At 37.5% G+C, this 57671-nt stretch carries 61 protein-coding genes and 2 pseudogenes (1 of these 63 only partly in view); 45 read left to right on the forward strand and 18 right to left on the reverse strand.

The features are described from left to right. From QAP06_RS03525 to mltG, 5 genes are all read right to left on the reverse strand, one after another. On the reverse strand, nt 1–496 hold the 5' portion of the coding sequence (locus tag QAP06_RS03525; protein WP_000388015.1) for a 2-oxoglutarate:acceptor oxidoreductase subunit OorC. 59 nt of this gene lie to the left of the window's left edge; 496 of the gene's 555 nt are visible here — the first part of the coding sequence; it begins with the start codon at nt 494–496; the stop codon falls past the left edge of the window. Further along, entirely contained in the window at nt 496–1317 is an 822-nt protein-coding gene (locus QAP06_RS03530) for a 2-oxoglutarate ferredoxin oxidoreductase subunit beta (protein ID WP_000885307.1), read from the reverse strand. Before QAP06_RS03530 ends, QAP06_RS03525 begins: the two co-directional genes overlap by 1 nt. Before the next feature lies 1 nt (nt 1318). Then, on the reverse strand, nt 1319–2446 hold the full coding sequence (locus QAP06_RS03535) for a 2-oxoglutarate synthase subunit alpha (protein ID WP_120982105.1): 1128 nt from the start codon (nt 2444–2446) through the stop codon (nt 1319–1321). Continuing rightward, the gene (locus QAP06_RS03540) at nt 2446–2787 is read right to left on the reverse strand and encodes a 4Fe-4S dicluster domain-containing protein (protein ID WP_001096903.1); all 342 of its coding nucleotides are present in this window, start codon (nt 2785–2787) and stop codon (nt 2446–2448) included. The genes QAP06_RS03535 and QAP06_RS03540 overlap by 1 nt, the downstream gene beginning before the upstream one ends. Nucleotides 2788–2971: 184 nt before the next feature. After that, entirely contained in the window at nt 2972–3961 is a 990-nt protein-coding gene (gene mltG / locus QAP06_RS03545) for an endolytic transglycosylase MltG (protein WP_286467021.1), read from the reverse strand. Here mltG and QAP06_RS03550 point away from each other — a divergent pair. The 20 genes from QAP06_RS03550 to QAP06_RS03645 all read left to right on the forward strand — a co-directional run bounded on the left by QAP06_RS03550 (nt 3879) and on the right by QAP06_RS03645 (nt 22862). Continuing rightward, nucleotides 3879–6818: a DUF3971 domain-containing protein gene (locus QAP06_RS03550; RefSeq protein ID WP_286467022.1), complete on the forward strand. Its 2940-nt coding sequence runs from the start codon at nt 3879–3881 to the stop codon at nt 6816–6818. The two genes, mltG and QAP06_RS03550, sit on opposite strands and share 83 nt — an antisense overlap. Next, nucleotides 6815–7045 (forward strand): FeoA family protein, encoded by a 231-nt coding sequence (locus QAP06_RS03555; RefSeq protein WP_000174135.1) that lies wholly within the window; start codon nt 6815–6817, stop codon nt 7043–7045. The genes QAP06_RS03550 and QAP06_RS03555 overlap by 4 nt, the downstream gene beginning before the upstream one ends. 2 nt (nt 7046–7047) lie before the next feature. After that, nucleotides 7048–7698 (forward strand): endonuclease III, encoded by a 651-nt coding sequence (nth, locus tag QAP06_RS03560; protein ID WP_286467024.1) that lies wholly within the window; start codon nt 7048–7050, stop codon nt 7696–7698. 83 nt (nt 7699–7781) lie between these two features. Continuing rightward, nucleotides 7782–8153, forward strand: coding sequence for a flagellar motor switch protein FliN (gene fliN, locus QAP06_RS03565; RefSeq protein WP_000004825.1), 372 nt, complete (start codon nt 7782–7784; stop codon nt 8151–8153). After that, nucleotides 8150–9031, forward strand: a complete 882-nt coding sequence (locus QAP06_RS03570; RefSeq protein WP_286467035.1) for a hypothetical protein — start codon at nt 8150–8152, stop codon at nt 9029–9031. The genes fliN and QAP06_RS03570 overlap by 4 nt, the downstream gene beginning before the upstream one ends. Next, nucleotides 9015–9989 carry an energy transducer TonB gene (locus QAP06_RS03575; RefSeq protein ID WP_286467037.1) on the forward strand — a complete coding sequence of 325 codons (975 nt, stop codon included), beginning with the start codon at nt 9015–9017 and terminating at the stop codon, nt 9987–9989. Before QAP06_RS03570 ends, QAP06_RS03575 begins: the two co-directional genes overlap by 17 nt. Nucleotides 9990–9992: 3 nt before the next feature. Further along, the gene (pyrC, locus tag QAP06_RS03580) at nt 9993–11012 is read left to right on the forward strand and encodes a dihydroorotase (RefSeq protein WP_286467040.1); all 1020 of its coding nucleotides are present in this window, start codon (nt 9993–9995) and stop codon (nt 11010–11012) included. Continuing rightward, nucleotides 10988–12106, forward strand: coding sequence for a 3-deoxy-d-manno-octulosonic acid hydrolase subunit 2 (locus tag QAP06_RS03585; RefSeq protein WP_286467044.1), 1119 nt, complete (start codon nt 10988–10990; stop codon nt 12104–12106). Before pyrC ends, QAP06_RS03585 begins: the two co-directional genes overlap by 25 nt. Before the next feature lie 6 nt (nt 12107–12112). Beyond that, nucleotides 12113–12667 (forward strand): 3-deoxy-d-manno-octulosonic acid hydrolase subunit 1, encoded by a 555-nt coding sequence (locus QAP06_RS03590; RefSeq protein ID WP_286467045.1) that lies wholly within the window; start codon nt 12113–12115, stop codon nt 12665–12667. Between the two features lie 5 nt (nt 12668–12672). Beyond that, a complete protein-coding gene (locus QAP06_RS03595) occupies nt 12673–14718 on the forward strand; it encodes an LTA synthase family protein (RefSeq protein WP_286467059.1) in 2046 nt (681 codons plus the stop codon). Between the two features lie 79 nt (nt 14719–14797). Next, nucleotides 14798–15670 carry a bifunctional methylenetetrahydrofolate dehydrogenase/methenyltetrahydrofolate cyclohydrolase FolD gene (folD, locus tag QAP06_RS03600; RefSeq protein ID WP_286467067.1) on the forward strand — a complete coding sequence of 291 codons (873 nt, stop codon included), beginning with the start codon at nt 14798–14800 and terminating at the stop codon, nt 15668–15670. Continuing rightward, entirely contained in the window at nt 15670–16542 is an 873-nt protein-coding gene (lepB, locus tag QAP06_RS03605; RefSeq protein ID WP_286467073.1) for a signal peptidase I, read from the forward strand. The genes folD and lepB overlap by 1 nt, the downstream gene beginning before the upstream one ends. An 8-nt stretch (nt 16543–16550) precedes the next feature. Continuing rightward, the gene (locus tag QAP06_RS03610) at nt 16551–17249 is read left to right on the forward strand and encodes a site-2 protease family protein (RefSeq protein ID WP_286467080.1); all 699 of its coding nucleotides are present in this window, start codon (nt 16551–16553) and stop codon (nt 17247–17249) included. A gap of 33 nt (nt 17250–17282) precedes the next feature. After that, nucleotides 17283–17744, forward strand: coding sequence for a ribose 5-phosphate isomerase B (rpiB, locus tag QAP06_RS03615; RefSeq protein WP_286467085.1), 462 nt, complete (start codon nt 17283–17285; stop codon nt 17742–17744). A gap of 44 nt (nt 17745–17788) precedes the next feature. Next, nucleotides 17789–18121, forward strand: coding sequence for a hypothetical protein (locus tag QAP06_RS03620; protein ID WP_000495089.1), 333 nt, complete (start codon nt 17789–17791; stop codon nt 18119–18121). A 57-nt stretch (nt 18122–18178) separates the two neighbouring features. Continuing rightward, nucleotides 18179–18718 carry an adenine phosphoribosyltransferase gene (gene apt / locus QAP06_RS03625; protein WP_001006117.1) on the forward strand — a complete coding sequence of 180 codons (540 nt, stop codon included), beginning with the start codon at nt 18179–18181 and terminating at the stop codon, nt 18716–18718. A 14-nt stretch (nt 18719–18732) separates the two neighbouring features. Further along, the gene (locus QAP06_RS03630; RefSeq protein WP_000393401.1) at nt 18733–19311 is read left to right on the forward strand and encodes a DedA family protein; all 579 of its coding nucleotides are present in this window, start codon (nt 18733–18735) and stop codon (nt 19309–19311) included. 47 nt (nt 19312–19358) lie between these two features. Further along, on the forward strand, nt 19359–20849 hold the full coding sequence (locus QAP06_RS03635) for a leucyl aminopeptidase (protein ID WP_286467086.1): 1491 nt from the start codon (nt 19359–19361) through the stop codon (nt 20847–20849). A 1-nt stretch (nt 20850) separates the two neighbouring features. Then, nucleotides 20851–21951: a redox-regulated ATPase YchF gene (ychF, locus tag QAP06_RS03640; RefSeq protein WP_286467087.1), complete on the forward strand. Its 1101-nt coding sequence runs from the start codon at nt 20851–20853 to the stop codon at nt 21949–21951. 38 nt (nt 21952–21989) lie between these two features. Then, nucleotides 21990–22862 (forward strand): radical SAM/SPASM domain-containing protein, encoded by an 873-nt coding sequence (locus QAP06_RS03645; protein WP_286467095.1) that lies wholly within the window; start codon nt 21990–21992, stop codon nt 22860–22862. Between the two features lie 141 nt (nt 22863–23003). Here QAP06_RS03645 and QAP06_RS03650 read toward each other — a convergent pair whose 3' ends face one another. Further along, nucleotides 23004–24050, reverse strand: a complete 1047-nt coding sequence (locus QAP06_RS03650) for an AI-2E family transporter (protein ID WP_286467099.1) — start codon at nt 24048–24050, stop codon at nt 23004–23006. 116 nt (nt 24051–24166) lie between these two features. Between QAP06_RS03650 and dapF the strand changes: the two genes are divergently transcribed. Together dapF and QAP06_RS03660 are read left to right on the forward strand one after the other, a co-directional pair. Continuing rightward, on the forward strand, nt 24167–25003 hold the full coding sequence (gene dapF / locus QAP06_RS03655; protein ID WP_286467115.1) for a diaminopimelate epimerase: 837 nt from the start codon (nt 24167–24169) through the stop codon (nt 25001–25003). A gap of 90 nt (nt 25004–25093) precedes the next feature. Further along, nucleotides 25094–25741: a YkgB family protein gene (locus QAP06_RS03660; RefSeq protein WP_286467123.1), complete on the forward strand. Its 648-nt coding sequence runs from the start codon at nt 25094–25096 to the stop codon at nt 25739–25741. 23 nt (nt 25742–25764) lie between these two features. Here QAP06_RS03660 and QAP06_RS03665 read toward each other — a convergent pair whose 3' ends face one another. Continuing rightward, the gene (locus QAP06_RS03665; protein ID WP_000418861.1) at nt 25765–26010 is read right to left on the reverse strand and encodes a ribbon-helix-helix domain-containing protein; all 246 of its coding nucleotides are present in this window, start codon (nt 26008–26010) and stop codon (nt 25765–25767) included. Nucleotides 26011–26184: 174 nt separating this feature from the next. On the opposite strand from QAP06_RS03665, the gene QAP06_RS03670 reads away from it, so the two are divergent. The 6 genes from QAP06_RS03670 (at nt 26185) to accA (ending at nt 31298) form a co-directional block, all read left to right on the forward strand. Beyond that, nucleotides 26185–27435: a hypothetical protein gene (locus QAP06_RS03670; protein ID WP_000996948.1), complete on the forward strand. Its 1251-nt coding sequence runs from the start codon at nt 26185–26187 to the stop codon at nt 27433–27435. A gap of 100 nt (nt 27436–27535) precedes the next feature. Continuing rightward, nucleotides 27536–27748: a 30S ribosomal protein S21 gene (rpsU, locus tag QAP06_RS03675; RefSeq protein WP_001117778.1), complete on the forward strand. Its 213-nt coding sequence runs from the start codon at nt 27536–27538 to the stop codon at nt 27746–27748. 38 nt (nt 27749–27786) lie between these two features. Continuing rightward, nucleotides 27787–28530, forward strand: coding sequence for a 3-oxoacyl-ACP reductase FabG (gene fabG, locus QAP06_RS03680; RefSeq protein ID WP_024117712.1), 744 nt, complete (start codon nt 27787–27789; stop codon nt 28528–28530). Between the two features lie 229 nt (nt 28531–28759). Then, entirely contained in the window at nt 28760–28996 is a 237-nt protein-coding gene (gene acpP / locus QAP06_RS03685) for an acyl carrier protein (RefSeq protein ID WP_078250396.1), read from the forward strand. A gap of 102 nt (nt 28997–29098) precedes the next feature. Next, nucleotides 29099–30337 carry a beta-ketoacyl-ACP synthase II gene (locus QAP06_RS03690; RefSeq protein ID WP_212854003.1) on the forward strand — a complete coding sequence of 413 codons (1239 nt, stop codon included), beginning with the start codon at nt 29099–29101 and terminating at the stop codon, nt 30335–30337. Between the two features lie 22 nt (nt 30338–30359). Next, nucleotides 30360–31298 carry an acetyl-CoA carboxylase carboxyl transferase subunit alpha gene (accA, locus tag QAP06_RS03695; RefSeq protein WP_286467151.1) on the forward strand — a complete coding sequence of 313 codons (939 nt, stop codon included), beginning with the start codon at nt 30360–30362 and terminating at the stop codon, nt 31296–31298. Between the two features lie 73 nt (nt 31299–31371). On the opposite strand, the gene QAP06_RS03700 is transcribed toward accA, so the two are convergent. After that, on the reverse strand, nt 31372–31557 hold the full coding sequence (locus tag QAP06_RS03700) for a hypothetical protein (RefSeq protein WP_240447960.1): 186 nt from the start codon (nt 31555–31557) through the stop codon (nt 31372–31374). A gap of 208 nt (nt 31558–31765) precedes the next feature. On the opposite strand from QAP06_RS03700, the gene QAP06_RS03705 reads away from it, so the two are divergent. Continuing rightward, complete coding sequence (locus QAP06_RS03705) at nt 31766–32203, forward strand: hypothetical protein (protein WP_286467168.1); 438 nt, start codon at nt 31766–31768, stop codon at nt 32201–32203. Between the two features lie 70 nt (nt 32204–32273). Here the strand turns inward: QAP06_RS03705 and QAP06_RS03710 are convergent, their stop codons facing one another. The 5 genes from QAP06_RS03710 to rpmE are packed head-to-tail and all read right to left on the reverse strand — an operon-like array spanning nt 32274 to nt 35857. Then, complete coding sequence (locus QAP06_RS03710) at nt 32274–33095, reverse strand: hypothetical protein (protein ID WP_286467175.1); 822 nt, start codon at nt 33093–33095, stop codon at nt 32274–32276. Then, entirely contained in the window at nt 33092–34057 is a 966-nt protein-coding gene (locus QAP06_RS03715) for a sialidase (protein ID WP_286467179.1), read from the reverse strand. The genes QAP06_RS03710 and QAP06_RS03715 overlap by 4 nt, the downstream gene beginning before the upstream one ends. Before the next feature lie 12 nt (nt 34058–34069). Continuing rightward, complete coding sequence (rlmB, locus tag QAP06_RS03720) at nt 34070–34753, reverse strand: 23S rRNA (guanosine(2251)-2'-O)-methyltransferase RlmB (RefSeq protein ID WP_286467191.1); 684 nt, start codon at nt 34751–34753, stop codon at nt 34070–34072. A gap of 12 nt (nt 34754–34765) precedes the next feature. After that, the gene (rsmI, locus tag QAP06_RS03725) at nt 34766–35629 is read right to left on the reverse strand and encodes a 16S rRNA (cytidine(1402)-2'-O)-methyltransferase (RefSeq protein ID WP_286467198.1); all 864 of its coding nucleotides are present in this window, start codon (nt 35627–35629) and stop codon (nt 34766–34768) included. 24 nt (nt 35630–35653) lie between these two features. Beyond that, entirely contained in the window at nt 35654–35857 is a 204-nt protein-coding gene (gene rpmE / locus QAP06_RS03730; protein ID WP_000715278.1) for a 50S ribosomal protein L31, read from the reverse strand. Between the two features lie 264 nt (nt 35858–36121). Between rpmE and rho the strand changes: the two genes are divergently transcribed. The 3 genes and pseudogenes from rho to QAP06_RS03745 form a co-directional block, all read left to right on the forward strand. After that, entirely contained in the window at nt 36122–37438 is a 1317-nt protein-coding gene (gene rho, locus QAP06_RS03735; protein ID WP_001004709.1) for a transcription termination factor Rho, read from the forward strand. 38 nt (nt 37439–37476) lie between these two features. Further along, nucleotides 37477–38244: a glutamate racemase gene (murI, locus tag QAP06_RS03740; RefSeq protein WP_286467204.1), complete on the forward strand. Its 768-nt coding sequence runs from the start codon at nt 37477–37479 to the stop codon at nt 38242–38244. Between the two features lie 132 nt (nt 38245–38376). Beyond that, a pseudogene (locus tag QAP06_RS03745) lies at nt 38377–38650 on the forward strand (zinc ribbon domain-containing protein); the annotation flags it as partial. A gap of 81 nt (nt 38651–38731) precedes the next feature. Here the strand turns inward: QAP06_RS03745 and cagA are convergent. Next, nucleotides 38732–42175: a type IV secretion system oncogenic effector CagA gene (cagA, locus tag QAP06_RS03750; protein ID WP_286467216.1), complete on the reverse strand. Its 3444-nt coding sequence runs from the start codon at nt 42173–42175 to the stop codon at nt 38732–38734. A gap of 273 nt (nt 42176–42448) precedes the next feature. On the opposite strand from cagA, the gene cagB reads away from it, so the two are divergent. The 6 genes from cagB (at nt 42449) to cagG (ending at nt 47982) form a co-directional block, all read left to right on the forward strand. Beyond that, nucleotides 42449–42676: a cag pathogenicity island protein B gene (cagB, locus tag QAP06_RS03755; protein WP_000428887.1), complete on the forward strand. Its 228-nt coding sequence runs from the start codon at nt 42449–42451 to the stop codon at nt 42674–42676. Nucleotides 42677–42758: 82 nt separating this feature from the next. Beyond that, nucleotides 42759–43106 (forward strand): cag pathogenicity island type IV secretion system protein CagC, encoded by a 348-nt coding sequence (gene cagC / locus QAP06_RS03760; protein ID WP_286467221.1) that lies wholly within the window; start codon nt 42759–42761, stop codon nt 43104–43106. Nucleotide 43107: 1 nt separating this feature from the next. Beyond that, complete coding sequence (gene cagD, locus QAP06_RS03765) at nt 43108–43731, forward strand: cag pathogenicity island type IV secretion system protein CagD (protein WP_286467226.1); 624 nt, start codon at nt 43108–43110, stop codon at nt 43729–43731. 8 nt (nt 43732–43739) lie between these two features. After that, nucleotides 43740–46691 carry a cag pathogenicity island type IV secretion system ATPase CagE gene (cagE, locus tag QAP06_RS03770; RefSeq protein ID WP_286467232.1) on the forward strand — a complete coding sequence of 984 codons (2952 nt, stop codon included), beginning with the start codon at nt 43740–43742 and terminating at the stop codon, nt 46689–46691. Nucleotide 46692: 1 nt separating this feature from the next. After that, complete coding sequence (cagF, locus tag QAP06_RS03775; RefSeq protein ID WP_286467239.1) at nt 46693–47499, forward strand: type IV secretion system chaperone CagF; 807 nt, start codon at nt 46693–46695, stop codon at nt 47497–47499. Nucleotides 47500–47553: 54 nt separating this feature from the next. Beyond that, a complete protein-coding gene (cagG, locus tag QAP06_RS03780; protein ID WP_050826281.1) occupies nt 47554–47982 on the forward strand; it encodes a cag pathogenicity island type IV secretion system translocation protein CagG in 429 nt (142 codons plus the stop codon). On the opposite strand, the gene QAP06_RS03785 is transcribed toward cagG, so the two are convergent. Beyond that, nucleotides 47983–48180, reverse strand: coding sequence for a hypothetical protein (locus tag QAP06_RS03785; RefSeq protein ID WP_033590711.1), 198 nt, complete (start codon nt 48178–48180; stop codon nt 47983–47985). Between QAP06_RS03785 and QAP06_RS03790 the strand changes: the two genes are divergently transcribed. The 3 genes from QAP06_RS03790 to cagL are packed head-to-tail and all read left to right on the forward strand — an operon-like array spanning nt 48167 to nt 50977. Beyond that, on the forward strand, nt 48167–49111 hold the full coding sequence (locus QAP06_RS03790) for a sodium:calcium antiporter (protein ID WP_240445157.1): 945 nt from the start codon (nt 48167–48169) through the stop codon (nt 49109–49111). The two genes, QAP06_RS03785 and QAP06_RS03790, sit on opposite strands and share 14 nt — an antisense overlap. 10 nt (nt 49112–49121) lie before the next feature. Then, the gene (gene cagI / locus QAP06_RS03795) at nt 49122–50267 is read left to right on the forward strand and encodes a cag pathogenicity island type IV secretion system translocation protein CagI (protein ID WP_286467258.1); all 1146 of its coding nucleotides are present in this window, start codon (nt 49122–49124) and stop codon (nt 50265–50267) included. After that, nucleotides 50264–50977, forward strand: a complete 714-nt coding sequence (cagL, locus tag QAP06_RS03800) for a cag pathogenicity island VirB5 family T4SS-associated adhesin CagL (RefSeq protein ID WP_286467266.1) — start codon at nt 50264–50266, stop codon at nt 50975–50977. The genes cagI and cagL overlap by 4 nt, the downstream gene beginning before the upstream one ends. A gap of 81 nt (nt 50978–51058) precedes the next feature. Here cagL and cagN read toward each other — a convergent pair whose 3' ends face one another. Both cagN and cagM read right to left on the reverse strand, forming a co-directional pair. Then, entirely contained in the window at nt 51059–51979 is a 921-nt protein-coding gene (gene cagN, locus QAP06_RS03805) for a cag pathogenicity island type IV secretion system protein CagN (protein WP_140472601.1), read from the reverse strand. Nucleotides 51980–51993: 14 nt separating this feature from the next. Then, the gene (cagM, locus tag QAP06_RS03810) at nt 51994–53124 is read right to left on the reverse strand and encodes a type IV secretion system apparatus protein CagM (protein WP_000879865.1); all 1131 of its coding nucleotides are present in this window, start codon (nt 53122–53124) and stop codon (nt 51994–51996) included. 423 nt (nt 53125–53547) lie between these two features. Here cagM and cagP point away from each other — a divergent pair, with 423 nt between their 5' ends. The 4 genes and pseudogenes from cagP (at nt 53548) to cagS (ending at nt 56615) form a co-directional block, all read left to right on the forward strand. After that, nucleotides 53548–53892, forward strand: coding sequence for a cag pathogenicity island protein CagP (gene cagP, locus QAP06_RS03815; RefSeq protein WP_000812856.1), 345 nt, complete (start codon nt 53548–53550; stop codon nt 53890–53892). A gap of 599 nt (nt 53893–54491) precedes the next feature. Continuing rightward, nucleotides 54492–54678: pseudogene (locus QAP06_RS07785) on the forward strand (hypothetical protein). A gap of 29 nt (nt 54679–54707) precedes the next feature. After that, complete coding sequence (locus tag QAP06_RS03820; RefSeq protein ID WP_240705980.1) at nt 54708–55013, forward strand: cag pathogenicity island protein; 306 nt, start codon at nt 54708–54710, stop codon at nt 55011–55013. 1002 nt (nt 55014–56015) lie between these two features. After that, nucleotides 56016–56615 carry a cag pathogenicity island protein CagS gene (gene cagS / locus QAP06_RS03825; RefSeq protein WP_000069579.1) on the forward strand — a complete coding sequence of 200 codons (600 nt, stop codon included), beginning with the start codon at nt 56016–56018 and terminating at the stop codon, nt 56613–56615. A 201-nt stretch (nt 56616–56816) separates the two neighbouring features. On the opposite strand, the gene cagT is transcribed toward cagS, so the two are convergent. Then, nucleotides 56817–57659 carry a type IV secretion system apparatus protein CagT gene (gene cagT, locus QAP06_RS03830; RefSeq protein ID WP_000776454.1) on the reverse strand — a complete coding sequence of 281 codons (843 nt, stop codon included), beginning with the start codon at nt 57657–57659 and terminating at the stop codon, nt 56817–56819. Nucleotides 57660–57671: the final 12 nt, after the last annotated feature.

Consider the following 57671-nt stretch of genomic DNA (forward strand, 5'->3'; position numbering starts at 1 on the left):
TTTCAGCGACTTTTGCAGGGACTTTTTTAAGCATGGTGTCTAGCACGATATTTTCTTCTACGCATTTAGTCAGCTCCACGGTAATGGCTAACGCTACCACAGATTGCGTGATAATGTTACCCACTTCATCTTTAGCGATGCTGATAATGGGGATTTTATAAATTTGATACTTTTCTTCGTCTTCTTTAGTAGGGGTTACTAGATTGGGATCAATGACAACGATACCGCCTTTTTTAATATCGCTTTTAAACTGGTTGTAGCTGATTTGAGCGACTGAAAGCATGAAATCAATCTCGCCCTCTTTAGCATAAGGGAAAATGATTTCATCTTTATCTAGCAAAATATCCACTTTAGTAGGCCCTCCACGCACTTGCGAAGTGTAGGTGGAAGTCTTAGTGCCATAGCCCCCACTCACAATTTTCGCTTCAGCTAAAATTTCTCCCGCTAACAGCACGCCTTGCCCTCCAACGCCCGTAAATCGTAATTGCGCTTCCATTATTGTTTTCCTTGTGCTTTTTCAATGATTTCTTGATACGCTTCGCAATATTCTTTCCTGTCCGTGTCATGCTTTAAAACGCCTGTAGGGAATTTATCCACCCTTTCTTCAGGGCTCATGGCTTCAAATTGGCGTTTGCTCACTAATCGGCTTTCCATCCATTTTAGCATTTGAGACGCTTCGCCCATTTTATTCTTACGCCCTAAATTGATATGGCAATTACTATGGACATCAAAGAAGCTAAAGCCCTTGTGTGTAAAACCTTCTTTAAGCACTTTTTCTAATTTTTGAGGGTCTAAAACGCTCTCTCTAGCCACAAAACTCGCCCCTGCAGCGGTGGTTAAAGCACATGGGTCAAACTGGTTATCAATATTCCCCCATTGAGCCGTAACCGTCCACATGCCATTAGGCGTGGTGGGCGAAGTTTGAGAGTTGGTCAAACCATAAATGAAATTATTCACTAAAATAAAATTCAAATCAATGTTTCTTCGGCATGCATGCATGGTGTGATTGCCTCCAATAGCAAAGCCATCGCCATCGCCAGAAACCACGATCACATGCTTACTAGGGTTGGCTAATTTAATCCCTGTCGCATACGCTACAGCCCTACCATGCGTGGTATGAACGGTGTTGCAATTCACATACGAACTCATACGCCCGCTGCAACCAATCCCACTCACCAAACACACATCATCCATTTTCCAACCTAAAGCGTCAATCGTGCGGATAATGGATTTCAAAATCACGCCATCGCCACAGCCCCAACACCACAAAGTGGGTATTTTATCCACACGCAAATATTCATCATAATTAAACGCCATTTTAAAGCTCCTTCAATTTTGCGATGATTTGTTTAGGCGAAATCGTGCGCCCATTGGCTTGCCCCAAGAAATGCACCTTTCTTTGCATAGCCCTTTCAATTTCTTCTAAATACTGCCCTTTATTCAATTCAATCACAAGGATTTTTTCGTATTTATCCCCTATTTCCTTCAAGCGTTTAGCCGGGCTTGGCCATAAGGTTTTAGGTCTGAAAAAGCCGACTTTTTGCTTGCTCTCTTTATTGTAATCTTTCAAGGCTTCTTTAACTGCTAGAGAAACCGAACCATAAGCGATAATAACAATTTCAGCACCCTCTAAATCCATTTCCTCATTTTCGTTGATAATGTCTTGCTTGGATTCAATCTTATGAAATAATCTGTCAATCAAATCCCCACCGATTTTAGCGTCTTCAGTAGGAAAGCCAATAGGCCCATGATGCAAGCCTGAAACATGGTAGCGATAGCCTTTAAAGAAAGGGTTTAAGACAGCCGGCTCATCTTGTGCGACCCCATAAGGTTTGTAGTCTTTTTTATCGCCTAGAAATTCCTTACGATTAATAGTCATCTTTTGTACTTCTTCTAAATCTGGGATTTGCACCTTGCCATACATATGCCCCACGGTTTCATCCATGAGCAAGAATACAGGAGTCATGAGCATTTCAGCCAAATTGAACGCACGAACGGTCTCTGTGTAAGCTTCTTCCAAACTAGCAGGAGCGAGCGCAACGGCTTTAAAATCCCCATGTATGGGGTGTTTTAAGAAATTCACATCGCCTTGAGCCACACGAGTGGGCATTCCGGTTGATGGGCCTGAACGCATCACATCAGCGATCACTAAAGGGATTTCCGCCATGAAAGAATAACCGATTTGCTCCACTTTCAATGAAATACCAGGACCAGAGCTCGCTGTCATAGACTTCGTCCCGCTCATGCTTGCCCCTAAAGACACGCTAATCCCACTGATTTCATCTTCCATTTGGATAAAATGGCCGCCGCATTTGGGTAAAGCCACGCTCATCGCATGCATAATATCCGAGCTTGGCGTGATAGGATAGCCCCCAAAAAACCGACACCCCACTTCAATCGCCGCTTTAGCGACTAATTCATTCCCATCAGAAATAATCTCACGCATTACTTGCCTCTCCCTTCTAAAATAGTCTCTTCTAAGAGCATGTATTTATTGGCCTTAACCTTTTCGCTTCTTTCTTGGGCTTCTTTAGAAACTTTAGCGAATTTGAAATCCTTCCTGTCAGCCACATAAATCGCAAAATCCGGGCAGTGCAACTCGCATTGCACGCAACCAATACAACTCTCTGGATAGGCTACTTTGGCCACTTTTCCAAGCACCCTTTCTTTTTCAACCCCCATGCCAAGAACCCCAGCAGGGCATACCGACACGCAAATATCACAACCCTTACACCTGTCTTCATTCACCCAAACGGCAACCCCATCTGGAGCGCTCATTTTAGCCATTCATTCTCCTTTGTGCTAAAAGCTGTATTTAAAGCCTTAGCAATCAAAATTTGCCTAAAATTGTAGCAAGCCTTTTTTAATAAATTCTAAAATGTTTCAATAGTAGGAACTTAAAATTAAAATGAGAAAATACTAAACACTTTTTACTCAATTTAAAAGAAAAAACGCCCCATTTACCTTAATTTTAAAAATGATTATTAGAAATATTAATGTTTTTTAAATGCTCCTTATAAGTCGCGCTGAAAGCATGTTTTTTATCCGGCATTTTCACAAAATACAAAAAGTTAGTTTCTTTGGGGAAAATTACGGCTCTAACCGCTTCTAGGCTCACGCTCCCTACAGGATTTTTAGGCAAGCCCTTAAACTTATAGGTATTGTAGGGGGTGTTATCGGTTTTAATGCGCTCTTTTGTTACTTTAGCGTGTGAAAATTCCTGATAATTCAAAGCCCCATCCATTTGTAAAGGCATGCCTTTTTTCAAGCGGTTAAAAATCACGCTCGCAATCAAGGGCATTTCTTCAACATTAGCGGCTTCTTTTTGCACAATAGAAGCGAGAATGATTTTTTCAAACCACTCTTCTTTATGGTAGTATCCAAGCCATTGTTTGCTTAAAGCTTCGTGTTTTTTGAGAGATTGACTGATTAAAGTTTGCATGATTTTAAAAGCGTCCTCCCCTAAAGGCAAATGATAAGTGTCTGGCCATATCACCCCATCTTCTATCACAGCGCCATCCAATCGTGGAGCGATGCTTTCATAAGCCTGATTGAGATCGCTTGTTTCTAGCTGGTAAGTTTCGCTCAAAATTTGCGTGAAAAAATAGCGACTTTCTCCAGGGATTAAAGTAACGCTTTTATACGCCGCTTTCGCTTTAATCAAACGGACTAAAAAATCCCCCTTTCTTAAAGCCCCATCGCCCATGTCAATATAGCCTTTTTTAGGCATGCCCATCAGGCGTAAAAAAAGCAAATCCAAAGCGTTCATATCCACGCCTTGCTCTTTTAAAGAAAAAAACACTTTTTTGAGCGAACCTTGCGGGACAACCACCACTTTGTTAGGATAAATTGGTATACTTAAGTAAAAAAGAATACTAATGAATAAAAGAAAACATGTATCCAAGAAAGTATTTAATGTCATTATCTTGTTTGTGGCGGTATTCACTCTTTTAGTCGTCATCCATAAAACCCTTTCAAACGGCATTCACATACAAAATTTAAAAATCGGGAAGCTTGGCATTTCTGAATTATACTTAAAACTTAACAACAAGCTTTCTTTAGAAGTTGAACGCATTGATCTCTCTTCTTTCTTCCATCAAAAACCCACTAAAAAGCGTTTAGAAGTTTCTGATCTGATTAAAAATATCCGTTATGGCATCTGGGCGGTGTCTTATTTTGAAAAGCTTAAAGTCAAAGAAATCATTTTAGATGATAAAAATAAAGCCAATATCTTTTTTGATGGGAATAAATACGAGTTAGAATTCCCGGGAGTCAAAGGGGAATTTTCCCTAGAAGATGATAAAAATATCAAGCTTAAAATCATCAATCTGCTTTTTAAAAATATTAAAGTCCAAGTAGATGGCAACGCCCACTATTCACCCAAAGCTAGGAAAATGGCGTTTAATTTGATTGTCAAGCCCTTAATCGAACCCAGTGCTGCAATTTATTTGCAAGGGCTAACCGATTTAAAAACCATAGAATTAAAAATTAACACTTCTCCAATGAAAAGCCTAGCGTTTTTAAAGCCTCTTTTCCAACGCCAATCGCAAAAAAATTTAAAAACATGGATTTTTGACAAGATCCAATTTGCTAGCTTTAAGATTGATAACGCTTTAATCAAAGCTAATTTCACTCCTAGCGAGTTTATCCCATCGCTTTTAGAAAATTCTGTAGTTAAAGCCACTTTGATCAAACCTTCAGTCGTTTTCAATGATGGCTTATCGCCCATTAAAATGGATAAAACCGAATTGATATTCAAAAACAAACAGCTCCTCATACAGCCCCAAAAAATCACTTATGAAACCATGGAATTAACCGGCTCTTACGCCACTTTTTCCAATTTGTTAGAAGCCCCTAAGTTGGAGGTTTTTTTAAAAACGACCCCTAATTATTATGGCGATAGCATTAAGGATTTATTGAGCGCTTATAAAGTCGTTTTGCCTTTGGATAAAATCAGCACGCCATCTAGCGCGGATTTGAAACTCACCTTACAATTCTTAAAAAACACCGCCCCACTATTTAGCGTTCAAGGCAATGTTAATTTGCAAGAAGGCACCCTCTCGCTCTATAATATCCCCCTTTATACGCAAAACGCTAGCGTAAGCCTAGATATTACCCAAGAATACCAATACATCTACATAGAAACTACCCACACCCGCTATGAAAACATGCTGGATTTAGACGCTAAAATCGCTTTAGATTTGAATAAAAAAACCCTTTCTTTAGATTCTTTGGTCCATAAAATACGATTCAACACTAACAATAATGTCAATATGCGTTCTTACGGTTTGAATAACGACCAAGATAACCCACAGCCTACTAAATTTTCTTTAGATTTAAAAAGCTTGCATTCTATTATTCAAGAGGGTGAAAACTCAGAGGCGTTTAGAAGAAAAATCATAGACACCATTAAAGCCCAAAGTGAAGACAAATTCACTAAAGATGTTTTCTACGCTACAGAAGACACTCTTAAAAACCTTTCTTTGAATTTTGATTTTTCTAACCCAGATTACATGCAATGGAGCGTGCCACAACTTTTATTAGAGGGCGAATTTAAAGATAACGCCTATGTTTTTAGAATCAAAGATTTGAAAAAAATCAAGCCCTATTCCCCTATTATGAAATATTTCGCCTTAGAAGATGGCTCTTTGGAAGTTTCTACGAGCGATTTTATTAATATTGATTTTTTTGCTAAGGATTTGAAAATCACTTTACCCATCTATCATAGCAACGGCAAGCAGTTTAATTCCCTCTCTTTATTTGGCTCTATTAATAAAGATGAAATTTCTGTCTATACTCCAAGCAAAAGCATATCTATAAAAGTTAAGGGGGATCAAAAGGATATTACCCTTAATAACATTGATTTGAGTATTGATGATTTTTTAGATAGTAAGATGCCAGCGATTGCGGGATTATTCTCCAAAGAACGAAAAGAAAAGCCTAGCTCTAAAGAAATCCAAGATGAAGATATTTTCATTAGCGCCAAACAACGCTATGAAAAAGCCCACAAAATTATCCCTATCTCTACACGCATCCATGCTAAAGATGTCGTGTTAATCTATAAAAAAATGCCTTTTCCTTTAGAAAATCTTGATATTGTCGCTCAAGATGACAGAGTGAAAATTGATGGCAATTATAAAAACGCCATGATCATGGCGGATTTAGTGCATGGGGCTTTGTATCTTAAGGCTCATAATTTTAGCGGGGATTATATCAACACTATTCTCCAAAAAGATTTCGTAGAAGGGGGCTTATTCACGCTTATTGGGGCTCTTGAAGATCAGGTTTTCAACGGCGAATTAAAATTCCAAAACACAAGCTTAAAGAATTTCGCTCTCATGCAAAACATGATCAATCTCATCAACACCATTCCCTCCCTCATTGTCTTTAGGAACCCTCATTTAGGGGCTAATGGCTATCAAATCAAAAAGGGATCTGTTGTTTTTGGGATCACTAAAGAATATTTAGGGTTAGAAAAAATTGATCTTATCGGCAAAACGCTTGATATTGCTGGCAATGGGATCATTGAATTAGACAAAAACAAATTGGATTTGAATTTAGAAGTTTCCACTATCAAAGCTTTGAGCAATGTCTTAAATAAAATCCCTATTGTGGGCTATCTTGTCTTAGGAAAAGGAGGTAAAATCACCACTAATGTGAATGTCAAAGGCACGCTGGATAACCCTAAAACCAAAGTAACTTTAGCGGCAGACATTATCCAAGCGCCTTTTAAAATCTTGCGCCGTATTTTCACACCTATTGACATCATCGTGGATGAAGTCAAAAAAAATATTGAATCAAAAAGGAAATTAAAATGACGCTCAATGAAGCCATTAAAGACAAAGTTTATGAAATCGTAGAAATCGCTAACTGCGATGAAGCCCTAAAAAAACGCTTTCTGTCTTTTGGTATCCATGAAGGGGTTCAATGCACCCTTTTGCATTATTCCATGAAAAAAGCCACGCTTTCGGTTAAAATCAACCGCATTCAAGTGGCTTTAAGATCCCATGAAGCGCAATACCTTATCATCAAAGAAAGCGTGTGAAAATGGGTTTAAAATGCGCTAAAACTCACCAAAAAGCCCAACAAATCAAAGAACTGCTTTTAAAACATTACCCCAACCAAACCACCGAATTACACCATAAAAACCCCTATGAATTGCTGGTGGCTACCATTTTAAGCGCTCAATGCACGGACGCTAGAGTGAATACAATAACGCCCAAGTTATTTGAAAAATACCCAAGCGTGAATGATTTAGCCCTCGCTTCTTTAGAAGAAGTTAAAGAGATCATCCAATCCGTTTCTTATTTTAACAATAAAAGCAAGCATTTAATCAGTATGGCACAAAAAGTGGTTAGGGACTTTAAGGGCGTTATCCCCTCTACGCAAAAAGAACTGATGAGCCTGGATGGCGTGGGGCAAAAAACCGCTAATGTGGTGCTTTCAGTGTGTTTTGATGCAAACTATATGGCGGTAGATACCCATGTGTTCCGCACGACGCACCGCTTAGGCTTAAGCAATGCTAAAGATCCCATTAAAACCGAAGAAGAACTCAGCGATCTTTTTAAAGACAACCTGTCCAAACTCCACCATGCCTTAATCTTGTTTGGTCGCTACACCTGCAAGGCTAAAAACCCCTTATGCGATGCGTGTTTTTTAAAAGAATTTTGCGTTTCTAAGGCTAGCTTTAAAGCGTAGTGGCTTTATTTGTTATAAAATTTATAGTAAAATTAAGATTTTATAATCAAAGTTAAATCATTCTTGAAAGAGTAGAAAGTTTTATGTCAGAAACAGAAGCTAATAAGTTAAAAATAGCCGAAAAAGAAAAAGAGAAAGCGAATAAAGAAAGAGAACTAGAGCTTTCCACTTATTTAGAAGAACTCATTTGCGATTATAAAAACCTTTTAGACATGGAGATTGTTTTTAGCGCGGAACTTGGCTCTACGCAAATCCCTTTGTTGCAAATTTTGCGTTTTGAAAAAGGCTCTGTGATTGATTTGCAAAAACCTGCCGGAGAGAGCGTGGATACTTTTGTGAACGGGCGGGTGATTGGTAAGGGTGAGGTGATGGTTTTTGAAAGGAATTTAGCCATTCGTTTGAATGAAATTCTTGATTCTAACGCCATTGTGTATTATCTCGCTAAAAATTCATGAGAGCGTTGTTTTTATTGTTGAGTGCTGTTTTAATGTTATTGGCTGAAGAAAAAATACCTTTAAACGATGACGCCCCTATTAAACTAGTGCATTGGCAAAATGCATTAAAAGAAGTCCAACCTGATTCAAACGCTCCAGCAACACCACCTATAAAAGCCGTGCAAACCACGCTCACTTTTGAAACGCCTTTTAACAAAACGCCTAAAATCATGGAAGTTGAAGGGCAAAAGGTGATCGTTTTAAAAAACGCTAAACTGGATTCTAAAAAAATGATGGATTTTAAAGAAGCCTCTTTAAATGCCTTAGAAATGTTTTCCTACCAAAATGACATCTATCTCTTGTCTAAAAAAGCCACAACAGAATTAGAAATCCAAGCTTCAAACAGCAAGGACAAAAAGCAACTCCGCTTTCTTTTTTTGCCTAAAGGTTTTCATTTAGCCCCACCGCCTAACCTGAAAGAAAAATCTCAGCAAACTAACCTTGCACAAAAAGACACCAACGAGCAACCCCAAAGCCCTTTAAACACTCTAGAGTTAAAACCCCCACTGGATTTAAGCCATGCTTATAAAGCGCTAGCGGTTATTGTTGCCTTACTCTTAATATTGTATATAATCAAAAAAAAAATTGTTCCCACACAAGGGTCTTTTTCTGCAAAAGATTTTAAGTTAGAAGTTAGTGTTTTGGGTCGTATTGATGCGAACCATAAAATCATTTCCATAGAAACTAATAAGGAGCGTTACTTGGTCTTACTAAGCGATAAATACGGCCTGCTTTTAGACAAAATAAGCCCAAAAACATCTAAGGAAGAACTGATTAAAGAAGCTGAAAATAATATAAAGAATTCAAAATTAGGAAATTTATATGCCGGAAAATTCTAAACTACAACCTGCTAAATTAGGGAAAAATTTTGACCCTGTGGATCATTCTAATAGGAATTTTTTCTTTTCTCTCATTCTGTCTGTATTGTTACACTGGTTGATTTATTTTTTATTTGAACACAGAGAAGATTTTTTTCCTTCAAAACCCAAGCTCGTTAAATTAAATCCTGAAAATTTATTGGTTTTAAAAAGAGGCCATTCACAAGATCCCAGTAAAAACACCCAAGGCGCTCCTAAACCCACGCTGGCTGGCCCCCAAAAACCCCCAACACCCCCCACCCCACCCACACCCCCCACTCCGCCAACACCGCCAAAACCTATAGAAAAGCCAAAGCCTGAACCTAAACCAAAGCCCAAACCAGAACCCAAAAAGCCCAACCACAAACATAAGGCTCTTAAAAAAGTGGAAAAAGTGGAAGAGAAAAAAGTAGTAGAAGAGAAAAAAGAAGAGAAAAAAGAAGAGAAAAAAGTAGTAGAACAAAAAGTAGAGCAGAAAAAAATAGAAGAGAAAAAACCTGTCAAAAAAGAATTTGACCCTAACCAGCTTTCTTTCTTGCCTAAAGAAGTTGCGCCACCCAGAAAAGAAAATAATAAAGGCTTGGATAACCAAACCAGAAGGGATATTGATGAATTGTATGGCGAAGAATTTGGGGATTTAGGCACAGCCGAAAAAGATTTCATCAGGAATAATTTAAGGGATATTGGGCGCATCACGCAAAAATATTTAGAATACCCTCAAGTAGCGGCTTATTTAGGGCAGGACGGGACGAATGCGGTAGAGTTTTACTTGCACCCTAACGGCGATATTACCGATCTTAAAATCATCATTGGCTCTGAATATAAAATGCTCGATGACAACACCTTAAAAACCATTCAGATCGCTTATAAGGATTACCCACGCCCCAAAACTAAAACCCTCATTCGCATTAGAGTGCGTTATTACTTAGGGGGCAATTAAAAAATGGAAATCACGCTTTTTGACCCCATAGACGCCCACTTGCATGTGCGAGAAAACGCGCTTTTAAAAGCGGTGTTAAGATATTCTAGCGAGCCTTTTAGCGCTGCGGTGATCATGCCTAATCTCAGTAAGCCTTTGATTGACACTCCAACCACCCTTGAATACGAAGAAGAAATTTTAAACCATTCTTCAAACTTCAAGCCTTTAATGAGTTTGTATTTTAATGATGACTTGACTTTAGAAGAACTGCAACGTGCTCACGAAAAAGGTATCAGATTTTTAAAACTCTACCCCAAAGGCATGACCACAAATGCGCAAAACGGCACTTCGGATTTGTTGGGTGAAAAAACTTTAGAGGTTTTAGAAAACGCCCAAAAATTAGGCTTTATTTTATGCATCCATGCAGAACAAGCTGGGTTTTGTTTGGATAAAGAATTTTTATGCCACAGCGTTTTAGAAACTTTCGCCCTTTCATTCCCTAAACTCAAAATCATTATAGAACATTTGAGCGACTGGCGCAGTATCGCTCTAATTGAAAAGCATGACAATCTCTATGCGACTTTAACTTTACACCATATCAGCATGACTTTAGATGATTTATTAGGGGGGAGTTTGAACCCGCATTGTTTTTGCAAACCTTTAATCAAAACCAAAAAAGACCAAGAAAGGCTTTTATCCCTTGCTTTAAAAGCCCACCCTAAAATCTCTTTTGGCTCTGATAGCGCCCCGCATTTTATCTCTAAAAAACATAGCGCTAACATCCCGGCAGGCATCTTTTCTGCCCCTATTTTATTGCCTGCGTTGTGCGAACTTTTTGAAAAACACAACGCTTTAGAAAACTTGCAAGCCTTTATCAGCGATAACGCTAAAAAAATCTATGCGCTAGACAATTTGCCAGCTAAAAAAGTGCGTTTGTCTAAAAAACCCTTTATGATCCCTACACACACGCTTTGTTTGAATGAAAAAATCGCTATCTTAAGAGGGGGCGAAACGCTATCTTGGAACTTTCAAGAAATCGCCTAAAGCATGCCGCCTTTTTTGTGGGGCTTTTTATCGTTTTATTTTTAATTATAATGAAGCGCCAAACCCCCCCCTATGCTTTCACGCACAATCAAACCCTTGTTACTCAAAACCCCCCCTATTTCACGCAACTCACTATCCCTAAACCAAATGACGCTTTAAGCGTGCATGCGAGCTCTTTAATCAGCTTGCCTAATGATAATCTTTTGAGCGCTTATTTTAGCGGCACTAAAGAAGGGGCAAGGGATGTGAAAATCAGCGCGAATCTTTTTGACAGCAAGATTAATCGCTGGAGCGAAGCCTTCATTCTTTTAACCAAAGAAGAGCTTTCCAAAAACGCGCATGAATACATCAAAAAATTAGGTAACCCCTTGCTTTTTTTGCATGACGATAAAATTTTGTTGTTTGTCGTAGGGGTGAGCATGGGCGGGTGGGCCACTTCTAAAATCTATCAACTGGAAAGCGCTTTAGAGCCAATTCGTTTTAAATTTGTGCAAAAACTCTCCTTAAGCCCTTTTTTAAACTTAAGCCATTTGATAAAAAATAAGCCTTTAAACACCACTGATGGCGGATTTATGCTACCACTCTATCACGAATTAGCCACCCAATACCCCTTGTTGTTGAAATTTGACAAACAAAATAACCCAAGAGAGCTTTTAAGGCCTAATGCCCTAAACCACCAGCTCCAGCCAAGCCTAACCCCCTTTAAAGACTGCGCTATTATGGCGTTTAGAAACCATTCCTTTAAAGATAGCCTCATGCTAGAAACCTGTAAAACCCCCACTATTTGGCAAAAACCCATGCTGACGAATTTGAAAAACTTGAATGACGCTTTGAATTTGATCAATTTAAACAAAGAATTGTATTTGATCCACAACTCTAGCGATTCATCACTGCGCCGTAAAGAACTCTTGCTTTCTAAATTAGAAAACCCAAACTCTTTTAAAACCTTAAAAATTTTAGATAAAGCGAATGAAGTGAGTTACCCAAGCTATAGTCTTAATCCTCATTTTATAGATATTGTCTATACCTACAACCGCTCTCATATCAAACACATCCGTTTTAATATGGCTTATTTAAAATCCCTTCTCAAGTGATTAGTCATGTTTATACATTCTTCTTACACGCTGAGTTTTATATGGCTTTTTTTAATTTTCTTTTTTTTCAAAAATAGAGCGTTAAGTTTGAGGTTTTCGCTCTCTTTTGTAAGCGTGATTTTAAGCAATACCGCTTTTAAAGACTCTCTATCGCTCAACGCCTTTTTAAGCAGTTTTACAGCCCCCTTAAGCCCCTTTAGCTGTCTTTTGATCCTTGCTTATGCGCTCTTTTCTTGCCATCTCCTCCAAAAGCCCCCTTTAGAAACCTTGCAATCTTATAGCGTCATGCTGTTTTTCAATCTGTTGCTTTTGACAGATATTTTAGGGTTTTTGCCTTTTTCAATCTACCATCATTTCATGGCTTCTCTTATTTTTAGCGCGCTTTTTTGTAGCAGTTTGTTTTTGAGCAGCCCCTTATTAGGCATGATCGCTTTAGTAGCGTTATCCAGTTCGCTTTTAATGCGTTCTAATTTTCAAATCTTAGATTCTTTATTGGATTTCCCCTTGCTTCTTTTTGTCTTTTTTAAGACTTTATCTCTTGTTAAAAAAAGGTTGTATTAACGCTTATGAAATCCCTATCTCATGCCCTTTTTTCGCTCTTTTTAAAAGGTTTTTATTTCACCTTTTTTATGAGCTTGTTGTTTGTGTTCAATCGTATCGGTTTTATCCTTTATACTGGCTATTATAAACATGCTTTAAAAAACCCTATTTTTGATGAAATCATCAAAACCCTATTCAATGGAGCAAGATACGATAATCGTGTGGTCTCAAGCTTAGCGATTCTTTTTATCATCATCGGGTTATTAGGGTTATTTGCCCCCAAACACCAAACCAAAATGCTTACTATTATGGCGTATTTTTCTATCGCTATTATCCTGTTTTTAAACATTGCGAACATTGTTTATTATGGCATTTATGGGAATGTGTTTGATGAAAATTTATTGGAATTTTTGCATGAAGACACGCTCACGATTTTAAAAATGAGCGGGGAATACCCTATTTTTTCTAGTTTTTCACTCTTTATAATCCTTAGCGTTTTAACCTCTTTTATCTATTTCAAACTCCAAAACGCCCTTTTTAAACCCAAGAATATTCATCAAACCATCAAACCCCTTAAAACTTTCATTTTATTCATTCTTTTTTCGCTCACGCAAATGTTTTACATTAACGCGCAATTGAGCTTTGTTGGCGCGTCTTTAGATCTCAGCATAGAGCCAGCCAAAGATCCTTTTTTAATGAAAATTACCCCCGGGGCGTTTCGCAACCTTTATCTTTTGGCGCGCAATTACAGACAAAGCCATAACCTTAAATTCAGCGATTTTGCTAAAGAAACGCCTTTAGAAGTGGCGAAAAATTATTTCAATCTTAAAGAAAACCCCAAAAAAAACCTCTATGAGTTGCTTTCTCAAACAAGCCACAACGATTCTCTTCAAACCATTCAACATGTTTTCTATATCGTTTCAGAATCCTTAAGCTCATGGCATTTTGATAAAAAATTTGATTCCATAGGGCTAACGAGCGCTTTACAAGATTTGGTTAAAAAAGAGCATGCCCACATGCTTTCTGCTTTTATTGAAGGTGCCCCACGGACCGTTAAAAGCCTAGATGTCCAAATCACAGGCTTACCCTATATCAATGATAATAATTTAGTCAATTCAGGAGTGATTCTCCCTAGCTTTCCTATGGCGATTGGCAATATCACAAAAACTCTGGGTTATAAAAACAACTTTTATTATGGGGGTAGCGGGATTTGGAACAAACTAACCAGTTTCACCAAAAAACAAGGTTTTCACGCCCTTTATTTCAATAACCATCTCTTAGAATTTGCCAAAAACAAGCCTTACCCCAAACCCATAGAGAGCAACTGGGGAGTGCATGATAATATTTTATTTGACTATATTTTAGAAAACACCAACCCCAATGAAAAAACTTTCAGCATGGTCATGACTTTAAGCAACCACGCGATCAAAAACGTGAATCTCAAAGCTTTTGGCGTGCCTTTAGAAAAAATCCAACAATTTGTGGAAAAAACCCCCAAATCAGAAAATCTACCGGACGCTAATTCTTTAGGGCATATTTACTGGTATGACAAAGTGATAGTCAATTTCATCAAAAAAGCCAGCCAAAAATTCCCTAACTCGCTTTTTATCATCACAGGGGATCATTTTGATCGGAGCTATGAATACGCTAAAAACGATTTATATACCATTAAATCCGTGCCGCTTATTTTATATGCCCCTACTTTAAAGCCTAAAAAAATCAGTCAGGTCGGATCGCATTTAGACATCGCTCCTACAATTATTGAATTAATCGCTCCTAAAGGTTTTCAATTTGTGAGTTTTGGGAAGCCTTTATTTTCTAACAATACAACAAACCCCCCAAGCCACCCCAATTACGCGCTAGGTTATGAAGCGATCGCTACCCAAGATTATTTTTATAACCCGAGTTTGGGGTTAAGGTATTTGAATGAAAGCCCTAAAGAGCCAAAGGATAAACAAAACGACAAGAAACAAAACGACAAAATAGAAGCTTCTAAGTTTTATCAGCAATTAGAATCTTTGAAAGCCCTTAGTTTCTACTTGCTCTATCATGGGGCTAATCTTAAAGATTGACAAACTGAGTTTTTAATTCCATTAAACGCATGATTTTTGCTACAATAATAGGATTTTAATTGATAAAGGATAAATAAGCATGCCAAATAGGGGCGTTGTTTTATTAGACGGGCAAGCGCTAGCTTATAATATAGAAAAAGATTTGAAAAATAAAATCCAAATAATAACTGCACAAACGCATAAACGCCCCAAACTAGCCGTGATTTTAGTGGGAAAAGACCCTGCGAGTATCACTTATGTCAATATGAAGATCAAAGCATGCGAAAGGGTGGGCATGGATTTTGATTTAAAAACCCTCCAAGAAAATATTACTGAAGCCAAATTGCTGTCCTTGATTAAAGATTACAATACCGATCAAAACATTTCAGGCGTTTTAGTCCAGCTCCCTTTGCCCAGACACATTGATACTAAAATGGTTTTAGAAGCCATTGACCCTAGTAAAGATGTGGATGGTTTCCACCCCCTTAATATCGGCAAGCTCTGTACTCAAAAAGAATCGTTTCTGCCAGCCACCCCTATGGGCGTGATGCGTCTTTTAAAGCATTATCATATTGAAATCAAGGGCAAGGATGTAGCGATTATTGGAGCGAGCAATATCATTGGAAAACCTTTGAGCATGCTCATGTTAAACGCTGGGGCGAGCGTGAGCGTGTGCCATATTTTGACTAAAGACATTAGTTTTTACACCCAAAACGCTGATATTGTCTGCGTGGGCGTGGGTAAGCCTGATTTGATTAAAGCGAGCATGTTAAAAAAAGGGGCTGTAGTGGTGGATATTGGGATCAATCATTTGAATGATGGGCGTATCGTGGGCGATGTGGATTTTACAAATGCGCAAAAAGTTGCCGGTTTTATCACTCCTGTGCCTAAAGGCGTGGGGCCTATGACGATCGTTTCGCTTTTAGAAAACACTTTAATCGCTTTTGAAAAACAACAAAGGAAGGGATTTTAATGAAATTTTTACGCTCTGTTTATGCATTTTGCTCCAGTTGGGTAGGGACGATCATTATTGTGCTGTTGGTTATCTTTTTTATCGCGCAAGCCTTTATCATTCCCTCTCGCTCTATGGTAGGCACGCTTTATGAGGGCGACATGCTCTTTGTCAAAAAGTTTTCTTACGGCATACCCATTCCTAAAATCCCATGGATTGAGCTCCCTGTTGTGCCTGATTTTAAAAATAACGGGCATTTGATAGAGGGGGATCGCCCCAAGCGCGGCGAAGTGGTGGTGTTTATCCCTCCCCATGAAAAAAAATCTTACTATGTCAAAAGGAATTTTGCCATTGGGGGCGATGAGGTGTTATTCACTAATGAGGGGTTTTATTTGCACCCTTTTGAGAGCGGCACGGACAAAGATTACATTGCTAAACATTACCCTAACGCCATGACAAAAGAATTTATGGGTAAAATTTTTGTTTTAAACCCTTATAAAAGTGAGCATCCGGGTATCCATTACCAAAAAGACAATGAAACTTTCCACTTAATGGAGCAGTTAGCCACTCAAGGCGCAGAAGCTAATATCAGCATGCAACTCATTCAAATGGAGGGCGAAAAGGTGTTTTATAAGAAAATCAATAACGATGAATTTTTCATGATTGGCGATAACAGAGACAATTCTAGCGACTCGCGCTTTTGGGGGAGTGTGGCTTATAAAAACATCGTGGGTTCGCCATGGTTTGTTTATTTCAGTTTGAGTTTAAAAAATAGCCTGGAAATGGATGCAGAAAATAACCCCAAAAAACGCTATTTGGTGCGTTGGGAACGCATGTTTAAAAGCGTTGAAGGCTTAGAAAAAATCATTAAAAAAGAAAACGCAACGCATTAAGGTTTTTTGTGCAATTTTTTGATTTCTCTTTAGAAAGTTTTATTACCACCTTAATGAAAATCCTAGCCCTTTTAATCGCTATCATAGGGCATGAGATCATGCATGGTTTGAGCGCGTTTTTATTTGGAGACAGGAGCGCTAAAGACGCTAATCGTTTGAGTTTAAACCCTATCAGGCATTTAGACATGATGGGTTCGGTGCTTTTACCGGCTTTATTACTCATTTTTCAAGCCCCTTTTTTGTTTGGGTGGGCTAAACCCGTGCCTGTGGATATGCGCTATATTGTCTCTCAAAAAGGCTCTCTAGCATGCGTAGTGGTGAGTTTAGCCGGGGTGGCTTATAATTTCACCTTGGCCGTTCTGCTCGCTTCCATCACGCATTGGAGCTTCCAAAAACTAGGGATCAACGCTTTAAGCATCAATGAATTAAACCTTTATCAGCTCGCTTTAGTAACCTTTCTCATTCAAGGCATTCTTTATAATCTTGTCTTAGGCGTTTTCAACAGCCTCCCTATCCCGCCTTTAGACGGCTCCAAAGCGTTAGGCTTTTTGGCGTTGCATTTTAAAAGCGCGTTTTTATTGGAATGGTTTTCTAAAATGGAACGCTACGGCATGTTGGTAGTGTTTGTCTTTTTATTTATCCCCCCTTTATCGGAGTTTTTTATCCATGCGCCCACAAGATTTTTATTTTTCTTACTCCTTTCTTAATCTTTTATTTAATCTTTTATTCAAGGAGAGTTGATGAATAAGCCCTTAAATACCGCTCAAGTTTTTATAGGAAGCGATCATGCAGGGTTGCATCTTGCAGAATTTGTTAAACATTTTTTAGAAGACAAGCGTTTTAAAGTCCAAGCTTTTTTACCCACTATGAGAGTGGATTACCCTGATTACGCTAAATTAGTGTGCCAAAAGGTCTTAGAAAATCCGCAAAGCTATGGCATTTTAGTGTGCGCCACAGGGATAGGCATGAGCATGGGCGCTAATCGTTTTAAGGGTATTAGAGCCGCTTTGTGCCTTGATGCTTACATGGCCAAAATGACTCGCTTGCACAATAACGCTAATATCTTGTGTTTGGGCGAAAAGATTAGCGGTATTGGCGTGGTGGGAAGCATTTTAGAAGCGTTTTTCTCTACAGAGTTTGAACAAGGCCGCCATGTGCTACGCATCCAAAAGCTAGATGAATCGCTGAAATCATCAACCTAATGTAGTATAATTACATCGTTTCGCTAAAAGGATATTTTAATAGAATGTTTACCCAATGGTTTATCATCACTATCGCTATTGTTTTTATCCTTTATATGGGTGTACGCACTTTCTTTTTTAAAACCGTGGCTAAACGGCAAGAACGCACCAACGCATCCATGAAGCTCACCTTACAAGAAGCTGAAATTTTGATCCAAAAACACCAGTTGCAACTCCAAAGAGCTTTAGGCAATATTGATATTCTTACCCAAGAAATGAGCTCGTTAAAAACAGAACTAAAAGCCCTTAAACAGCGCAACTCTGAATACAAAGGCGAATCGGATAAATATAAAAATCGTATTAAAGAATTGGAGCAAAAAATAGAAGCTCTCCTTTAAAAACGCTATAATAAATCAAAATCCTACAACCAATCAGTTATATTAAAGGATATTAAAATGAATGAAACGCTCAAAGAAGAACTTTTACAAAGTATCAGAGAAGTGAAAGACTACCCTAAAAAAGGGATTTTATTCAAAGATATTACCACACTACTCAACTACCCTAAACTCTTTAACAAACTCATTGACGCGCTCAAAAAACGCTATCTCGCTCTCAATATAGACTTTATCGTGGGCATTGAAGCGAGGGGGTTTATTTTAGGCTCTGCTCTCGCTTATGCACTTGGGGTGGGTTTTGTGCCTGTAAGGAAAAAGGGCAAACTCCCCGCACACACCCTGTCTCAAAGCTACAGCCTAGAATACGGGAGCGACAGCATAGAAATCCACTCTGACGCTTTTAGGGGGGTTAAAGGGGTAAGGGTGGTGTTGATTGATGACTTATTAGCCACTGGAGGCACAGCTTTGGCGAGCCTTGAGCTTATCAAAGCCCTACAAGCTGAATGCATAGAAGCATGCTTTTTGATAGGGTTAAAAGAATTACCGGGTATCCAACTTTTAGAAGAACGCGTGAAAACCTTTTGTTTGTTAGAGTGCTAGGATAAGGGTAAATTTTGGAAGAATACATTATTGACTTATGGAATCAGCATGCAGCGACTTGGGGGTATCTCATTTTATTCGGGTGGAGCATTTTAGAAGGCGAAATTGGGTTGATTTTAGCAGGGATTGCCAGCTATACCGGTCATATGCATTTAGGGTTAGCCATTTTAGTCGCAGGGATTGGGGGTTTTGTGGGGGATCAGATCTATTTTTACATCGGGCGCACCAATAAAGCTTACATCCAAAAAAAGCTAGAAAAACAACGCCGAAAACTAGCCCTAGCCCATTTATTGTTGCAAAAACACGGCTGGTTTATCATTTTTATCCAACGCTACATGTATGGCATGCGCACCATCATTCCCATTAGCATAGGTCTCACGCGCTATAGTGCTTTAAAATTCGCTATCATCAACCTCATTAGCGCGATGGTGTGGGCGAGCATTACCATTATTCTGGCGTGGTGTTTGGGAGAAGAATTATTGCATGCGTTAGGGTGGCTCAAAAAACACCCTTATGCGCTAATATTACTATTAGTATCTTTCTTGGCTTTAGTGCTGTGGTATTTCCAATACTATAGTAAGAAAAACCGCTAGAGTGCAATACAATTCTTGAAAGATATGAAATTAAAAAAGGAGACTTTATGTTAAAAATCAAATTAGAAAAAACTACTTTTGAAAACGCAAAAGCTGAATGCGGTTTGGTTTTTGTTATCAATAAGGATTTTGATCACGCTTGGGTCAAAAATAAAGAATTGCTAGAAACCTTTAAATACGAAGGCGAAGGCGTATTTTTAGACCAAGAAAATAAAATCCTGTATGTGGGCGTTAAAGAAGACGATGTGCATTTATTGAGAGAGAGTGCGTGTTTAGCCGTTCGCACCCTTAAAAAACTCGCTTTTAAAAGCGTTAAAGTGGGGGTTTATACTTGCAAAACGCATTCTAAAGATAACGCGCTTTTAGAAAATTTGAAAGCGTTGTTTTTGGGCTTGAAATTAGGCTTGTATGAATACGACACTTTTAAATCCAACAAAAAAGAAAGCGTTCTAAAAGAAGCGGTTATCGCTTTAGAATTGCACAAACCTTGCGAAAAAACTTGCGCGAATTCTTTAGAAAAGAGTGCTAAAGAAGCGTTAAAATACGCTGAAATCATGACAGAAAGCTTGAATATCGTTAGGGATTTGGTCAATACCCCCCCTATGATTGGCACTCCGGTTTATATGGCTGAAGTGGCGCAAAAAGTGGCTAAAGAAAACCATTTAGAAATCCATGTTCATGATGAAAAATTTTTAGAAGAAAAGAAAATGAACGCCTTTTTAGCGGTCAATAAAGCCTCTCTTGGCGTCAATCCTCCCCGCTTGATCCATCTAGTCTATAAGCCCAAGAAAGCGAAGAAAAAAATCGCTTTAGTGGGTAAGGGCTTGACTTATGATTGCGGAGGTTTGAGCTTGAAACCGGCTGATTACATGGTTACCATGAAAGCGGATAAAGGCGGTGGCTCTGCGGTGATTGGGCTTTTAAACGCATTAGCCAAACTGGGCGTGGAAGCTGAAGTGCATGGCATTATTGGGGCTACAGAAAACATGATAGGCCCGGCCGCTTATAAACCAGATGATATTTTGATCTCCAAAGAAGGCAAGAGCATAGAGGTCCGTAATACCGACGCTGAGGGGCGTTTGGTTTTAGCGGATTGTTTGAGCTACGCTCAAGATTTAAGCCCTGATGTGATCGTGGATTTTGCGACCCTTACTGGGGCATGCGTTGTAGGCTTGGGCGAATTCACTTCAGCGATCATGGGGCATAATGAAGAATTGAAAAACCTCTTTGAAACTTCAGGGTTAGAATCCGGCGAATTATTAGCCAAACTCCCCTTTAACCGCCATTTAAAGAAATTGATTGAATCTAAAATCGCTGATGTGTGCAATATTTCTTCTTCACGCTATGGCGGTGCGATCACAGCGGGCTTGTTTTTAAATGAATTTATTAGAGATGAGTTTAAGGATAAGTGGCTACACATTGACATTGCAGGCCCTGCTTATGTGGAAAAAGAGTGGGATGTGAATAGCTTTGGAGCGAGTGGGGCTGGGGTTAGAGCATGCACAGCTTTTGTGGAAGAATTTTTGAAAAAGGCTTGAAATGGGCTTGTCTGTAGGCATTGTGGGTTTGCCTAATGTGGGCAAATCCAGCACCTTTAACGTGCTCACTAAAACCCAAAACGCAGAGAGTGCGAACTACCCTTTTTGCACCATTGAACCCAATAAAGCCATCGTGAATGTGCCTGATAGGCGGCTTGATGCGTTGGCTCAAATCGTAAAGCCTGAACGCATTTTGCATTCTGTGGTGGAATTTGTGGATATTGCCGGATTGATTAAGGGAGCGAGTAAGGGAGAGGGTTTAGGCAATCAATTTTTAGCCAATATCAAGGAATGCGAAGTGATCTTGCAAGTGGTGCGCTGTTTTGAAGACGACAACATCACGCATGTGAACAACAAAATTGACCCCCTAAATGATATAGAGATTATTGAATTGGAGTTGATTTTAGCGGATATTGCCACTTTAGACAAAAGGATCGATCGCTTGCAAAAAGCCTTAAAAAGCTCAAAAGACGCTAAAAATCTTTTAGAATGTGCTTTGAGTTTAAAAACGCATTTAGAAGAATTAAAACCGGCGAAAACTTTCCCCTTGAATACAAGCGAGGCTTTTTTGGAGTTGGACAAGGAATTGCGTTTTTTATCTCATAAAAAAATGATCTATGCCGCTAATGTGGGCGAAGAAGATTTAAACGCACTCAATGAGCATGCTAAAAAAGTCAAAAACTATGCGAAAGAGCAAAATAGCGAGTTTGTTGCCTTGTGCGCTAAATTGGAAGAAGAAATGGTTTCTATGAGCGAAGATGAAGTCAAAGAATTTTTGCAAAGTTTAGGCGTAGAAGAAAGCGGGCTAGAAAAGACCATTCGTTTGAGTTTTAAGGAATTAGGCTTGATCAATTATTTTACCGCTGGAGTCAAGGAAGTGCGATCATGGACGATTAAAAAAGGCTCTAGTGCACCTATGGCTGCTGGGGTGATCCATAAGGATTTTGAAAAAGGCTTTATTAGGGCTGAAACCATCAGTTATGATGATTTTATCGCTTATAAGGGCGAAGCCGGAGCGAAAGAAAATGGAGCGTTACGCATTGAAGGCAAGGATTATATCGTCCAAGATGGCGATGTGTTGCATTTTCGCTTCAATGTCTAGTGTCTTTTCAAACAAGTGTTACTATTTTCTCATAAGAATTGACACCCAATAAGAAACTTTTTAAAAAAATCTATATAGAATTAAGCGATATTTGCGGGTTGCAATGCGGTTTTTGCCCTAACCCTAAAAATATCAGAGGCGTGATGCCTTTAGGATTATTTGAAAAAGTTTGTAAAGAAGTGGTCCCCTTAACCCAAATGATCACCTTGCATGTCTTAGGCGATCCTTGCAAGCTCAAAAATTTAAACCACTATTTAAGCACCGCTAAACGCTTTTCTTTGAAAGTGGATTTGGTAACTAGCGGAGCGTATTTGCACGACTTTGAGGCGCTTTTACAAGATGTAATCTATCAAATTTCTATTTCTTTAGACGCAGGGCTAGACCATCATAACAAAATCAACCAGCACCGCTACATCCAAAAAATTTTAGAATTTTGCCGCTACAAATTTGAAAAAAATAGCGAAGTGTTTTTGAATTTACGCATTCAAGACAGCACCCTTGAGAAACACCAGAATTTGATCAAGCCTTTTTTAGAAAGCTTTGAATGTGTTTCTTTAGAAGGTTTAAAAACGCAAGGCCGTGCTCGTTTGTTTAAAAAAAGTTTTTTGAATATCCAAAAAACCTTTAAATGGCCGAATTTGAACGCCCAAAATCCTTTAAACCAAGAATCAAAGATCCCCTATTGTTACGGCTTAATCAAGCAAATCGCTATTTTATCTAATGGCGTTGTCGTGCCGTGCTGCATGGACACGCAAGCTAATATCAGCCTTGGCGATTTAAACCATACGCCCCTAAAAGATGTTTTAAAAAGCCAAAAAGCTATGGCTATCAAAAACCATTTTTTAAAGGGCGAAGCGTTAGAACCTTTATGCAAAAACTGCTCCTACCCTTTGATCCGCTATAAAAAATGAAATTTGTATCTATTAAGATATGGGTTTAAATTTGCGTTCGCATTGAATGAGGCGTTTGAAAATTCTTCATAAGAATGGTTATTTCTATAACTCACTCTTATATATCATTTTTAAACATTTCGTTGTGAGCCATAGGGTGTATCATTCGCATGCTTTTTGATCGTTTTGGATAAAGTAATTTTCATACAATCGCAGTAACGCAATAAAAAACGCCGTGATAGTAGGCCCTACAATAATCCCCCAAAAACCAAATTGTGAAATCCCAGCAATCATGGAAAAGAAAATCAGCATTTCATTGATTTTAAGGGTGGTTTTAAAGATTCTTTTTTTGATGAATACGATTAAAATTGGCTTGATCACGCTATCAATCAGCACGCTAATCAATAAAATGGAATACAAAGCGATAAAAATAGCCTCATTCACATTTCCATGATAAAGCTCATAAATCGCTATAGGAATCCAGATCAAAGCCCCCCCAACAGCCGGCACCAAAGACGCTAGGCCGTATAAAATCCCTAAAGACCAGCCGTCATGCCCAAACCATACGATCATCACCCCAAACGCCACGCCCTCTAAAATAACCGTGATGAGAGAAGTTAAAAGCACGATGCGTAAAATCCCAGCCACTTCTTCAAAAATCTTTTTGCTTTGATTGATTCCAAGAGGCAAGACCCCAAAAAAATAACGATAAAATCTCTCCCCGTAATAAAAAAAGAAAAACAACAGCCCCAAGATAAACAAGGCGTCTGTAATGAGTTTCAAGCTGTATCTCCCCACATAGCTGCTTATTTTCAACAAATAGCCCGTGATTGAAGCGGCGCTAAAATTTTCTAAAAACTTGCTCGCTCCATCATGAATGGTAGGAAAATGCGATAAATTTTCAGTGATTGTCCCTTTAAGCCATTTGATTAGAGCTGAAAATTTTTCAAAATTGATTTCAAAAATGATATTAGAACTTTTATAAACAATAAAATACAACGGCACGATCAAAACGCTCGCTAAAACCAAAACGCATAAAAACGAACTGACAACATTGAAAAAGCGTTTATCCAGAAAAACTTTCACTTGAAAAAACCCCACGCACAAAAGCCCAGCGATCAATGCATCCATTAAAAAATCTTGATACAAATAGATCATCCAATAAAAACCAATCAAAAAAAGAATCCAAAAGAAATACTGAGCTTTCATAAAAATTATCCCCATTAAACTGAACCAAAAATTATCAAATGTTAGCTAAAAAACGCTCTTTTAAGGATAAAAAACCTCTTTTAACTTATAATTAAAATCAAAAAGGCTTATCATAGATGGTGTTTTACAAATATTCAGGGAGTGGGAATGATTTTTTAATCGTTCAAAGTTTCAAAAAAAAAGATTTTTCAAATTTAGCCAAACAGGTGTGCCATAGGCATGAGGGTTTTGGGGCTGATGGGCTTGTAGTCGTCTTACCGAGTAAGGATTATGACTATGAATGGGATTTTTACAATTCAGACGGCTCTAAAGCTGGCATGTGCGGGAATGCGAGCCGTTGCGTGGGGTTATTTGCCTACCAACATGCTATAGCCTCTAAAAACCATGTTTTTTTAGCCGGAAAAAGAGAGATTTCTGTTTGCATAGAAGAGCCCAATATCATAGAGAGCAATCTTGGTAACTACAAAATCCTAGACACCATACCCGCTTTAAGATGCGAAAAATTTTTTTCAAGCGACAGCGTTTTAGAACATATCCCTACTTTCTATCTCATAGATACAGGAGTGCCGCATTTAGTGGGATTTGTGGAAAATAAAGAGTGGTTAAATTCCCTTAATGCGCTGGAATTAAGGGCTTTAAGGCATGCGTTTAACGCTAATATTAACATCGCTTTTATAGAAAATGAAGAGACGATTTTTTTACAAACTTATGAAAGAGGGGTTGAAGATTTCACGCTGGCTTGCGGGACAGGCATGGCGGCGGTTTTTATCGCCGCGCGCATTTTTTATAACACGCCTAAAAAAGCCACTCTCATCCCTAAAAGCAACGAATCTTTAGAACTTTCTTTAAAAAATGATGAAATTTTTTATAAGGGTGCGGTGCGTTATATTGGCATGAGTGTTTTGGGCATGAGTGTTTTGGGCATGAGTGTTTTTGATCGTTATTTCTTATAATAGTAATGATTTTGTTGTAATTAAACATAATGCGCTATCATTTCCAGGCTGTTTTTAGCAATACAAAAAATATCCTAAAGGAATAAAACCATGCAAGCGTTAAAATCATTGCTTGAAGTGATGACAAAACTCCAGAATTTAGGCGGCTATTTGATGCATATAGCTATTTTTATCATTTTTATTTGGATTGGAGGGCTTAAGTTTGTGCCGTATGAAGCCGAAGGGATCGCTCCTTTTGTGGCTAACTCCCCTTTCTTTTCTTTCATGTATCAATTTGAAAAACCCGCATACAAACAACACAAAATGTCTGAATCCCAATCCATGCAAGAAGAAATGCAAGATGACCCTAAAATCGTTGAAAACAAAGAATGGCATAAAGAAAACCGCACTTATTTAGTGGCTGAAGCTTTAGGGATCACGATTATGATCCTAGGTATTTTGGTGCTTTTAGGGCTTTGGATGCCTTTAATGGGCGTGATTGGAGGCTTGCTTGTCGCTGGAATGACGATCACGACTCTGTCTTTTTTATTCACAACTCCCGAAGTGTTTGTCAATCAGCATTTCCCATGGCTTTCTGGGGCTGGAAGGCTAGTGGTTAAAGACTTGGCGTTATTTGCTGGAGGCTTGTTTGTGGCCGGATTTGATGCGAAACGCTATTTAGAGGGGAAAGGGTTTTGCTTGATGGATCGCTCATCAGTAGGGATTAAAACTAAATGCTCTAGTGGGTGTTGCTCTTAAAGGACGAAGACCTTAAAGTAGGCTTAAAGCCTACTGGAAGAATCGCAATTAATAGAAAGATCTTGGTTAGTGCCTTTTTTATAAATGATTGTTTTTAAAATGTGGCGTTTGACAAAGGAATTGACGCTTTCTACTTCTTCATCAGCTAATCGTCTTAAAACATCATGTTCGTCTTTAGAGAGATAAAAAGTAACTGAAAAATTGCGTTTCAACTCATCTACAGCGACACGCTTGCGACCGGGTTTTATATTTTTATTTCCTAATTCCATTAAAATTTCCTTTTTTAGTTAGTATGTAATGTAACATCATAACGGCTATTCTAACATGAAATAAGCGCTATTTTATATTAAATCTAAAGAAAAATATTTTTAGATGTGCTAGAATACCCATTGGTTACAAGATAAGCTTTTTTATCAAAAATAATGATGACATAGAGGTAACAAGTGGCAATAAACACCTTTTTAAAACATTCTTTTTTGGTCTGTTTGTTAGCGGTTAATTCTTACGCTTTTGATTGGAATATTTTTAAATACAATCTGGGTTTCAATATGTTTATCATGGACCATGAAGGCTCAACGCCTTATTGGGTCAATACTAACACCAATCTTAAAACCCGTTTGACTCCAAATTTTGGGATCCAATTTTATACAAGAGGTGTGGAGCAAAGCCTTACTGTAGGGGCGTATTTTTTTCAAAACTTCCATAACTACAGCACTAATTTTCCCTACCGCTGGGGGCCTACTATGTATTATAAGGCTAGGGGAAAGCGTTTTACTTTTTATGGTGGCATCTTTCCTAGAAAAAACCTCTTAGGAAGGTATGGTTTGAATATTTTTGCCCCTTATTATTGGTTTATCGATCCAAACGCTAGGGGTTTTTTATTGCAATTTCAAAACCATTATTCGCCTTCAAAACCCTATTATGGGCATGCGGAGTTCATGCTGGATTGGTTTGGAGGCAATTGTTACAACACTTGTAAGTTTGGGAGAAACCCTTATGGGAACGCGATGGACAGGTTTCAAATGAACGGCTCTGTCGCTTATAATTTCTTTAAGGATTTATTGGGTATTGGAGGGTATTTTGTCTTGTTCCATAACGAAGACAAATACCTTTTGAATGGGGCTGATGGCATGCAGTTTAATGAAAAAAAAGCGATTGACAACAATAATATTTATCTTATGGATCGCCTCTACTTTAACGCTTACATAGGGACAAGCCTTTTAGACATCGCCCCCTTTATGGAAAAGCTCAACGCCAGTTTTGGCATGGTTTCTGAATCAAGCCGATTAAGACAAATTCACAAAAATGTGCCTTTTATGAACAGCGTGGGCGGGCAATTGGATGTGGAGATCCAATACAAAGGCTTTGGCATCCACAATTTATTTTTCTTCGCCAAGACCCCAGAGATGCCTTTTTATAACCAATACCAGTATGTTGAAATGTATTGCACGCCTTCATATTGCCCCACGCCTATTTATCGTGGCGTGCCATTCTTTCAAGCCAACATGTATAACCGTTTTGATTTCTATTACAACTGGAAAAACGACTTCGCATCGGTCCGCATCAATTTCGTGCTTAATGCGATGCGTGGGGGCTTTGATAGGAGCTTGCCTTGGTCAGAATCTTACCAAGTGTATATGACGGTCGCCTTTGATCCTTATAACCTTATTAACAAAATTGCCAGAAAAAAGTGAAAATTCTTGACAACCAGTTAATTCGTCTTATATAATGCTGTTTCATTTGTAGCCATTGTTAAGCAATGATTTTAAGCTATGGAAAAGAGGTGATAGCAGTATGCCAGGGATTAAGGTTAGAGAAGGCGATGCGTTTGATGAAGCTTATAGGAGATTCAAAAAGCAAACCGATCGCAATTTGGTGGTAACAGAGTGCCGCGCTAGAAGGTTCTTTGAGTCTAAGACTGAAAAACGCAAAAAACAAAAAATCAGCGCTAAAAAGAAAGTCTTAAAGCGTCTTTATATGTTAAGGCGTTATGAATCAAGACTATAAAAACTTGAACGAATTTAAAATGTAAGGATTATGGAATAATGCAATTCACAGGGAAAAATGTTCTTATTACTGGGGCTTCTAAAGGTATTGGGGCTGAAATCGCCAAAACTCTCGCTTCCATGGGGCTGAAAGTTTGGATCAATTACCGCAGTAATGCTGAAGTGGCTGACGCTTTGAAAAATGAGCTTGAAGAAAAAGGCTATAAGGCAGCTGTCATTAAATTTGATGCGGCTTCTGAAAGCGGTTTTATTGAAGCGATACAAACCATTGTCCAAAGCGATGGAGGTTTGTCTTACTTGGTGAATAACGCCGGTGTGGTGCGCGATAAATTAGCGATCAAAATGAAAACAGAAGATTTTCACCATGTCATAGATAATAACCTCACTTCAGCCTTTATAGGTTGCAGAGAAGCTTTAAAGGTGATGAGTAAGAGTCGTTTTGGGAGTGTGGTTAATGTCGCTTCTATCATTGGTGAAAGAGGTAATATGGGGCAGACAAACTACTCAGCGAGTAAGGGGGGGATGATTGCGATGAGCAAGTCCTTTGCTTATGAGGGAGCTTTAAGGAATATTCGTTTCAACTCTGTAACGCCCGGTTTTATAGAAACCGACATGAACGCCAATTTGAAAGACGAACTCAAAGCGGATTATGTTAAAAACATTCCTTTAAACAGGCTAGGGTCTGCTAAGGAAGTGGCAGAAGCGGTAGCGTTTCTTTTGAGTGATCACTCTAGTTACATCACTGGAGAGACTCTCAAAGTCAATGGCGGGCTTTATATGTAGTCCTAAACAAAGGGTTCTTTTAGCGATAAAAGTTTGTAAGTAGCAAAAATCATGCTAACATTATGAGGTTATTCTAAAACAAAGAGGTTATTATCAAATGGGGATTATTTACTTAATATTGTTTCTCATTGTAATTTATTTGTTGTATAGGATTTTAGATGTTTTGGAGCAAAAATAAACGCTCCAATAATGGTTGATTTAATTTTTACAAAACAAGGGAGTTTTAATTATGGCTTTATTTGAAGATATTCAGGCAGTTATTGCTGAGCAGTTGAATGTGGATGCGGCACAAGTTACGCCAGAGGCGGAGTTTGTGAAGGATTTGGGTGCGGACTCTTTAGATGTCGTGGAATTAATCATGGCGTTAGAAGAAAAGTTTGACATTGAGATTCCTGATGAGCAAGCGGAAAAAATCGTCAATGTGGGCGATGTGGTGAAGTATATTGAGGATAATAAACTAGCTTAATCTTTTTAACTTGGAGCGTTTGTCTCCAGGTTTTAGTTAAAAATTTGGCTTTAGCTAAAATCTAGTTTTATTGAATTAAAGTTTTGAAATGAGGAGCTATTGGTGCGTCGGATTGTAGTAACTGGAATGGGAATGATCAATTCGCTAGGTTTAAATAAAGAAGATTCTTTTTTAGCGATCGCTAAAGGGGAATGCGGTATCAAACACATAGAAAGTTTTGATGCGAGCGCGTTTCCTGTGCGTATTGCTGGAGAAATCACTGACTTTGACCCTACAGAGGTGATGAATCCCAAAGATGTTAAAAAGGCGGGTCGTTTCATTCAATTGGCTTTGAAAGCCACAAAAGAGGCGATGAAAGATAGTGGGATTTTAGACGCTCACAATAAATGCCCTGAAGAATTGGCAAATCGCATGGGCGTAAGCTCTGGCTCTGGGATTGGCGGGTTAGGCAATATTGAAGCGAATTCCATTTTTTGTTTTGAAAAAGGCCCTAGAAAAGTCAATCCCTTTTTTATCACTTCTGCATTAGTGAATATGATTGGTGGTTTCACTTCCATTGAGTTTGGCATTAAAGGGCCTAACCTCTCTAGCGTAACGGCTTGTGCAGCAGGCACTCATGCCATTATTGAGGCCGTTAAAACCATTCTGCTTAATGGGGCTGATAAAATGCTAGTCGTGGGAGCGGAATCCACCATTTGTCCTGTAGGGATTGGGGGGTTTGCGAGCATTAAAGCCCTTTCTACAAGGAACGATGATCCCAAAAAAGCTTCAAGACCTTTTGATAAGGATCGCAATGGTTTTGTGATGGGCGAAGGTGCTGGGGCTTTGGTGCTTGAAGAATACGAGAGCGCGAAAAAAAGAGGGGCAAAAATTTATGCAGAATTTGCCGGATATGGCGAGAGCGGCGATGCTAACCACATCACAGCCCCGGCTCCTGAGGGCGAAGGGGCTTTTAGAGCCATGAAAATGGCTTTAGAAATGGCGAAAGTGGAAGTAGGCTATGTGAACGCTCATGGGACTAGCACGCATTATAACGATTGGTATGAAAGCATCGCTCTAAAAAATGTGTTTGGCTCTAAAGAAAAAGTCCCTCCCATCAGCTCCACTAAAGGGCAGATTGGGCATTGTTTGGGCGCTGCGGGTGCATTAGAAGCCGTTATTTCTATCATGGCCATGAATCAAGGAATCTTACCTCCTACTATCAATCAAGAAACGCCTGACCCAGAATGCGATTTGGATTATATCCCCAATGCGGCCAGAGAAAAGCAAGTGGATGCGGTGATGAGTAACTCATTTGGTTTTGGTGGCACTAATGGTGTTGTGATTTTCAAAAAAGCCTAGTTTTACAAAGTTAGGATTTTGAATGGCCATTTATTTAGATTTTGAAAATCATATTAAAGAGATTCAAAATGAAATTGAATTATCCCTTATTAGAGGCGATGAGGACGCTAAAGAAATCTTAGAAAAAAGATTGGACAAGGAAGTTAAAAGCATTTACTCCAATCTCACTGATTTTCAAAAACTCCAATTAGCAAGACACCCTGACAGACCCTACGCTATGGATTACATTGATCTCATCTTAAAAGATAAGTATGAAGTCTTTGGAGATAGGCACTATAACGATGATAAAGCGATCGTGTGTTTTATAGGGAAGATTGATAATGTTCCGGTTGTGGTGATCGGAGAAGAAAAGGGCAGAGGGACTAAAAACAAGCTCTTAAGAAATTTCGGCATGCCCAACCCTTGCGGCTATCGTAAGGCTTTGAAAATGGCAAAATTTGCTGAAAAGTTTAATTTGCCTATTTTGATGCTTGTAGATACAGCCGGGGCGTATCCGGGGATTGGCGCAGAGGAAAGAGGCCAGAGTGAAGCGATCGCTAAAAACCTCCAAGAGTTCGCTTCCTTAAAAGTCCCTACTATTTCTGTAATTATTGGTGAAGGGGGCAGTGGTGGTGCGTTAGCGATTGCGGTGGCTGACAAATTGGCTATGATGGAATATTCCATTTTTAGCGTTATATCCCCAGAAGGTTGTGCGGCGATTCTTTGGGATGACCCTAGCAAGACTGAAGTGGCTATTAAAGCGATGAAAATCACGCCTAGAGACTTAAAGGAGGCGGGGCTTATTGATGATATTATCTTAGAGCCTAGCAAAGGGGCTCATAGAGACAAATTTTCAGCCGCTAACACGATCAAAGAGTATTTTTTGGACGCTCTAAGGACTATCCAACAAGACCCTCATTTCCTTGACAACCGCTATCAAAAATTGATGTCGCTTGGTTCGTTTGTGGAGGGCATGAATTAGATCTATAAAAAACTTTGCCTTAATGAAATATTGATAATTGGTTCTTTAACTTTTAAAATTGTGTTTTTAAACTTTATTTTAAACCCATTTTCTTAAAGAAATAAGGGGTGTTTTGAAATAATTCCCCAACTAAAATCCCCCCTAAAGACCGCTTTAAAAATACCGCTTGAATAAAATCAAGCTCTCTACTATCCAATCTTAAAAAATGCAATATTTTTTCATAACCAACGCTCGATAAAAACAAAGCCAAATTTTTCACTACTTGCTATCATTTTAGAAAAAAGCGAATATTTTACATAGTTTGTAAAATAATATAAAAAACATCATTATGTTACCAATCTGCTATCTCTCTCCTTTTGTTTGAATATAAAAAGACAATCATCATGCTCAACATATTGAATGAAAGCATTCTTATTTTACAATACAAAAGTTAGGTCTAATGGTATTTTAAAAAAGAAAGAAATCCCATGGTTATATATGAAAAAATCAAAAGCCGCTTTTCTAGGAATTGGTCTTTAAGGGATAGGGGTAGGCATTTTGCATCTTTGAGCGTGTATTTTTTCTCACTTCTTGTCATTACAGCGGTTAATAGAAGTATCGCAGTTGCTTGGTTATTGATGCCTGAACATTTGATTTGGTGGTTTTTGATTTCTTTTAGTGGGGAATTTGTAGCAGACATGGCGTTTGGCAAAAAAAGTAAAATCCTTAAAACCCGCTTTGGAATTTCTATTGTGAGCGGCATTTCACTATTGCTTGGCGCTTTACCAGCGCATTTATTTTTTGTATGGTTTGGCTTTATTAATTGGTGGGCTGTCTTTTTTATAGAAGCGGGAGCTGATCTATTGGTGGGCTGTGTGATACAAAAGATTTTTTTTGGTAAATATTGGGTGGATCGCTATTATTAAGGCTCTTTTTTTTCAAGCCTGAAAGCGGATTTTCTCATATTCCAATCAATTGGATAAGGGTTACCCCTACTTAAGGCATCGCATCAAAAACCACGCTAATCCCGTTTTTTAAAATGATAGGGTTTTTCGCGTCAGTGATATGGATAAAACGCACGCCATCAAGCAAGTTAAGAGCGATTTCTTGTTGTCTGTTTTCTTTAGCAATGATTTGAATGATCTTTAAGTTTTCATCATAAAAAATGATTTTGGGTTGCCACAAAGGGTTATTAGAGCTTATTTTTAAATACGCGTTTTGATTCACGCTCAGCCAATATTTCCCGCTCGCTTCCTTAAACTCCACAGGATCGCTACTCAAAACTAAGACTCTCGCATTAGGGAGCTTGATTTTTTGTAAGACAAAGTCGTATTCCCACTCTTTTAAAGACACCCGTCTAATATCTGTAAAATCAAAACCATGCCTTTTCATCGTCTCTATCAAAATATTAGGGTCTAAAACATATTCCGTTTTAAGCTCGTATGAAAAAACATTCTCGCCCAAAGAGCTTTGCATCTTAATGGGCAAAACATACGAATACCCCATCATGCTCAAAGAATTATTGATGCTTTTGGCAAACACTAGCGGATTGCTTGAAGCCTTGAAAGTGATTTTCAACATGCTTGGTTTGTCAAAATTAAAAGACAAAAGCCCGTTTTCTTTGAGAGTGTTGAGCAGTTTCAAGGAATCCAAACGCCCCATCACATAGAAATCCTTACGATTTTTAAACAAACGCTCTAAAAAAAGCTTGTTCGTATGATAGGCTCGCTCCCCCATTAAATTCTCAATCTTATCGTTTAAAGCATCAGCGCTTAATAGCGTCCCCCCAACAATAAAAGCTAAAAAAAGGTTTTTCATTGCTGGAGTTCTTTGTATTGGGCCTCGTTGATGAGCGTTAAGCCTTTATTTGGCTCGTATAAAAACCGCCTGGTTTTGCTGTCGTTATATTCTTGTTCTTGATGGTTGTTTTTAAGACTAAGATGCCCATGCCCAAAACGCAACAACAGGCGGTGGTTTTTGGTTTCTAAAGAATAATTTTTTTTAAAAACCTTTTGAAAGGAGTTTTTTTTCTCATCCAAATCAATCACTTCTACCCAAATATCTTTTTTAGGGATAATATAAATGGTATTAGGATTTTCTTTGATCGCTTCTTTTTCTTGCCTGTCTTGTTCTTTTAGTTTTTCTCCTAGTTTAGGCGTTGGCTCTGGCTTGTTTTCTTCTGTAGGATTAGCTTTATTGAAAGAACTCTTTTTAGTGCCGGATTTAATAGCGCTTTCTTGCTCTCTTTCTTCTTTTAAAGAAGAGCTGTTTTGAATGATAACGATCGCCAACACAATGACAATCACCCCTATAACCAAAACAAAGGGTTTCCATTTGGAAGATTTTTTGGATAATGAAGTATTGGCTTGATTGATGCTGTAATCCAATTCAACCTTAAGGGGTTTTTTTGCTGTTTCTTCAGGATCTGTTTCTTGATTTTTCTCTTCACTTACGCCCTCTTTAAAAACACACACTTTGTCAAATTCTTTCATCCATGCGCTCAAATCAATTTTATACTCGCGCTCTAAAATTTGTATAAATCCCCTAGCATGCACCCTTGATAAAGACTCATAGCGTTTTTCCAAGATAGAATGGATATTTTTAGAAGCAATTTTAGTCGCCTTGCAAATTTCTGCCACTCCAACTTCTTTTAAAATCTGCAAATTTTTATCTAAATTTTTAAGCGATAATTCTTCTAAAGCCGCACCAGAAATATCTTTAGAAATGTTTTGAACATCAGAAAGATCTAAATTTTCTAAACTTTTTTTATGCTGTTCCATTCAATTGACCACCTAGTTGATTTTATCTATTAAGATCCCTGCTGCCACGCTCACATTGAGCGAATCAAAATCTCTTCGCATCTTTACGCTCAATATAGCATCCATTTTAGCAAGGATTTTTTTAGACAATCCCTCATGCTCGCTCCCCAAAAAAAGAGCGCATTTTTTTAAGGATAGATTTTCTGCTTGGCTAGAGCCTTGCATGCTCGCACCCAAACATAAAAACCCGCTCGTTTTCAATTCATTGATTAAATCCAGCGTGTTAGGTGCAACGCTAAAAGGCAAATCATACATAAGCCCCAAGCTGGATCGCACAATCCCCTCATAAGCCAATTCTTTAGCAAAATCTAAAATAACGCCATCCATTCCTAAGCAATACGCGCTCCTAAAAATACCCCCAATATTCCCCACATCCGTAATCCCGCAAAGTACCAAAAGTTTTTGAGCTTTTTTAACCTCTTTTAAAGAAACCGCTAAGGGCAGTTCCACCTTAGCTAAAACCCCTTGATGGTTCCCCCCCTTAGCCAAGCTTTGCGCTTTTTTATTATCCACTTTGATGATATTAGGGCATGCTTTTTTGAGTGCGAAAAAAAACTTTTTGTCTATTTCTTTAGAAAGATAGATTTCTTGCAATTTTTCTTGATGGGAGTTTAGAAGGCGCATAACCACCTGCTTGCCATAAACCACTGCTTGCATGCTAAACCCCTTTTATTGATTTTTTTCTTCTAACAAACGCTGGAAATAAAGCTCTTTAGCGTTTTTTTGTGTCATAGAGGCTTCAATTTTAGCCTTAATTTTAGGAGGTAAATCCAACTCCAATAACGCCGATAGCCCCATGCAAGGCTCTATTTTTTTTTCATTCAAAAGCACTAAAACCCACTCCCCTTGGATAGTGCTTTGTTGCAACCGCTCTATGATTTGAGAAACCTCTCCTAAATAATATTGCTGGTGGAGTTTGGTAAGCTCTTTAGCCGCAAACAAATGCATGCCTTTAGCCAAATCGTTTAAATCCTTTAAAGTCTCCAACAATCGGTGCGGGCTTTCATAAAAAACCACCGGGGTTTTTTCTTCTAAATACGCTAAAGCGTTTAAAATTTTAGCGATTTTTAAGCGCCTTTCCTTACTCTTATGAGGTAAAAAGCCGGCGTAAAAAAATCGCCCTTCTAAAAACCCGCTCGCGCAAAACGCCGTAGTGAGCGCATTAGCCCCAGGCAAAACATCGTATTGAATGTTATGTTTTAAAGCGTAAGCGGCTAAACTCATGCCTGGATCGCTCAAACTTGGCATGCCCGCATCGCTCATCACAGCGATTTCTTTGTCAAAAAAAGAAAGCTCTATTTGGTTTAAAAATTCCCGGTCATTGTGCGAATGGAATGCGATAAATTCCCTTTTTTTAGTAGCGATATTAGGGAAAGAATGGCTAATAACAGGGTTTTGCGCAAGCAAGTGCAACAACCTCTTACTCACCCTTGTATCCTCGCATAAAAAAACCTCGCAACGCTCTAAAACTTCTAAGGTGCGTAGCGTAATGTCAGCGAGATTACCTATAGGAGTGGGCAAAAAATACAGCACAAAAAGCCACGCTTTTTAAAAGAGTTACTTCAAGTTGTAGCGTTGCTTGAATTTCTCTACTCTCCCTGCAGTGTCAGCGATTTTATCGCTACCGGTATAGAAAGGGTGGCAAAAGCTGGAAATATCAATACGCATTTCAGGTTTAGTGCTTAAAACTTCAATTTCTTTCCCGCTGGTTACGCAAGTAACTTTGCATGGGATATATTCGGGGTGAATGCCTTTTTTCATCAAGTATCCTTTATTTTTAAATTTAAACTTAAGATTATAGCATAAGTAACAACAAATTAAAACCACTCTAAAGTTAAAATAAAATTTGACTTTGTTAAAAAAATTATGATAGCATAACGAAGCATTACGAAATTCAACACTTGTGGCATGGGCCACTTATTAGCATCTTTTGGTTACACTAATTTTTTAAGAATGCTTTAGCTTTTTGTATTTTTATCTTAATTGCAACAAACCAGAAATCTCTTTTTGTTAAAAGGAAATTTAATGAACGAAAACGCACCTACGCACAAAAGTTCGCACAAAGTCAAAACACACACGCCAGTGAGCGGTTATCACATTGAAGATTTACGCACCTACCCTACTGAAAAGCTTTTAGAAATCGCTAACAAGCTTAAAGTGGAAAACCCCCAAGAATTCAAACGACAAGACTTGATGTTTGAAATTTTAAAAACCCAAGTTACGCAAGGTGGATACATTCTTTTTACCGGGATTTTAGAAATCATGCCTGATGGTTATGGCTTTTTAAGAGGGTTTGATGGGAGTTTTTCAGATGGGCATAACGACACTTATGTCAGCCCTTCTCAAATCAGGCGTTTTGCTTTAAGGAATGGCGATATTGTTACCGGTCAAGTGCGATCCCCCAAAGACCAGGAAAAATACTACGCCCTTTTAAAAATAGAAGCCATCAATTATTTGCCTTCAGATGAGATTAAAAACCGCCCTTTGTTTGACAATCTAACCCCCCTATTCCCTGATGAACAAATCAAATTAGAATACGAACCCACTAAAGTTACCGGCAGAATGTTAGATTTATTCAGCCCTGTGGGGAAAGGTCAAAGGGCTTTGATTGTTGCGCCACCAAGGACTGGGAAAACGGAGCTGATGAAAGAACTCGCCCAAGGCATCACTTCTAACCACCCTGAAGTGGAATTGATTATCCTTTTAGTGGATGAGCGCCCTGAAGAAGTTACGGATATGCAACGAAGCGTTAAGGGACAAGTTTTTAGCTCCACTTTTGATTTACCCGCAAACAACCACATAAGAATCGCTGAATTAGTCCTAGAAAGGGCTAAAAGGCGAGTGGAAATGGGAAAAGATGTGGTGGTTTTATTAGATTCAATCACTCGTTTAGCCAGAGCGTATAACGCTGTAACGCCTTCAAGCGGTAAGGTTTTAAGTGGGGGCGTGGATGCGAACGCCTTGCACAGGCCCAAGCGCTTTTTTGGAGCCGCAAGGAATATTGAAGAAGGCGGGAGCTTGACGATTATCGCTACTGCGTTGATTGAAACGGGATCTAGAATGGATGAGGTGATTTTTGAAGAATTTAAAGGCACCGGGAATAGCGAAATCGTTTTAGCGAGGAATATTGCAGACAGGCGCATTTACCCGGCCTTTGATATTTTAAAATCCGGCACACGAAAAGATAATATCTTGCTTGGCAAAGACCGATTGACTAAAGTGTGGGTTTTAAGGAATGTGATGCAACAAATGGATGACATAGAAGCCTTAAGCTTTGTGTATTCTAAAATGCAACAAACTAAGGACAATGAAGAATTTTTGAATTTAATGAATGAAAAATAAAATCCCTTATTAAAATCCCATTAAATTAAAAAAGTGTCATGAAAATAGGCGTTTTTGATAGCGGTGTGGGAGGGTTTAGCGTTTTAAAAAGCCTTTTAAAAGCGCAACTATTTGATGAAATCATCTATTATGGCGATAGCGCTAGAGTGCCTTATGGCACTAAAGACCCCACCACGATCAAGCAATTTGGCTTAGAGGCTTTGGATTTTTTCAAACCGCACAAGGTTGAATTATTGATTGTGGCATGCAACACAGCGAGCGCTCTGGCTTTAGAAGAGATGCAAAAGCATTCCAAAATCCCTATTGTGGGCGTGATTGAGCCAAGCATTTTAGCGATCAAACAACAAGTAAAAGATAAAAACGCCCCTATTTTAGTGCTAGGGACAAAAGCGACGATTCAATCCAACGCTTATGACAACGCCCTGAAACAACAAGGCTATTTGAATGTTTCGCATTTAGCCACTTCTCTTTTTGTGCCTTTGATTGAAGAAAATATTTTAGAGGGCGAATTGCTAGAAACTTGCATGCGTTATTATTTCACTCCATTAGAGATCTTACCTGAAGTGGTTATTTTAGGTTGCACGCATTTTCCCTTGATCGCTCACCAAATTGAAGGCTATTTTATGGATCATTTTGCCCTTCCAACGCCCCCCCTACTCATCCATTCTGGCGATGCCATTGTAGAATATTTGCAGCAAAAATACACCCTTAAGAAAAACGCATGCGCATTCCCTAAAGTGGAATTTCATGCGAGCGGCGATGTGATCTGGCTAGAAAAACAGGCTAAAGAATGGCTCAAATTGTAACGCTAATCAAAATTTAAAGTCAAAATAACACAATTCCAAAAAGGGCTATAGCTTACACTATAAGGGTATTGTGTTGATTATAAAGCGCTTTAGAGAGATCCATGAAAAGCGTTTTTATATTTGGAAAAGAATTACCTATCTACGAGTTTGCTAGACTACAAACAACAGCATAATGGCAAATTGCTAGTGAAAGTTTCCCCCACAATACACCAGCAAAACTTGCTCTCATTGTGGGAGCATCAACCCCAAGCTCAAATTGAATCACAAGCAATATTTGTGTCCTGATTGTGGGTATAAAGAACACAGAGATATTAACGCTGCGAACAACATCTTGAATAAAGGGTTAAGTCTTTTTAGGGCAGGAAATGTCTTTGCAGACTTTAAAGAACAAAGCCTTTCGTGTTAGTATTCAATGGAATGCTTTAGTTAGGAAACCCCTTGCTTTTAGCAAGGGGTGGTTTTTGCGTTTTTGGTATTCCTTAATCCTTTAAGATTTTTGGAAACCACCTTTTGTATTAACATTTTTGATTCCATGCTCCGCATTTTCTCCCGCCAAGCAGTAATATCCTGTAGAAAATGCATTGGCTAAAAATTGCGTAAAGCCAGACTTAATGTCTTTTACAGCATTGTTCAACTTGGTGGAAAACTTGAACGAATCAGAATAATCTTTCATATTTTTCTGGTTGAAGCCAATTTTATCATACTCTGACAAAGGAACGCTTCCTACATTATGCGCAACTATCTTATCATTCACGAGCTTATACCACTCAGGGTTTTTTTGCGTTAGCATGCCGGTCGCTTTTTCATTGATTGCTCCATTTTTGATATTGCTATTAATGCGTGTGTGGCTGTTAGTAGCGTAATTGTCTAGTTTCGCTGACAAACTAGCAGGCACTTTTTTTGCACTTTCAGCCCATAGATTCACAGGATTGTGTTTTGTAGAATCTTTGAGCTTGTCTATCGTTTGCTCTAGATTGCCAAAAAAACCTGCTTTAGCTTCTGATACCGCTTGATTGAGATTGTCAATTTTCTGAGCCAATTCTTGATTCCTTGAAAGCCCTACCTTACTGAGATCACTAACTTTATCATGCCTTTTCAAAGGGAAAGGTCCGCCGAGATCATCAATCGTAGCATAAATGGGTTCAGGGCTAGCTGAAAGCCCTACCTTACTGAGATCACTAACTTTATCATGCCTTTTCAAAGGGAAGCCCGCTGCTTGCCCTACACCACCTTTCTTTTTATTAACTTTAGCGTAAATGGGTTCGTTTTTGAGTCCATTATTGTTATTGTTATTGAAATTTCCAAGTTTTGCATTCAACTCTTTCTTGATGTCCGAAAAGTTTTTAGAAAGAGTTGTGGCTTCTGCTTTAGATAACCCATTACCGACTAGGGTTCCATTCACACCATTCTTAACGGATTGGTATAGTGCAGAATTTTTTCCAGTATTGAAATCTTCATTTTTTTGAGCTTGTTGAGCCAATTGCTCCTTTGAGAAATTTTTGAGATCGGCTAGCGCTTGCTCTACCTTACTGAAATCACCCGTTGCTTTAGCCACTAATACCGCTTGATTGAGATTGTCAACTTTATCCGTTACCTTTTGATTGATGATCACATCCTTAAGGGAATTTTCAAGGTCGCTTTTTGCTTGCGTTACCTTGCTGAAATCCTTATTTTTGCCATTTTTGAATTCATTCAAAGCTGCATTAAGGTTTTCAACTTTTGAAATCCATTCTGGATTGATACCTAAATCTTTCACCGAACCTTTAAGGGCTTTTAGTGTTTCTTCTGCCTTGCTAAAATCCTTATTTTTGCCATTTTTGAATTCATCAAAAGATTTACTAAAGTCTTTCAAATTCTTGTTGACATTCTCAAGTTTATCAGACAATTCCCTTTTGATGCCTTTAAGATTTGAAGCGTAAGCGATTGCTCTGGCGTCCTTATTAGCCTCTTTATTGATCAACGCAAAAATCTCATTTTTTTGGCTGTTAGCTTGAGATTTCGCTTCCATTTTGTTTTTGTTGCCGCTTTTGCTCTCCAAATTTTTCGCTACTTCTTTCTCCAAATGCTCTCGTTTCCTTAGGGATTTTTCAAGATCTTTCTGAGCTTTTTTCACTTCGTCATAATTGCCTGTGTTTTTAGCTTCAGCTACAGCTTGATTGAAGTTTAAAGCTTTTCCAACCAATTCTTTGTTGTTGCTCAAAAAGTCTTTGATGAGCTTATTAGCTTCTTGTGGGGACAACCCTTTAGCGACTAGTTTATCTTCTAAATCCCGCCTTATAGGATTAGTGATAGCGAGATTATTCAAATCAGACAAATTAAAGACAGCTACCTTGTCAAAGCCTGCTTCCAAATGGGAAACGCCATTCGTAGCACCCACGCCCTTATCAGGACTCTTGGAGGCGTTGGTGTATTTGAAATTAGAATAATCAACAAACATCACGCCATCATGTTTTAGGTTACCTTGAAGAGTAACATTTTTCTCCCTATCTAAAGCTTTATCTGCTTTTTTCCCATAATCTTTGAGAGTGTAGCTCAAATCCCCATTACCAAACTCAGTAATTAAAGCTAAATGTTTTGTGTCTTTTTTAGAAACAAAAGCAATACGATCATTCCCTAGGGCGTCTAAATAAGCCTTAGAGTCTTTTTGGAAATCTTTAATCTCAGTTCGGAATTTTTCCTTCTCTTTCTCGCTCAAGTTGTCTAATTTAGCATTATTTTGTGCAAGAAATTCCATGAAATCTATTTTGTTTCGGATCTCTTCTTGACTCAATGCTCGTTGTGAGCCTGTGAGTTGGTCTTCTTTGTAGAGATAAAAACTAGGGTTGTTAATCCCTTTCTCACCACCTGCTATGACTAAGCCACTGCCGTTTTTCATATGCACATTAATTATTGTAGCCACATTGTTACCTTGTTGGTCTTTATAACCAACGGTGGCGTTCCAATCGTGCTTGGCTCCAAAACCACCATTGCCCGCATACAATAATGAAACTTTTTCAGGTTCTATGCCATTATGACTCCCCATTAACACAGAAGACAGAGCGTTATTGTGAATCAATAACTGGTTGAACTTGTAATTAGGATCAATGTCGGCGACTCCCTCAACATCTAACATTTCCATATCGCCAAGAGTGAATTTAGAAAAATTACCCCTTTCATCAAGCAAATCCCTAGATTCAGGCGGTAAGCCTTGTATGTGGGTGGTGGTAGTGGCTATATCTGGTTGGACATGGGGAACTGGTTCTTGATTGATTGCTTCTTTGACATCAGAAGATTGTTTTTTGTCAAATATAAATGAGAGAAAAATATCCAACCAATCCCCACCAGTAGGCTCTCCATTTTTTTCTGCTTCTTGCCTTTCTTTCAAGGATTCATCAAACACGCCCATGAACTTTTGATCCGTTCGGATTTGATTCCCTATAATGATTCCTGCAAAAGATTGTTTGGCAGATTTTAAAAACTCTGCTTTTTCTTTATCATCAGGGATAGGGGGTTGTATGATATTTTCCATAAAATTTCGGATCGATCGGGTGTTGATTTTAGACGGATCGTTTTGATGGGACACCCAACTTGTGAAAATTTGGTAACGCTGATCCCCAAATTTCTGAAAGCTCTTTGTGGAAGATTCTACATCAATGAGAGCGTCTTTGTTGATTAAATCATTGCTCTTATTGATAAAGTCTGAAAAATACTGATTCTTTTTGGTAGGATTTTTGATCGCTTTATTGGAGTATTCTTCCCTTAATTGCGAGATTCCATTAAAAGCTTGCCTGTTATCCCTATCGTTCTTATCAACGATTGGTTTTTGATCGGGATCGTATGAAGCGACAGCGTTATCAACTTTAAGAAAAGCTACTTGAAGATTATTGATAAATTGCTGCGGGTTAAAAGCCGCTTCGGTTTGTGGTTGTTGGTTAATGGTTTCGTTAGTCATTGTTTCTCCTTACTATACCTAGTTTCATACCTATCGGTATCTTGTTGTATCAAAGACTGCTAAAAACCACCACACGCTTGAGTGGTCAGTTTATGTCTTTCAACATTCTTATTATACCACAATATTAGGCATTTTTTCATTAATATTGTTAATATTGAAAAATTCCAATCGTTGCAAGCATCTAAAGGCTAGGAACGATTCACATTTTTACCCACAATTGACAAAAACTCGCTAAAATAGACAAATTTTAACAAGAAGTGTTGGTGATCCACGATGGAAAACAAATCAATAGGACAGATTTTCAAAGACAGCTTCAAAAAAAGTTTCTTTAGTGGTCTATGGAGTTGCTTAAAATGGAGCTTTATTCTCACTCTGATCAGCTTGGGTTTGTTTTTGCTTGTTTTTAGGTTTCAACCTGAGACGATTAAAAAATATATCAAAGATCCTAAAGATCTACAATTCTACAACGACTTGAGAAACAAAAAAGGTTGGGACAAGTAGGTTTATTGGTGCTTGCGTGAAAGTGTAAAAATATTTTTTTTTGGTATAATCACACCATTATTTCAAATTTGAAAGGAAACGCATGAAATTTTTTACAAGAATCACTGACAGCTACAAGAAAGTTGTAGTAACTTTAGGGCTAGTGGTAACAACCAATCCTTTAATGGCGGTCGCCAGTCCTGCAACAGGCATTACTGAAACTAGAAGTTTGGTGATTCAGATCATTTCTGTTCTAGCGATCGTGGGTGGTTGTGCTCTAGGGGTCAAAGGCATAGCGGATATTTGGAAAATCTCTGATGACATCAAAAGAGGTCAGGCGACTGTTTTTGCTTATGCGCAGCCCATAGCTATGTTAGCGGTGGCGGGTGGTATTATCTATTTGAGCACTAAGTTTGGCTTCAATATTGGCGAAGGTGGAGGAGCTAGCTAAATTGATCAACAATAATAGTAATAAAAAGCTAAGGGACTTTTTTTTGAAAGTTCTCTTAAGTTTCGTTGTTTTCAGTTCGTATGGGTCAGCAAGTGATGACAATCAAGCAAAAAAAGAAGCACTAGAAAAAGAAAAAAACACTCCCAATGGGCGTGTTTATACGAATTTAGATTTTGATAGTTTCAAGGCGACTATCAAAAATTTGAAAGACAAGAAAGTAACTTTCAAAGAAGTCAATCCCGATATTATCAAAGATGAAGTTTTTGACTTCGTGATTGTCAATAGAGTCCTTAAAAAAATAAAGGATTTGAAGCATTACGATCCAGTTATTGAAAAAATCTTTGATGAAAAGGGTAAGGAAATGGGATTGAATGTGGAATTACAGATCAATCCTGAAGTGAAAGACTTTTTTACTTTCAAAAGCATCAGCACGACTAATAAACAACGCTGCTTTCTATCATTGCGTGGGGAAACAAGAGAAATTCTATGCGATGATAAGCTGTATAATGTTTTATTGGCCGTATTCAATTCTTATGACCCTAATGATCTTTTAAAACATATTAGCACCGTAGAGTCTCTCAAAAAAATCTTTTATACAATTACATGTGAAGCGGTATATCTATAAAGAGAGGGGTGTTTGTGGCAAGCAAGCAAGCTGATGAACAAAAAAAGCTAATCATAGAGCAAGAGGTTCAAAAGCGGCAGTTTCAAAAAATAGAAGAACTTAAAATAGACATGCAAAAAGGTGTCAATCCCTTTTTTAAAGTCTTGTTTGATGGGGGGAATAGGTTGTTTGGTTTCCCTGAAACTTTTATTTATTCTTCTATATTTATATTGTTTGTAACCATTGTATTATCTGTTATTCTTTTCCAAGCCTATGAACCTGTTTTGATTGTAGCGATTGTTATTGTGCTTGTAGCTCTTGGCTTCAAGAAAGATTACAGGCTTTATCAAAGAATGGAGCGAGCGATGAAATTTAAAAAACCTTTTTTGTTTAAGGGCGTGAAAAACAAAGCATTCATGAGCATTTTTTCCATGAAGCCTAGTAAAGAAATGGCTAATGACATCCACTTAAATCCAAACAGAGAAGACAGACTTGTGAGTGCTACAAACTCCTATCTAGCGAATAACTATGAATGTTTTTTAGATGATGGGGTGATCCTTACTAACAACTATTCTCTTTTAGGCACAATCAAATTGGGAGGCATTGATTTTTTAACCACTTCCAAAAAAGATCTCATAGAGTTACACGCTTCTATTTATAGCGTTTTTAGGAATTTTGTTACCCCTGAATTCAAATTTTATTTTCACACCGTTAAAAAGAAAATCGTTATTGATGAAACCAATAGGGACTATAGCCTTGCTTTTTCTAATGATTTTATGCGGGCCTATAATGAGAAGCAAAAGAGAGAAAGTTTTTATGATATTAGTTTTTTTCTGACCATAGAGCAAGATTTATTAGACACTCTCAATGAACCCGTTATGAATAAAAAGCATTTTGCAGACAATAATTTTGAAGAGTTTCAAAGGATTATTAGAGCCAAGCTTGAAAACTTCAAGGATAGGATAGAACTCATAGAAGAGCTGTTGAGCAAATACCACCCCACTAGATTAAAAGAATACACCAAAGATGGGGTTATTTACTCCAAACAATGCGAGTTTTACAATTTTCTTGTGGGAATGAATGAAGCCCCTTTTATTTGCAACAGAAAAGACTTGTATCTCAAGGAAAAAATGCATGGTGGGGTGAAAGAAGTTTATTTTGCCAATAAACATGGAAAAATCTTAAATGACGATTTGAGTGAAAAATATTTTAGCGCTATTGAGATTAGTGAATACGCCCCTAAATCACAGAGCGATTTGTTTGATAAAATCAACGCTTTAGACTGCGAATTCATCTTTATGCATGCTTATTCGCCTAAAAACTCACAGGTTTTAAAGGACAAACTAGCTTTCACCTCTAGAAGAATTATTATTAGTGGAGGCTCTAAAGAGCAGGGCATGACTTTAGGTTGCTTGAGCGAATTAGTGGGTAATGGTGATATTACGCTAGGCAGTTATGGTAATTCTTTAGTGTTGTTTGCTGATAGCTTTGAAAAAATGAAACAAAGCGTTAAGGAATGCGTCTCTAGTCTTAACGCTAAAGGTTTTTTAGCCAACGCAGCGACTTTCTCTATGGAAAATTACTTTTTTGCCAAACATTGCTCTTTTATCACGCTTCCTTTTATTTTTGATGTAACTTCTAATAATTTTGCTGATTTCATCGCCATGAGGGCTATGAGTTTTGATGGCAATCAAGAGAATAACGCTTGGGGCAATAGTGTTATGACTTTAAAAAGCGAGATCAATTCGCCTTTTTATTTGAACTTCCACATGCCTACTGATTTTGGTTCAGCTTCAGCAGGACACACTTTGATACTTGGCTCAACCGGTTCAGGTAAGACAGTGTTTATGTCCATGACTCTAAACGCTATGGGACAATTTGTTCACAATTTTCCTGCTAATGTCAGCAAAGACAAGCAAAAGCTCACTATGGTCTATATGGATAAAGATTATGGTGCTTATGGGAATATTGTCGCAATGGGTGGGGAGTATGTCAAGATTGAGCTAGGGACAGATACGGGATTAAATCCTTTTGCTTGGGCGGCTTGTGTGCAAAAATCCAATGCAACAATGGAGCAAAAACAAACAGCTATTTCTGTTGTCAAAGAACTTGTGAAAAACTTAGCAACCAAAAGCGATGAAAAAGATGAAAATGGCAACAGCATCTCTTTTAGCCTAGCAGATTCTAATACGCTTGCAGCGGCAGTAACCAACCTTATCACAGGAGATATGAACCTAGATTATCCCATCACTCAACTTATTAATGCTTTCGGGAAAGACCACAATGATCCTAATGGGCTTGTTGCGCGATTAGCGCCTTTTTGCAAATCAACCAATGGTGAATTTCAATGGCTTTTTGATAATAAAGCAATAGATCGCTTAGATTTTTCAAAAACGATTATTGGCGTTGATGGGTCAAGTTTCTTAGACAATAATGATGTTTCGCCCTTTATTTGTTTTTACCTTTTCGCTCGTATCCAAGAGGCAATGGATGGGCGTAGATTTGTCTTAGATATTGATGAAGCGTGGAAATATTTAGGCGATCCAAAGGTCGCTTATTTTGTGAGAGACATGCTAAAAACTGCAAGGAAAAGAAACGCTATTGTCAGACTTGCGACTCAAAGCATCACTGATCTTTTGGCTTGCCCTATTGCTGATACTATTAGAGAACAATGCCCTACAAAGATTTTTTTGAGAAACGATGGGGGCAATCTTTCTGATTACCAAAGATTAGCTAATGTTACAGAAAAAGAATTTGAAATCATCACTAAGGGGCTAGATAGGAAAATTCTCTACAAACAAGATGGAAGCCCTAGCGTTATCGCTAGTTTTAATTTGAGAGGCATTCCTAAAGAATATTTGAAAATTTTATCCACGGATACTGTATTTGTCAAAGAAATTGACAAGATTATCCAAAACCATAGTATCATAGATAAATATCAGGCCCTAAGGCAAATGTATCAACAAATAAAGGAGTATTAAAATGAAACAAAGTTTGCGCGAACAAAAATTATTGAAAATTTTAGAAAATGATGTCTTGACGATTTTGGATAGTTTTTCTAATTATCTTTTTGAACTGAGAGAAGAATTGGACTTCATAGAAGAAGAAATGGAAGGCGAAATCACTGAACAAAACCTTACCACTCTCTATGATTTTTCTAATTTCTTAGAAGACCATGTCAATGTGTTTTATGAGAATATTTTAAATATAGATGATGTCAAAACAGAACACCTTTATTCAGGTCTCATAGATAGTCTCAACGCTAATCTCCACTTTGTTAAGTCGTTTCTCAGCAATCAGGATTTAGACTTCCGCTTTTTTAAAGAAATAAACGATGGGCAAGATCCCCAAAAAACATTATCAAGATTAATTCCTCTTCAAAGCGGGAAAAATGACGCAAGCTCGTTTAAGGCAAATAATTCTTTTGTCTCATTAGTTTATGTTTATGTTTACTTCATGCTAGAAACTATCATGCAGTCGTATAGGGTTCTCAGATTACTAGAAAAACCTATCAATAACAACATAAGCGAGGATATGCAGAGCGATATAGAGAATTTTTTTGTTCAAGCGAATTTTTTAGAATACTATGTTCAAAACAAAATATACCCAACCAATCATGCCTATGACTTCACGCATTTAATCATGGACTCCATTGTTCCTAATTGGATTCAGGTTGATATGAGCGTTGAAGCTAAAAAGAAAGAGCTTTTTGAAAAATATTTTCAAAACATTGATGAAGTAACAAACAAAATGCTCGATCAAAAAAATCAAAACAAAAACAGCGATTGAGTGGTGTTAATGCGCTAAAATAGTGCTAAAAATAAGAATAAAGGAGTCAAAAGTATGAAAACGAATTTTTATAAAATTAAATTACTCTTTGCTTGGTGTCTTATCATTGGCATGTTTAACGCTCCGCTTAACGCTGATCAAAACACTGAGATAAAAGATATTAGTCCTGAAGATATGGCGCTAAATAGCGTGGGGCTTGTTTCTAGAGATCAACTAAAAATAGAGATCCCTAAAGAAACCCTAGAGCAAAAAGTGGCCATACTCAATGACTATAACGATAAGAATGTTAATATCAAGTTTGACGACATAAGTTTAGGGAGTTTTCAACCTAATGATAATCTAGGTATCAATGCGATGTGGGGCATTCAAAATCTTCTCATGAGCCAAATGATGGGCGATTACGGTCCAAACAATCCTTTCATGTATGGTTATGCGCCAACATACTCAGATTCATCGTTTTTACCACCGATCTTAGGGTATTAACTAGGGGGGTATTAACATGGCAGGTACACAAGCTATATATGAATCATCTTCTGCAGGATTCTTATCGGAAATCTCCTCAATCATCTCAAGCACAAGTGGTGTTGCAGGGCCATTTGCAGGAATAGTAGCGGGTGCTATGTCAGCAGCGATTATTCCTATTGTTGTAGGATTTACTAATCCGCAAATGACCGCTATCATGACCCAATACAATCAGAGCATCGCTGAAGCCGTAAGCATGCCTATGAAAGCCGCTAACCAACAATACAACCAATTGTATCAAGGTTTTAACGATCAAAGCATGGCTGTGGGGAACAATATCTTAAATATCAGCAAATTGACAGGGGAATTTAACGCGCAAGGCAACACACAAGGTGCGCAAATTAGTGCTGTTAATAGTCAGATTGCAAGCATTTTAGCGAGTAACACTACCCCTAAAAATCCTAGCGCTATTGAAGCTTATGCGACGAATCAAATCGCTGTTCCTAGTGTGCCAACAACGGTTGAAATAATGAGCGGTATCTTAGGCAATATTACAAGTGCAGCACCAAAATACACCCTAGCTCTACAAGAGCAACTGCGTTCTCAAGCAAGCAACAGCTCAATGAATGATACAGCCGATTCCCTTGATAGCTGTACCGCTTTAGGTGCGCTTGTTGGCTCATCAAAAGTGTTTTTTAGTTGCATGCAAATTTCTATGACTCCTATGAGCGTTTCTATGCCCACTGTTTATGCTAAATACCAGGCGTTAGCCGCTAATGCCCTAACTTCAGGCGTTAATCCTATGACCACTCCTGCATGCCCTATTGGGGACAAAGTTCTTGTCGTTTATTGCTATGCTGAAAAAGTAGCAGAAATTTTGAGAGAATACTATATAGAATTTGTGAAAAACAATACCAATTTGTTGCAGAACGCTTCTCAAATGATACTTAATCAATCAGGATTAGCTACTAGCACCTATGACACTCAAGCGATTTCTAACATAAGCTCGCTATATAATTACAATATAATAGCGAATAAATCTTTTTTGAAATCGCATTTGACTTATCTTGATTACATCAAAGACAAGCTTAAGGGGCAAAAAGATAGCTACTTAACAGAAAGGGTGCAAACTAAAATAATTGTGAAGTGAGGAAAGAGATGTGAAATGTTTTTTAAGCATATTTTCTTTCTTAACTTTTTGTGGTTTGTCTCTGAATGGTGCAGAGGCAGTAATAACGCTTGAACCTGCCTTAAAAGCCATTCAGGCGGATGCACAAGCCAAACAAAAAACCGCTCAGGCCGAATTAAAAGCTATAGAGGCTCAATCTAGTGCCAAAGAAAAAGCCATTCAAGCGCAAATAGAGGGAGAATTGAGAACTCAGCTTGCAACTATGAGCGCTATGTTAAAAGGGGCTAATGGCGTTATTAATGGTGTCAATAGCATGACAGGGGGGTTTTTTGCAGGTTCAGACATCTTGCTTGGCGTCATGGAAGGGTATTCAAGCGCGCTTAGCGCATTGGGGGGGAATGTCAAAATGATCGTGGAAAAACAAAAAATTAATACCCAAACAGAAATCCAAAATATGCAAATTGCGCTCCAAAAAAATAACGAAATAATCAAGCTCAAAATGAACCAGCAAAACGCTCTCTTAGAAGCACTAAAAAACAGCTTTGAACCGAGCGTTACCCTAAAAACACAAATGGAAATGCTTTCTCAAGCTCTAGGAAGTTCTTCTGACAACGCTCAATACATCGCTTACAATACGATTGGTATCAAGGCGTTTGAAGAAACCTTAGAAAGTTTTGAAACATGGTTGAAAACAGCTATGCAAAAAGCAACTCTTATTGACTATAATTCCCTAACGGGTCAGGCTTTGTTTCAAAGCGCCATCTATGCGCCTGCTCTTAGTTTTTTTTCAAGAATGGGCACACCATTTGGAATCGTTGAAACATTTACTCTAGAGCCCACAAAATGCCCCTATCTTGATGGGCTAAAAATTTCAGCATGCCTTATGGAACAGGTTATTCAGAATTACAGAATGATTGTAGCCCTTATTCAAAATAAACTGAGTGATGCAGATTTTCAAAATATCGCTTATTTGAATGGGATCAATGGAGAAATCAAAACCTTAAAAGGATCAGTAGATTTGAACGCGCTCATAGAAGTTGCTATCTTAAACGCAGAAAATCATTTAAACTATATAGAGAATCTTGAAAAAAAAGCCGACCTTTGGGAAGAACAACTGAAATTAGAAAGAGAAACGACAGCAAGAAACATTGCTAGCTCTAAAGTTATTGTCAAATGAAAACACTCGTGAAAAATACCATATCTTCTTTTTTACTATTGTCTGTTTTGATGGCAGAAGATATAACAAGCGGCTTAAAGCAACTGGATAGTACCTACCAAGAGACCAACCAACAAGTGCTCAAAAACTTAGATGAAATTTTTTCAACCACTAGCCCTAGCACTAATGATAAAATGGGTGAAGAAGATGCTCTAAACATCAAAAAAGCGGCCATTGCTTTGAGAGGAGATTTAGCGTTATTGAAAGCCAATTTTGAAGCGAATGAGTTATTTTTCATCTCAGAAGATGTGATTTTTAAGACTTATATGTCTAGCCCTGAACTTTTATTAACCTATATGAAAATCAATCCCTTAGACCAAAAGACTGCTGAGCAACAATGTGGAATATCCGATAAAGTTTTAGTTCTTTATTGTGAGGGGAAGCTGAAAATCGAGCAAGAAAAACAAAATATAAGAGAGCGTTTAGAAACTTCTCTAAAGGCATATCAGAGCAACATTGGAGGTACAGCTTCCTTAATCACTGCTTCACAGACGCTTGTAGAAAGCCTAAAAAATAAAAATTTCATCAAAGGAATCAAAAAGCTTATGTTAGCTCACAACAAGGTCTTTTTAAATTATTTAGAGGAGTTGGACGCATTAGAAAGATCCCTAGAACAAAGTAAGCGGCAATACCTACAAGAAAGGCAATCAAGTAAGATCATTGTCAAATGATTTTTCTGAGACGATAGGCTATAATTTCTAATTTTTGGGATTTGTTTCTCTAGTTGTTTTTTGAGCTAATAATTTGGATCGCTATTTTTTTCCATGAGCGATGCTTTGTTCTATTTGATTAATGACGCTATTGGGCAGTTCAGATTTAGAGCGATTGTTTGAAAATGTTGCATCTTTTGCTTCATTTTCTTTTGTATCAGTAGTGCCAAACTCACTTGCATTTGTAGTATCTTGGTAGTTATTTTCTTGCTCCATTTCTTTTTTTCTCTTCTCACAAATAGTGCACGAAGCTATAAGAAAAGTTCTATTGTTGCTGTTATTAAGAGCGAGTTTTAAACCACTCAAGTGTTGTCTAGAAAATTTGTTATTTTCTGTCTCTATTTCTTGAATTTTTTCTAATAAGGGGGCAAGAATTTTTTGATCCTTGATGCCTTTGATCAAACACTTTCTTAACCCATCGTAATCGTTGCTTGAAATAATACACTCATTGATAATGATTTCAATTTCAGGTGTTCTCCACTCATCAGGCACAAGCGGAGCAGCAGGTTTTACAAAAGCTTCATTCACCTTATTGATCATCTCATCAAAGTTATCATCTTTATTAGATTTGGTTTCAGCGGAAGAATTGCTATTAGGGTTGTCATTCAAAGGGTTAGCGTTAATTTCGTTTAATTCTTGTAATCCTTTGTGCTTAGCCGCTTTTTTTTGAACAGAAGAGTTGTTCTTTTTTTCAAACGCTTCAATATTCTTTTGAATTTGCTCTGCTCTCGCCCTATCATTTCGTAATTTTTCTCTCAAAGCGTTAGTGGCGAATTCTTTTTCCTCTTCTGTAACTTCTTTTTCGTCATGTCTTTGATGGAATGTTTTGATTTTTTTAAAGCCTAAAGCCACTAATTTTTTGTATTCACTCGGTAATAATGCTGTATTGATAGCGTTTAAGCCCCCATAAATAACTAAAAAATAAAGAGCGACAGAACCTAGTTTTTTGAAGATACTTTTCAAGAGTGTCTCCTTTCCTATTCAAAGGGATTATTCTTGGCAACATTGTTTCGGTATGCAGAAAGCACTGTTTTGAAGAAATTAAATATCTTGTAGTGTTCTTTTTGCATAGTTGTTTTATCGCTCATCATAGGATCGCTATCTACGAAAATATTGTATTCATTAGTCTTTTTTAATATAGATTTTTTGGATTGGGTATCAAAATTGAAGCTGTCTAAAACCAACAAACACAATTTTTGTTTTTGAGCGAAACTCAATTTTTGATTGGTAAAGTTTTTAGTCAGAGTATTCAATTCCACATCATCTTTGACATTTTTCAATAAGTTAGAAAAAGCCTCATAGCCCCTTAAGTATTTCTCATTGATCTTATCAATCGCCATGCTAAACGCCAAGCGTTCCGAGTTAAAAATAAGCGTGTTAGTAGCTTTTTGGGCAATATCTTTTGCTTTAGAGTCAAACTTGTTTCTTTCAAGCTGTAAGTAATAATCTATATTATCCAATTCTTTTCTGCTCAATAAATTAGAAATGTTATTGGAATATTCTTCAATCGCTTGCTTATAAGATAAAGCTAATCGGCTCGCTTTTTTGTTTTGTTCTTCATCTAAAGAAAACACACCCATTTGAAGCAAAGCCAAAGCCTTATCTTTAGTGGTAGCGGTAGTTTTTTTAAAAATACTGCTCGTTTTCACTTGGGGGTAGTAATAACTCAAACGCTCCTTATCTTCTTTGGTGAATGTTTCTTGGTTTAAAACATAGGCATAAGGGTTAGGAAGAAGTTTCTTATAGAGAGGGTTATCTTTTAAGGCTTGCTCTAGATCCCCATAAGCCTTTGACTTAGCGGTAAGGATTTTACCTCTTGTCTCTTTCTCTAGAGCCTCTTTTTCTTTTTTGTATTTGTTTTCTAAATCTAAAAGAACTTTAGCTCTATGATCCATAAGCTCTTTGATTTTTTGTTTTCTAAAAATCAAGTCTTCTAAGAAATCATGCGTATTGTTTAAGAGCTTCTTTTTAGCCTTAAGAGCGTCTTCTTTTGCAGCCACCTCTTCTTGTTCTTTTTTTATCTCGTTGAAAAATGAACCAAACTGCTCCACATTAGCCGACAAAACTCCAAACGCAACCAATGAGCCAAAAACGATTTTTGCAAGCATCTTATAGTTTTTGTAACCTTAAAATTTCAAAAAATATCAATACATTTTACCACAATTTTTACAAAACTATGGATCAAAATTTTTCCATATCCAAAAGGTAAGTAAAATCTAGGTCTTATAGTGTTATGTTTTTCTTGCTTGTATGCGGCTTGTTGGTATTTTTTAAGTTTCTCTTAAGATTATTTTTATACAATGGATTGGTGTTTTTTAGATGGAAAACTCCTTTATTCTTTAACAGATGTTTTCTGTTCTTTGTTTGGCACAAACAAACAAGTCGTTGGTTTGTGCTATACCACATGTTAGTATCAGCAAGTGGGGTATTCTTTGAGATTTGGAGTTAGATTAGGGTGGTTTTGTAAAATATTTATTATTTTATGCTCCTTTATAGGTTCACCGCCTTGAACTATTTCTTTAAAAACCAAAATGAAACAGCCAATTAGCAAATTAAAACAAAACTTCTTACAATTCAAACATTCTTTCAACAAACATTTAGATAAGTACAGCCTTTATTATAGGCTGTTCAATATCAGCTCTATCGTTATAGGTTTTTTAATAGGGCTTTTTTCTTATGGAGCAGGGGTGATTTTAGTTTATCCAATATTATTCTTATTTGCTCTTATAATAAAACCTAGCTTTTTTTATTACACTACTTATCTTTTGCTACTCGTTTCTCTCAGTGTAATAAGCAAATACTATCTCTTAAGCCACGCAAATTTCACAATGAAGCTAATCATGCTTATGACTCAATGGCAAAATTGGTTTTTGTAAGTATCTCAAGCTCTAATGATAACTTTATCTTACTAGCGAAAAACTCCATCCTTTAAAGCACCATATGTAAGCGCCTAGCCCATTAGGCTATTTTAGTATCGTTCTATCTCATCCATTTAATTTTTAGTGTATTCTGCTAAACATTGGAGCGTCCCCTACAACTCCTAACAATAGACCAATTTAAACTAAAAAGTGTTAAGATACTTCTATGAAATCCAATACAAGATTTTAAATCCCGTATAAATTACAACACTCCTTTTGTCTATAACCAAGCCTATTTTTGTGCATAACCATACAGAAGCTTTTTGGCAATCTTGTTGCAAGCCTAATGGGTCATTTAGAGTCTTGTTTAAAAATTTTTCAAATTTGTCCATAAAATACAAATTTTTTAGGGTATCGTAAAATTTTCTAAACTTTCTTTATTTTTAAAAATCCATAGCAATCTTAATCCCAAACTACATGATTTTAAATTTAAAGGAGCGTTTTTTAAAAACAATTCTGCGTTCAGTGTGTTGGCAATTTTGTTTTTGGTATGGTGGCGGTTTTCCAATTAATATTAAGAAAAATTTGCTATAATAGGAGATAAAAGCAAAAAGAGTATGAATGTTTGGTGGCAAAAAATGTTTGGTTTGTTTGTGGTTGGTGATTATTATAGCTCTTGATTTCATGGATAATTTTAGGATTAAAGGATTTTCTTAGTGGCTTAGGTATATTGCTGTGGAATGCTCTCTGCTAAAACACGCATTAGAACTCCGAGCAAGCAAGAACTTGTGCAACCAAAAATAATAGGAATCCAAAAATAAAAGGACTGATTAATGGGAAAAATTTTAGCTTCTTTGTTGGGTGGCGGAACAAATCTTTTTTCAGGTTTATCTAGCGATTTGTTTTCTATGATATTAAATTTTTTGTTCTTCCTGATGTTAATGATGGGACTTAATGAAATATTAGAGAAGAAATTCAACTTACCCATGGATAATATCAAGGATTTTATGACGGAAGTGCTGAAGAATGGATTTGGTAGTATGAAAAACATGGGATCTGCTTTGATTGGCAATGGTTTTAGCAGTAGCAAATCAGACAGAACCGCTAATAAAATGAGTGTCCCCCAAGTAAAACTTTAGTGGTGCATTAACCATCTAAAGATGGAATTTTTTCATTTTTCACAGAGAGATTTATTTGATCAACAAGGTTTTTACCGCCCTTAATTTTCTACTCGCTTCAAAAGAAACTTTAGAATAACAAGACAAAGAATTTTCACTCAGTGGAATCAAAGAATTAAAAGAGAAGCGCTTGTATCCATCAGATAAAAACGATTGCAATATCAATAACTAAACCATCGCAATACCCACTAAAATCTGTCTTTTCACTACAAAAATCTTGAAGAACCAATGATTTTCCACCTAACAACACGCTAAAAACGCATACTCTTTTTATGACTTTAATTTTACTTAAACAACCTTTTTAAAAGGATCAAAAACTCTCTATGCCATTGATATGGTTTTTTTCTTTTTTCCCATTTACTCTTTAAGAGTTTCACTCTATAGTGTGTTTTGATCTCATAACCCACTAATCTGTCATAAGACTTTTCGCTATTACACTATGCTCTCATCAAGGTTGCTAAATCCCTTAAAATGGGTAATAACTCACTAGCTGAACATTATGATTTTATTGATGCTTGATTTATGATTGATTTTTGCTATTTTGAAAAGCTCAATATCCATTGAAAATATTGAATAATCTCTCTGAATTTGGTCTTGAGAATCTTAATTAAAAACTTGTTTAACATCGTGATAATGGTAACTTAAGACTCCTTTTTGAAAATTGAGTTATTCCTTTATTTTAGTTGTAACGCATTTTTACGGCTTATCTTGCTTTTTTACAGCATTAAAACTTTTTTAAATCGGTTTTTAGAGCTATTTGTGAAAGCGTTTTTTGTAGATTTTGAAAAATAGATATAAGAGTGATTGAAACAATATTCTATGATTAAAAAATAGTTTCTTGCTCTTTGAATCATGACCGCTCTGAAATTTTCACACAACAGATATTGTATAATTTTAATACAAACCTTTACGATTTAAACAATCTAAAGAGAAACAAAATCCATTGAAGGGATCAAGAGCGATATGAGTAATAACATGCGAAAACTCTTCTCAATGATTGCTGACTCAAAAGATAAGAAAGAAAAACTTATTGAGAGTTTGCAAGAGAACGAACTTTTAAACACTGATGAAAAAAAGAAAATCATAGATCAAATAAAAACCATGCATGATTTTTTCAAACAGATGCATACAAACAAGGGAGCGCTAGATAAGGTTCTAAGAAATTACATGAAAGATTATCGCGCTGTTATCAAAAGCATTGGTGTTGATAAATTTAAAAAGGTTTATCGGTTGCTTGAGAGTGAAACTATGGAGCTGTTGCATGCGATTGCAGAGAATCCTAATTTCTTATTCTCTAAATTTGATCGATCCATTCTTGGAATATTTCTGCCTTTCTTCAGTAAGCCCATCATGTTCAAGATGAGCATTAGAGAAATGGACTCGCAAATAGAATTGTATGGCACCAAACTCCCACTATTGAAATTGTTTGTGATGACAGATGAAGAAGTGAATTTCTATGCTAATCTAAAAACCATTGAACAATATAACGACTATGTTAGGGATTTGCTGATGAAATTTGATCTTGAAAAATACATGAAAGAAAAAGGAGTGCAAAATGCTTGATGTGGAAAACGAACAAAAAATCTCGGCGTAACTAACAAAATTCAGTTTGAAAAATATTTGTCTTAGGCAGAGATAGAATTAAAAAATGATGAGTGCTTTAAAAAGATTACCTACTTGATCGCCTTACCTATCAAGTAAGGCTAACGCCTATTGGCGTTGCTCTCTACCCTTAGAAAAATCTACTCTCTCCCTTTCTTCCAATCACTTACCACTGAGCAAACTTCTGATTTGATTGCGCAAGTATTCATTCTCTCTTTCTTCTTGTAGCTTCTCCCTAACTTCTTCTTCTTTGGCTTGCATGTTCAAGTTGCCATTCTTAAAAATCTCAGAACTAATCACATTCTGCCTCATTTGATAACCTGCACGATTACTCAATGTTTCTAAAATTTCTCGTTGGTTATTTTTCCTAGTGGTATATTCTTGCTCCTTGTCTTGTAGGAGAGTTTTGTAATACTGATTGATTTTTTCTAGCTGAGCTTTTTCTCTTGCCACTTCATTGATCACTTGCTTGTTGTTTGCTCCACTCACATCATAGCCATGCAAGTTTTTTGTGTTAGCTCCTAGCATTGGCTGACTTCCTTGCAACACATCAAAGGTCTGTGGTTGCTCTTTGTTGTTAGGATTATCATTATAGTTACTCGCTATCATCACCACACCCTTTTGATTCAAAGTAGGCTGCAAGTAAAAATCAATGTCAGATCTTGCTCCATTAGCTTGGAAGTAATTCTTGTATTGAAGTATCTTATTGGCATCGCCTATGAGCGTAATCTTTTTAGAATGATGAACAAGTTTGAAAGTTAGTACAACTTGTTTATTATCCAACAAATAGTCCTTGTAATTTGGCAACTTCACTTGCACCATGAATGGTGTGTCTTTGAGTTTGTCATTTAAGGGTATCTCACTATACTTCTCTATCAGTTCATTATACACAGGCGTATAAACATGGTTCTTTTGTTTCACCACTTTTTTCGCATAATTACTGCACGCGCTTAAAGTTAAGCACAGAATTGCCGCACCGATTAAAACACTTGCTCTCAGTTTCATTGTTGTTTCTCC

The organism is Helicobacter pylori, assembly GCF_030323545.1.
Classification (GTDB): Bacteria; Campylobacterota; Campylobacteria; order Campylobacterales; family Helicobacteraceae; genus Helicobacter; species Helicobacter pylori_CO.

Coding starts and splice junctions, on each gene's coding strand:
- QAP06_RS03530 (WP_000885307.1), bottom strand. CDS start 1,317: ATGGCGTTTAATTATGATGAATATTTGCGTGTGGATAAAATACCCACT.
- QAP06_RS03535 (WP_120982105.1), bottom strand. CDS start 2,446: ATGCGTGAGATTATTTCTGATGGGAATGAATTAGTCGCTAAAGCGGCG.
- QAP06_RS03540 (WP_001096903.1), bottom strand. CDS start 2,787: ATGGCTAAAATGAGCGCTCCAGATGGGGTTGCCGTTTGGGTGAATGAA.
- QAP06_RS03550 (WP_286467022.1), top strand. CDS start 3,879: ATGAATAAAAGAAAACATGTATCCAAGAAAGTATTTAATGTCATTATC.
- mltG (WP_286467021.1), bottom strand. CDS start 3,961: ATGACGACTAAAAGAGTGAATACCGCCACAAACAAGATAATGACATTA.
- QAP06_RS03555 (WP_000174135.1), top strand. CDS start 6,815: ATGACGCTCAATGAAGCCATTAAAGACAAAGTTTATGAAATCGTAGAA.
- nth (WP_286467024.1), top strand. CDS start 7,048: ATGGGTTTAAAATGCGCTAAAACTCACCAAAAAGCCCAACAAATCAAA.
- fliN (WP_000004825.1), top strand. CDS start 7,782: ATGTCAGAAACAGAAGCTAATAAGTTAAAAATAGCCGAAAAAGAAAAA.
- QAP06_RS03570 (WP_286467035.1), top strand. CDS start 8,150: ATGAGAGCGTTGTTTTTATTGTTGAGTGCTGTTTTAATGTTATTGGCT.
- QAP06_RS03575 (WP_286467037.1), top strand. CDS start 9,015: ATGCCGGAAAATTCTAAACTACAACCTGCTAAATTAGGGAAAAATTTT.
- pyrC (WP_286467040.1), top strand. CDS start 9,993: ATGGAAATCACGCTTTTTGACCCCATAGACGCCCACTTGCATGTGCGA.
- QAP06_RS03590 (WP_286467045.1), top strand. CDS start 12,113: ATGTTTATACATTCTTCTTACACGCTGAGTTTTATATGGCTTTTTTTA.
- QAP06_RS03595 (WP_286467059.1), top strand. CDS start 12,673: ATGAAATCCCTATCTCATGCCCTTTTTTCGCTCTTTTTAAAAGGTTTT.
- folD (WP_286467067.1), top strand. CDS start 14,798: ATGCCAAATAGGGGCGTTGTTTTATTAGACGGGCAAGCGCTAGCTTAT.
- lepB (WP_286467073.1), top strand. CDS start 15,670: ATGAAATTTTTACGCTCTGTTTATGCATTTTGCTCCAGTTGGGTAGGG.
- rpiB (WP_286467085.1), top strand. CDS start 17,283: ATGAATAAGCCCTTAAATACCGCTCAAGTTTTTATAGGAAGCGATCAT.
- QAP06_RS03620 (WP_000495089.1), top strand. CDS start 17,789: ATGTTTACCCAATGGTTTATCATCACTATCGCTATTGTTTTTATCCTT.
- apt (WP_001006117.1), top strand. CDS start 18,179: ATGAATGAAACGCTCAAAGAAGAACTTTTACAAAGTATCAGAGAAGTG.
- QAP06_RS03635 (WP_286467086.1), top strand. CDS start 19,359: ATGTTAAAAATCAAATTAGAAAAAACTACTTTTGAAAACGCAAAAGCT.
- ychF (WP_286467087.1), top strand. CDS start 20,851: ATGGGCTTGTCTGTAGGCATTGTGGGTTTGCCTAATGTGGGCAAATCC.
- QAP06_RS03650 (WP_286467099.1), bottom strand. CDS start 24,050: ATGAAAGCTCAGTATTTCTTTTGGATTCTTTTTTTGATTGGTTTTTAT.
- dapF (WP_286467115.1), top strand. CDS start 24,167: ATGGTGTTTTACAAATATTCAGGGAGTGGGAATGATTTTTTAATCGTT.
- QAP06_RS03660 (WP_286467123.1), top strand. CDS start 25,094: ATGCAAGCGTTAAAATCATTGCTTGAAGTGATGACAAAACTCCAGAAT.
- QAP06_RS03665 (WP_000418861.1), bottom strand. CDS start 26,010: ATGGAATTAGGAAATAAAAATATAAAACCCGGTCGCAAGCGTGTCGCT.
- rpsU (WP_001117778.1), top strand. CDS start 27,536: ATGCCAGGGATTAAGGTTAGAGAAGGCGATGCGTTTGATGAAGCTTAT.
- fabG (WP_024117712.1), top strand. CDS start 27,787: ATGCAATTCACAGGGAAAAATGTTCTTATTACTGGGGCTTCTAAAGGT.
- acpP (WP_078250396.1), top strand. CDS start 28,760: ATGGCTTTATTTGAAGATATTCAGGCAGTTATTGCTGAGCAGTTGAAT.
- accA (WP_286467151.1), top strand. CDS start 30,360: ATGGCCATTTATTTAGATTTTGAAAATCATATTAAAGAGATTCAAAAT.
- QAP06_RS03705 (WP_286467168.1), top strand. CDS start 31,766: ATGGTTATATATGAAAAAATCAAAAGCCGCTTTTCTAGGAATTGGTCT.
- QAP06_RS03710 (WP_286467175.1), bottom strand. CDS start 33,095: ATGAAAAACCTTTTTTTAGCTTTTATTGTTGGGGGGACGCTATTAAGC.
- QAP06_RS03715 (WP_286467179.1), bottom strand. CDS start 34,057: ATGGAACAGCATAAAAAAAGTTTAGAAAATTTAGATCTTTCTGATGTT.
- rlmB (WP_286467191.1), bottom strand. CDS start 34,753: ATGCAAGCAGTGGTTTATGGCAAGCAGGTGGTTATGCGCCTTCTAAAC.
- rpmE (WP_000715278.1), bottom strand. CDS start 35,857: ATGAAAAAAGGCATTCACCCCGAATATATCCCATGCAAAGTTACTTGC.
- rho (WP_001004709.1), top strand. CDS start 36,122: ATGAACGAAAACGCACCTACGCACAAAAGTTCGCACAAAGTCAAAACA.
- murI (WP_286467204.1), top strand. CDS start 37,477: ATGAAAATAGGCGTTTTTGATAGCGGTGTGGGAGGGTTTAGCGTTTTA.
- cagA (WP_286467216.1), bottom strand. CDS start 42,175: ATGACTAACGAAACCATTAACCAACAACCACAAACCGAAGCGGCTTTT.
- cagB (WP_000428887.1), top strand. CDS start 42,449: ATGGAAAACAAATCAATAGGACAGATTTTCAAAGACAGCTTCAAAAAA.
- cagC (WP_286467221.1), top strand. CDS start 42,759: ATGAAATTTTTTACAAGAATCACTGACAGCTACAAGAAAGTTGTAGTA.
- cagF (WP_286467239.1), top strand. CDS start 46,693: ATGAAACAAAGTTTGCGCGAACAAAAATTATTGAAAATTTTAGAAAAT.
- cagG (WP_050826281.1), top strand. CDS start 47,554: ATGAAAACGAATTTTTATAAAATTAAATTACTCTTTGCTTGGTGTCTT.
- QAP06_RS03790 (WP_240445157.1), top strand. CDS start 48,167: ATGACCGCTATCATGACCCAATACAATCAGAGCATCGCTGAAGCCGTA.
- QAP06_RS03785 (WP_033590711.1), bottom strand. CDS start 48,180: ATGATAGCGGTCATTTGCGGATTAGTAAATCCTACAACAATAGGAATA.
- cagL (WP_286467266.1), top strand. CDS start 50,264: ATGAAAACACTCGTGAAAAATACCATATCTTCTTTTTTACTATTGTCT.
- cagM (WP_000879865.1), bottom strand. CDS start 53,124: ATGCTTGCAAAAATCGTTTTTGGCTCATTGGTTGCGTTTGGAGTTTTG.
- cagP (WP_000812856.1), top strand. CDS start 53,548: ATGAAACAGCCAATTAGCAAATTAAAACAAAACTTCTTACAATTCAAA.
- QAP06_RS03820 (WP_240705980.1), top strand. CDS start 54,708: ATGGGAAAAATTTTAGCTTCTTTGTTGGGTGGCGGAACAAATCTTTTT.
- cagS (WP_000069579.1), top strand. CDS start 56,016: ATGAGTAATAACATGCGAAAACTCTTCTCAATGATTGCTGACTCAAAA.
- cagT (WP_000776454.1), bottom strand. CDS start 57,659: ATGAAACTGAGAGCAAGTGTTTTAATCGGTGCGGCAATTCTGTGCTTA.